Raw genomic sequence first — 57,671 nt, 5'->3', positions numbered from 1 at the left:
CAAACAGCTTTTACAATACGATGATGTATTGCGCGAACAGCGCGAGATTATTTATCGCCAACGCTTTGAAGTGCTCGATACGGAAAATCTTCGTGACATTGTAGAAAAAATGATTCAATCCGTCATTGAGCGTGTCGTTAACGCGCATACGCCGCGTGAAGAATTGCCGGAAGAGTGGGATTTAAAAGGTATTATTGACTATGCGAATGCGAACCTTTTGCCTGAAGGTGATGTGACGATCAACGATTTGCGCGGCAAAGAGCCTGAGGAAATGATTGAGCTCATCTGGGAAAAAGTAAAAGCGCGCTACGACGAAAAAGAACAGCAAATTCCGTCAGAGCAAATGCGCGAATTTGAGCGCGTCATCGTTCTTCGTGCGGTCGACATGAAGTGGATGGATCATATCGACGCGATGGAACAACTGCGTCAAGGCATTCATTTGCGTGCCTATGGGCAAATCGACCCGCTTCGTGAATATCAAATGGAAGGGTATGCGATGTTTGAAAATATGATCGCGTCCATTGAAGAAGAAGTGGCGAAATATATTATGAAAGCGGAAATTCACAGCAATCTTGAACGCCAAGAAGTGGCTAAAGGGGAAGCTGTTCATCCTAAGGAAGAAGAAGGAGAAGTCAAACGTAAGCCGGTGAGAAAAGCTATCGATATTGGCCGCAATGATCCATGCATTTGCGGCAGCGGCAAAAAATATAAAAACTGTTGCGGAAGAAATGCATAACATTATATCATTCAATAGAAAGTGCCACTTGTTTTGTCATCTGGCAAAGGGATTGACGGCATGATAAAGCTAAGTAAGAGCAGTCATAAAGTGAGGGGGTGAACCTCTCACTTTGTTTTTGAGCAATAAAAAGTATGAATGTTAACTAACTTTTTTGTGCCAAACTAGCCTCGCTCCGAAGGGACAAGCACTTTTTACGCGTAAAGAACATTTGGCTTCGAGAGCGATTTGCGCCTCCTCCTCTTTCTTACGAAAAGCACCCATTGATTCTTGCTTGTTTTATCAAGTAAAATGAGTAAAGAGGTGAAGATATGATGATTGATTTAGTGGAAATTAAGCAAGACCTTGAGAAAATGGCTAAGAGATTAGCGGATATTAGGGGGTCTCTTTGACCTCGATGTGAAAGAAGCGCGCATTCGCGAATTAGAAGAGCAAATGGCAGCGCCTGACTTTTGGGATGACCAAAAAGCAGCGCAGACGGTCATTGCTGAAGCGAATGCACTCAAAGACTTAGTCGGGGAATTTAAGTCGCTAGAAGAGCGATATGAAAATTTAGAAGTCACATACGAATTGGTGAAAGAAGAACCAGATGAAGACTTGCACAGCGAGTTAGTGGCAGAAGCAAAAAAACTTGCCAAAGATTTTAGCGAGTTTGAGCTTCAGCTTCTTCTCAATGAGCCATATGATAAAAACAATGCGATTTTAGAGCTTCACCCTGGTGCAGGGGGAACGGAGTCGCAAGACTGGGGCTCAATGCTTCTTCGTATGTATACGAGATGGGCAGAGAAAAAAGGGTTCAAAGTCGAAACGCTCGACTATTTGCCGGGGGAAGAAGCGGGGATTAAAAGCGTTACCCTTTTAATTAAAGGTCACAATGCATATGGCTACCTAAAGGCGGAAAAGGGCGTTCATCGTTTAGTGCGTATTTCGCCGTTCGATGCTTCCGGCCGTCGCCATACGTCGTTCGTTTCTTGCGAAGTGATGCCGGAGTTTAACGATGACATTGAAATTGAGATTCGCCCGGACGAAATTAAAGTCGACACATACCGTTCAAGCGGTGCTGGCGGACAGCACGTCAACACGACGGACTCAGCGGTTCGTATTACCCATATCCCGACCGGTATTGTGGTGACATGTCAATCAGAGCGTTCACAAATTAAAAACCGTGAAAAAGCAATGAACATGTTAAAAGCGAAACTTTATCAAAAGAAATTGGAAGAACAACAAGCCGAGCTTGCGGAAATTCGTGGAGAGCAAAAAGAAATTGGTTGGGGAAACCAAATTCGTTCGTACGTGTTCCATCCGTATTCACTTGTGAAAGATCATCGTACAAACGTTGAAGTTGGGAACGTGCAAGCGGTAATGGACGGCGAAATTGACGTCTTTATCGATGCTTACTTACGTTCAAAATTGAAATAAACTAAGTAAAGTAATCGAGCATCTAATATCGTTTTTGGATATTAGATGCTTTTTTATGTATAAACTATCTTTAACACTTTACTACGTTATTTGGCTGTCATTTACTTGCTCAAACGCGCGTGCTATACTCTCATGGGGGGGTCGAGAATGAGAAAAAGAAACCAAGGATTACATCCAAAAATAGAAATGATCATGGAATATGTATACATACTGATCGGTTCAGCGATCGTTGCCGTAGCATTTAATGTCTTTTTATTGCCGAACCGTGTCGCTTCCGGTGGAGTGAGTGGCATTAGCACCATTTTGCACGCGACGCTTGAATGGCAGCCAGCATATGTGCAATGGGCGTTAAACATTCCGCTTTTTATCGCCGGTGTCGTATTGCTCGGTAAACAATTTGGCTTAAAAACGTTAGTGGGTACGCTGTTTTTGCCATTCATTGTTTACTTGACAAAAGATTTTGACCCAGCCACCCATGATCCACTTCTTGGTTCCCTTTTTGGGGGGATTGGGGTTGGCATTGGTTTAGGAATCGTGTTTCGCGGCAAGGCCTCGACCGGTGGAACAGATTTAGCTGCGCAAATTATTCATAAGTACACGGGATTGTCACTAGGGAAGTGCGTCATTCTCATTGACGGCTTAATCGTGTTAACGGCAGCGCTTGTATTCGATATTGAACAAGCGTTATATGCGCTCATCGGTCTTTTTGTTACAAGCAAAACGATTGACTTAGTACAAGTTGGCTTCGGCTATTCAAAAATGGCCATGATTATTACAAATAAGGAAAAGGAAGTACGGGAAGCAATTTTACACAAAATTGACCGCGGGGTAACAAAGCTATCTGGCTACGGCGGTTATACGGAGCATGAGCGTCCAGTACTGATGTGCGTCGTTGAACAAACAGAGTTCACGAAATTGAAACAATTAGTGAAAAGCATTGATCCATCAGCGTTTGTCGTGGTAATGGATGCCGCAGAAGTGCTCGGTGAAGGATTTAAGCGCGCGTAAATCGTCGAAACATCGGTTATAATAACGATATATGCAATTTTTTACTGGGGGGAGTTCGTTCATGAAAAAGAAACTGTTTGGTCTATTCATCGGTACAGCACTTCTATTAGCTGCCTGTGGCGGGGGAGACGAGGCTGCTGATAACAATAATAAAGATAGCGGTGGTTCGACGGCTTCAACAGCAGAACAGATCTTCCAGCAAAATTGTGCAAGCTGTCACGGTCAAGATTTAGAGGGAAAAATAGGACCAAGTTTGCAAAAAGTCGGAAGCAAATATTCGAAAGACGAAATTAAACAAATTATTGAAAAAGGTCGCGGTGGCATGCCTGGTGGCCTCATTCAAGGAGAAAACGTAGATAAAGTGGCCGAGTGGTTAGCGTCGAAAAAATAAAAGCGCAACAAAGTATCTGGTATCCGCTGCGGATACCAGATACTTTGTTTATAAGAAAGTTATAAATATGAAAAGCGAACAGTATAGTGCGGCAGCTAGCTGTCTTGCGACGAATCAGCTCGATCCAAAGCGACAAGCACGTTTGCAAGTAAATTCGCGCCGTTGTGTATTTCGGCTCGCAGCCAGTTTAAGCATCCATGCAATACTTGCTTAAAGCATGATTTGAAAAGGATGCTCGACACTATTCCTCTTGAGGATCACAATCACTTCTGCGGGTGAAGATCGTTCTTAACGGCCCTCTTTCGCGTGTTCAATAGGAATATTTACCTATGTTGGCTATCTGCTTTTCGGTTCGTGTAATGATTTTGAAATATAAATGTAAAAATAAATGGGCGCAAATAATGTTATAATGACTGTTGTGGAATTTTGTATAAATTGCACGACATAGCTCGAATGATGGCAGCAAAGATGAAAAAGCAAAATTAGGTGATATATATGATTGAAATGCAAGATGTATATAAGACATATTCCAATGGCGTTGTTGCGCTGAATGGCGTGAGTGTTCGCATTAAGCAAGGGGAATTTGTATATGTCGTTGGTCCTAGTGGCGCGGGAAAATCAACATTTGTTAAAATGATGTACCGCGAAGAAAAGCCGACGAGCGGATCAATTATGATTAACGGTGTAAACCTTGCGAAATTAAAAGATAGCAAAGTACCATTATTGCGCCGACATATCGGTGTTGTTTTCCAAGATTTTAAATTACTTCCTAAGCTAACGGTATATGAAAATGTAGCGTTCGCTTTGGAAGTAATTGAAGAATCTCCAAAGACGATTAAAAAGAAAGTAATGGAAGTATTAGACTTAGTTGGTTTGAAGCATAAGGTGCGTTCGTATCCGAATGAGCTATCGGGTGGAGAACAGCAGCGCGTTTCCATCGCTCGCTCAATTGTCAATTCGCCGAAAATTGTGATTGCAGACGAACCGACTGGGAACTTAGACCCAGAAACATCGTGGGGAATTATGGAGCTGTTTGAACAAATTAATGATCGTGGTACAACAATTGTCATGGCAACACATAACCGCGAGATCGTCAATACGATTAAGCGCCGTGTGATTGCGATTGAAAATGGGAAAATTGTCCGCGATGAGGCGAGGGGGGAATACGGCTATGACGATTAACACCCTCAAACGTCATATGCGGGAAAGTGTAAAAAGCCTTGGTAGAAATGGCTGGATGACATTTGCTTCGATTAGTGCAGTGACTGTAACGCTGTTACTCGTCGGCGTGTTCCTTGTGATCATGTTCAATATGAACCATTTTGCCAAAAACATTGAGGACGATGTCGAAATTCGAGTCTATATTGATTTAACAGCGACAGAAAAAGATAAACAAGCATTGCGGGCAAAAATTGACGCGATTCCTGAAGTAAAAGAAATTCAATATTCATCCAAAGAAAACGAATTGAAAAATTTAATTAAAAGTTTTGGTGAAGAAGGTTCATCGTTCCGATTGTTTGAGCAAGATAATCCACTCAGCGATGTCTATGTCGTCAAAACGGTAAAGCCGACGGATACGATGAAAGTAGCTAAACAGATCGAAACATTTAAGTTTGCGCATAAGGTCAAATATGGACAAGGTGAAGTCGAAAAACTCTTTAAAACGTTAAAAATTGCAAGAAATATTGGGTTAGGTTTAATTATTGGTTTGTTGTTTACTGCGATGTTTCTCATTTCTAATACTATTAAAATCACCATTTTTGCGCGTCGTCGCGAAATCGAGATTATGAGATTAGTAGGAGCGACAAACGGATTTATTCGTTGGCCGTTTTTTCTGGAAGGATTATGGCTTGGTGTCATTGGTGCGGTCGTTCCGGTTGTCTCTCTCTCGTTTGTATACTATAACATTTATGAATTTGTAAAGCCGAGATTAGCCGTTCCATTTATGCAATTGCTGCCGTTCAATCCGTTTATGTGGCAAATTAGCGCAGTCTTATTATTGCTCGGTGCATGCATCGGTGTATGGGGAAGTATGATGTCCGTTCGTAAATTTTTGAAAGTGTAATAGATGAAAAATAAGAAAGGGGAAACGAGGCCGTGAAGAGGAGAATGATGACATTAGCGGTCGCAACTGTGGTTGGTGCGACAAGTTTTTCGCCTCACTGGGCAGGTGCTGTAAGCAATCAAGACATTCAAGAAAAGCGGAATGAAATTAATCACATTCAATCAAAACAGTCTTCCGTGCAAAATCAAATGAACAAAGCAGATCAAGAGATTGAACGTCTGCAAACGCAACAAGCAAAACTGGCAGAAGAAATTAAAAAGTTAGATATGGCAGTGGAAGAAACGAGCGGAAAAATTCGCAGTTTATCGCAAGACGTCAATCAAACGAAACAGGATATTGAAGCGTTAAAACGGGAAATTGCGGAAGTACAGGAGCGAATCGAAAAACGAAATGAATTGTTGAAAGAGCGTGTTCGTTCATTACAACAAAGCGGTGGAGTTATTAGCTACCTTGAAGTGTTATTAGGATCACAAAGTTTCAGTGACTTTATTGATCGTGTAAGTGCCGTAACAACAATTTTTGAAGCGGACAAGCAAATTATTGAAGAACAAAAAGCCGATAAAGCACTTAAAGAAAAGAAAGAGAACGAGCTAGCGACGAAGCTTGACAATCTTCAAAAGGATTTAAAAGAGCTTGAACAGTTAAAGCAAACACTCAATAGTCAAATCGCGCAAAAAGATAAGCTTATGGCCAGCTTGAAACAAGAAGAACAAGAAAACCATGAAAAGAAAATGGCGCTTGCTGAAGAAAAAGAATTGTTAGCGAAACAAGAAGCGGCCATGAAAGCACAGCTTCAGCAAATGCTTGCGAAAAAGCAGGCAGAAGAGGCAGAAGCAAAACGTCGCGCAGCGGCTTTATCTAGTAGCTCTGGAGGCCATTCATCTTCGTATAGCAGCTCTAACAGCCATTCAACTTCATCAGCTGGCACAAACTTTTCAGCGAATACTCCGCCAGTGACAAGCGGCGTATTTATGAGACCGGCAAACGGCCCAATTACATCAGGATTTGGTCCACGCGGCGGTGAGTTCCATTACGGAGTCGATATTGGTAAGCGTGCACCAGAAGTTCCAGTCGTTGCAGCAGCAGATGGTTACGTGTTCCGTTCTTACTACTCTACAAGTTACGGAAACGTTGTGTTTATTACTCACCTCATTAATGGACAAGTCTACACGACGGTCTATGCACACTTAGAGGCGCGTCTCGTGAGCGAAGGACAGACTGTTAAAAAAGGACAAATCATTGGATACATGGGCAATACGGGGCAGTCTGAAGGTGCACACCTTCATTTCGAGCTGCACCGCGGTCCATGGAACCCAGCAAAATCAAATGCAGTAAATCCGCTTAATTATGTTAACTTTTAATAATTGATTAGCGGAAAAAAGAGTTTAAAAAATAGAAGTCAGTTTCAGCACGAAGGAAAGGTCATTACCATTTCTTTCGTAGTCAAAATCTCATAAAAACAAAAATCCTCCGACAATGGAGGATTTTTTGTTTTTAAAGGGCATATTTTATAAGTTTGGCAGATATAAAAGTAAAGACAACTTAGTACAAGGGGGGATGATGGATGAACTCACTTTGGCTTTTAGGTTTTTCTGCTTCTGCTATTGGAATGTTATCTGGTGGAGTGATTGCTTGGCTGTTTAAAGGTTTGCAAAAAGGAATGCCGACCATTTTTTCCATATGTAGTGGAATGATATTTGGACTGGTCACAATGGAAATTTTGCCTGAAAGCATAGAAATTGGAGGCTGGTTTGTCCCTATTGCCGGATTGATTTTTGGGTATTTTATTTACAAGCAGCTAGAAAAGGTTTCTCATAATGTGATCATTATTACAAATGACGCTAAAAAAGACTTATTCGTACATTCTGGTCTATTTTTAACATTCAGTATTGCCCTGCATAATTTTCCAACAGGCATCGCACTTGGAGCAAATACTCACGCTTCATTGACTAAACCAATGATGACTACGATCATGCTTCATAATATTCCAGAAGGTATTGCTGTTTTTACTCCCTTGCTGATGGCTGGGTTTGGAATTCTCAGCATCGTACTTGGGGCTACCGTAGCCTCTATCCCCGTAGGAGTTGGAGCCTTCATAGGAAGCAATTATGGAATGGGTCTTCCTTGGCTAGTAGCGATGATTATCTCATTGGCGATGGGAGTAATGCTTTCAGTGACGGGGAAAGAAATTTTTGGAACAGCTTTACGCACATCTACAAAAATATACTGTGTTATCATGGCTGGAATCGGTTTTGTATTCATTTCATTTTACTTATTTCTTTTGTAAAAAACTTTACAAAAAAAGGTACACGTTAAGTTGTTCCCTTTTTTGTATGTCTTCTCTAAGAATCATTTAACAGATGTTTAAAAAAGTGATCCATATATTGTTCTTTCGGAAAATTTTTATGAAAAACGATGCTATTTCATTTCATTGGTAAATAACCTATTTTCATTAAAAAAATATTTCCTAAACTTGACAAAAAACTGAATTTAAAATATTATACATACATATGAACATATGCTCATATATAATAAGGTGAGGGGAATCATTAATGAAGACCGAAGACCATTCTTTCTTAAAATCTGAAACAGTTGAACATATATCGCAAATATTTAAGGTATTAGCCGATCCAACAAGAATTAAAATTCTTTATTTGTTATCGCAAGAAGAGTGCAATGTAAATCACATTGCAGAAGTGTTGGAAATGTCTCAATCAGCCGTTTCCCATCAACTTAGTATGTTACGAAGTCTGAGACTAGTTAAGTATCGCCGTGAAGGAAAAACACTGTTCTACTCCTGCGATGACGAACACGTTATTTCATTATTAAGGCAAGCTATTGACCATTCTGAACATCATTAAGGAGGCGTTTGACAGTGCATAGTCATCACCACCATCACTCTCACGACCACCATGGTCATCACCATCACCACGGACACCACCACGATCATGGCAGAGAAGGGAATAAAAACGGACTTACGATCGCACTTCTTATTACCGCTGGAATTATGTTGTTAGAGTTTTTTGGAGGTTTAATCACCAACAGCTTAGCCCTTCTTTCTGACTCTGGTCATATGCTTAGTGATGTCAGTTCACTCGCTCTTAGTCTAGTTGCAATTTGGTTTGCAACCAAACCAGCCTCCCCTAATAAAACGTACGGCTTTTATCGTTTTGAAATCTTAGCGGCTTTATTTAATGGGGTTACCTTGTTTGTTATCGCTGGATTTATCGTATGGGAAGCCATTGAGCGTTTTTACAACCCGCCAACCGTAGCTAGCGGCTCTATGATGCTGATTGCGTCCATTGGTCTTTTTGCCAATCTTTTAAGTGCATGGGCGTTAATGAGAAAAGGGGATGTGAAAAATAATGTCAATCTTCGTAGTGCCTATCTTCACGTTATCGGTGACGCTTTGGGTTCCGTAGGCGCTATCATCGCTGGGTTTGTTATGTGGCTCTTTGGTTGGTATGTAGCTGATCCCATCATTTCTGTTCTGGTTGCCTTATTAATCTTGAAAGGCGCTTGGGGAGTGATTCAACATACGGTTCACATTTTGATGGAAGGAACGCCCATTACCATTGATCTAAATGAAGTAAAAGAAGCCTTAGAAAATATCGAAGGAGTGGTTGATGTTCACGACCTTCATATTTGGACGATTACATCAGGATTGGATTCATTAAGTTGCCATATTTTGATTGAAGATCATCAAGACAGTCAAAAGGTTTTACAGGAAGCGATCCATTTTATTGAGGAACACTTTAAAATTCAGCATACAACCATTCAAATTGAAACCTCTCAAATCCATCACAGGGAAATGAAGGTTTAACGAAAAATATGACCAATATAGAGCAAGGATGGTACCTTGTTCAATATTTTTGGAGAGCTCAAACTAATAAACGATAAAAGTTTCCCTTGACTAAAATATTTTCTGATGTACAATTCATTTAGGTAACATTTTCATTGCTCTTACATATATCTAGTTTCTAAGTGTAGGAGCAAATTTTTTTATTCTAAAAGTTTCCTTGACACAAAATATTTAGTGTAAACCAATGATGAGGTGATCATCGTGAGTGAAAATATAAAAAAACCGCCGTTAGCTGTTGAGAAAGGTTGGAGAAAGAAACGGACACAACCCACTTTACCCGAAGTGTATAGAAGTTTGCGTATACCAAAGACGGGGTCTTGGATGAAAAAGTTTCTAGCGTTTGCTGGACCAGGATACTTAGTTGCCGTGGGGTATATGGATCCGGGAAACTGGGCGACTGATATTGCAGGAGGTTCCCAGTTCGGGTATACGTTACTTTTCGTGATTTTGCTTTCAAATTTAATGGCAATATTGCTTCAAGCCTTAGCTAGCAAGTTGGGAATTGTAACGGGAAGAGATTTGGCACAAGCTTGTCGCGATCATTACAGCAAGCCTGTAGCAATAGCTTTATGGGTTTTATGCGAGTTAGCCATCGCGGCTTGTGATCTGGCGGAAGTGATCGGTTCGGCAATCGCGTTGAATTTGTTGTTTGGAATTCCATTAATATACGGAGTTATTATTACAGCTGTGGATGTACTGGTTGTATTGTTATTGCAGAATAAAGGGTTTCGTTATATTGAAGCGTTGGTAATTATTTTAATTCTAACTATTAGTGCTTGCTTTGCGACTGAAATCTTTCTTTCTAAACCAGATGTCGGCGGCATATTGGAGGGATTTGTTCCAAGCAAAGAGATTCTTGACAATCCAGCAATGCTCTATATCGCCATCGGTATTTTAGGTGCAACCGTAATGCCTCATAATCTTTATCTGCATTCTTCCATTGTGCAGACACGGCAATACGAACAAACCAGTGTGGGGAAACGACAAGCGATCAAATATGCCGCTTGGGATTCAACTATTGCACTCTTCTTTGCTTTATTAATTAATGCATCTATCCTTATTGTTTCTGCTGCTACATTCCATAAAGCAGGAATGAAGGATGTCGCGGAGATTGGAGATGCTTATCACTTGCTTGCTCCACTGCTTGGGACCACACTTGGAAGTATTTTATTTGGAGTTGCTTTGTTGGCCTCTGGTCAAAACTCAACATTAACAGGGACCTTGGCCGGCCAGATTGTGATGGAAGGGTTTCTAAACATTCGCCTTCCTGCTTGGTTAAGAAGGCTTATCACTCGATTGATTGCCATTGTTCCGGCTGTCATCGTAACTGCTCTTTATGGCGAAAGCGGAACGGCTCAATTGCTTATTTTGAGCCAAGTAATTCTTTCTTTACAGCTCTCTTTTGCGGTTGTTCCTCTTGTCCAATTTACAAGCGATAAAAAGAAGATGGGAGAGTTCGTAAATCCATTATGGTTGAGCGTTCTTGCGTGGATGGTAGCTATTGTGATTATCAGCTTAAACGCATATTTATTGATTCAGACTTTCTTTGGCTAATGAACTGATGGTTTCAATTACCTATTATAAATATCGTCATTAAGTCCAGCTGAATTAGGCGGTGGAGTTCGCCATAACCGTTTTTATGCCCAATGACTCCTGCTAGAGATTTCTCTGGCAGGAGTCGGTTTATTATGTTGAAAAGATTGTGATAAATGTATAGTGACTGACGTTATTTAACTATCGTCCTCGTTAGTCAATTAAGTTAAGCAAGTGTAATTTATCTTTTATACGGCGGCAGTTAGTATACGTAACGTTTGACTGTTTATCGTCAATTCAAATGCTGACAGGACGAATGACTGAGTTTTACTACAATGAAAACGGTCAATCGATTCGCATGAACGTGAAAAATAGTGTCAATTCTTCTTTCTTCAGCGTGTATCAATCGTATGATGACGCAGGAAGATGAACGGGTCAGCATATTGTCTGTGCCGCTCGCTGTGCTTGATTTCAACTATACGTACGATGCGGCGGAGAACTCACAAAATTCTTAAGGCAAGACGCCCATTTTTAACACTGCGAATGAAGACGAAGGTTTCATCTGCGGCGAGGACACCTGCTCTAAGATGACAAATGCCAATACGAACGGGATGGAGAGGCAACCGACTGAATCAGGTTGTTTCTCACTTTTGTACATAGAAGTCAAGCCACTTAAGAAAAGAAAAAAATGTAAATCTAAAATAGCGATTTGAATAAAATAGCGTTCACCGCTTTACTTTAATGTTGTCTTATTTTAAATATAATATTACGAAATTATCGAATAAATAATGTTTATACCGTAAATGTGTAGATTGAACGGATTGCTGATGTTAGAACAGAATTACAATATTAAAATATTTATGCATTTTTTGATTTCAAGCAAATAATCTGTTTTTAAATGAGAAAGCTTGAAAAATCAATATGTTTAACAATGTCTTTTTTAAAACTATTTTTGTCTCTATACAAAATGGATTGCATGAAACCGCCTCCTAATGACTAAGAGGCGGTTTTTCTTTAGGCAAAAAACGATCAAAAAGTCAGTTGATAAAAGAGTGACTATCACATGTTCCAAATGATTCAAAACATTACCTGAACTCGGAAAGGATACAGCCATAAAGGTGCTGCAAAGGGTTAATCGCTGAAGATGAAAAAACTGTTCAAAAATGAGCAGTTTTTTATTATTTTCTATTTACAAATTATTCCTTAAAAATAAATTAATTTTTTAAGTAACTAAAAGATAATAGTTGATAAAGAACGATAATGGGCAAGAGACGTAAGAGGGTAAAATAGAAGATATATATGTAATATGTAAATGAGTTATTGCTTTTTAGATAAAAAAGACATATGTGTTCGAAATGATTAGTAATTTTAAATTAAGTACAAATGACATTTATTTTACTTATACACCTAGACGAAAAAGTATAATTTTTGTAAAATTATATTAATTAAGAACAATTTTATTATTCATAAAAATGCATAGGGGGGATTTCGATAAGTGTAAAAGATAGCTGTAGCCAATAAAGGATTTTACCAAATTTTTTATTATGGGGGTAAATTATGAGGAAGAAAAAATTAGTTAGTGTTTTTTTGTCACTTATGATAACTAGCAGTCTGATGGTAGGGTGTAATGGTGGATCCCAAAATAATGGAACTAGTTCGTCAGGCAATAATGGCGGAGGAGACGATATCATTAAAATCGGTGCTGATCTCGAATTGTCTGGTGGAGTAGCTTCATTTGGACAGTCTATTGCTGAAGGTTTGGAACTTGCGCTCGAGGAAATTAATAAAGAAGGCATTAATGGAAAAGAGTTGAAACTAGTCAAAGTAGACAATAAATCTGATGCAGCAGAAGCTACTAATGGTGCAATTAAACTGATTAGTCAGGATCAAGTTAAAGCAATTATTGGGTCAGCAACAAGCACAAATACGCTTGCTCAAGTCCAAGTGGCGCAGGATAACAAAATTCCGTTAATTACACCTACAGGAACGAATCCTACTATTACAAATAAAGGCGGCAAAGTAAATGACTTCGTATTCCGAACTTGCTTCATCGATCCTTTCCAAGGTACGGTAGCCGCTAAATTTGCGATCAATGATTTGAAGGTAAAAAATGCAGCTATACTCATTGATAGTTCTAGTGATTATTCAAAAGGGCTTGCTGCTTCTTTTAAAAAATCATTTGAGAAAGACGGCGGAAAGATTGTAGCGGAAGAAGCCTATGTGGCAAAAGACACCGATTTCCGTGCTACTCTTACACGTATTAAATCTGCTAATCCGGAATTTGTATTCTTGCCTGGTTATTATGAAGAAGTAGGTCTTATTGTGAAACAAGCACGTGAACTTGGTCTTAAAGTTCCTTTTATGGGCGGTGACGGCTGGGATTCTCCAAAGCTTGTTGAAATTGCTGGAAAAGAAGCTCTAAATAATACATTTATTACAAATCACTATTCTTCTAATGATCCAGATCCTAAAATTCAGGAGTTCGTAAAAGCGTTCAAGGCAAAATACAACAAATCTCCAGATGCGTTTAACGCACTTGGATATGATACGGCGTATTTCCTTGCTGATGCAATCAAACGCGCAGGAAGTGCAGATCCGGTAAAAATCAAGGAGGCTCTTGCTAAAACGAAGGACCTCTCCCTCGTATCAGGAACATTGACTCTTGATAAGAATCATGATCCAGTTAAATCTGCAACAATTCTTGAATATAAAGATGGTGAGCAACAGTTTAAAACAAAAGTGAATCCATAATACCATCTAATGGTATGAGTCGAATAGGGGGCATGTCCCCCTATTCAGGGTTTTAATAGCTTAATAGCTTTAATCCTTCGAAATGAAAACAGTACTTCCTAAGGAGAGTGCAAATATGGAACTCATTCAACAGCTAGTTAACGGGATATCTCTTGGCAGCATATATGCGTTGATCGCTCTCGGATATACGATGGTGTACGGAATTGTTAGGCTGATTAATTTTGCTCATGGCGATGTGTTTATGGTTGGTGCGTTTGTCGGATTTTATGCGATTACAAGTTTAAATCTAGGGTTCTTCCCAGCGCTTCTATTGGCTATGGTTGTATGTGCCTTATTGGGCGTAATTATTGAAAGAATTGCTTATAAGCCTTTAAGAAACGCCACAAGAATTGCAGCTTTAATCACTGCAATCGGGGTTTCGCTTTTTATTGAATACGGGACGATATATGTACGAGGTGCTCAGCCAGAAGCATATCCAAGTACACTGCTCCCTGATAAAAGCATTGAAGTATTTGGCGTGACCATTAGCAGTCAGTCATTATTGATTCTTTGTACTTCCATTGTATTGATGATTTTACTTCAGTTAATCGTTCATAAAACGAAAATAGGAAAAGCCATGCGTGCTGTTTCTTATGATTCAGAAGCAGCGCGACTAATGGGGATTAACGTAGATAATACAATATCCGCAACCTTTGCAATAGGATCCGCGCTGGCAGGCGCTGCGGGTGTCATCTTCGGTATTTACTATATTAAAATTGAGCCACTTATGGGCATTATTCCAGGTTTAAAAGCCTTCGTAGCGGCAGTATTAGGAGGTATCGGTATTATTCCGGGTGCTATGGTCGGCGGTCTTGCCCTTGGTGTGATTGAAGCACTAGTAAGCGGACTTGGTTATTCTCTCTGGCGTGACGGAGTGGCTTTTATCGTTCTTATACTTATTCTTATTTTCCGACCATCAGGCCTATTTGGCAAAAATGTAAGAGAAAAAGTATAAGGAGGATAGAAGTTGATGACTACTTTAAAACGGATCAATGGATTTTGGATTTCTTTTGTGTTAGCACTTGTGTTTTTTATCGTGGTTCAGTTATTAATATCAGGAGGAATGTTAAATACTTTTTATATTAATACACTGTTTTTTATGGCTATTAATATCATATTGGCAGTCAGTCTTCATCTCATCATTGGTATTACAGGCCAGTTTTCAATTGGGCATGCAGGGTTTCTTGCAGTGGGCGCCTATGCCTCTGCTATTATGACAATGAAACTGCAAATGCCGTTTGCACTTTCTTTACTGGTCGGCGGTATTGTAGCAGCGGCAGCGGGGCTTCTAATTGGCATTCCTAGCCTTCGGCTAAAGGGGGATTATCTGGCGATCGCTACGCTTGGTTTCGGAGAAATCGTACGAATCATCTTACTAAACGTTGATTATGTTGGCGGCGCCAGCGGTATGACAGTAACCCATCTAACAAGTTGGCCGTGGGTATTTGCCTGCCTGCTTATTACCATTATTGTCATTGCAAACTTTACAAACTCCACTCATGGCCGTGCTTGCATTTCTATTCGAGAGGATGAAATTGCTGCGGATTCAATGGGGATTAATACAACGTACTATAAAGTCGCCGCGTTTGTGATAGGTTCTTTTTTTGCTGGTATTGCCGGAGGTCTTTACGCCCATAACTTTTATATTATTCAGCCGACGAATTTTGGTTTTTTGAAGTCATTTGATATTTTGATTTTCGTCGTGCTTGGGGGATTAGGAAGCATGTCTGGCGCGGTCATAGCTGCTATTTTGTTGACAATTGTTTCTACGTTCCTTCAGGATTATCCAGAGACTCGGATGATCATATATAGTTTAGTACTTATATTGGTCATGATCTATCGTCCAAAAGGGTTGTTAGGTACCCGAGAATTGACTTCATTCTTCAGGTTAGGCAAAGCGGTTGAAGGGGGAAAACAGGGTGAAAACAAACAAACCGTTGCTTAAAGCCAATAATGTTGGAATTCATTTTGGCGGCTTGAAAGCATTGTCTGGTATAAATGTTGAATTAAATGCGGGAGAATTGGTTGGGCTGATTGGACCGAACGGTGCAGGTAAAACGACATTTTTCAACCTGCTGACAGGTGTATATGAACCGACAGAAGGAAGTATTGTACTTGATAATGAAAAGTTAAACGGTCTGGCACCTTACAAAATTACACGAAAAGGGATTAGTCGTACGTTTCAGAACATTCGACTGTTCGGTGAACTTTCCGTACTTGATAATGTAAAGGTTGCCTACCATTCTCTTGCTCGTCATTCCATTTTTAGCTCCATTTTTCGCTTGCCTTCTCATTTTTCTGGCGAGAAAGAAATAGAAGAAAAGGCTATTGAGTTTTTGAAAATTTTCAATCTTGAGAGTTTTATGTATGAAAAAGCAAAAAATTTACCATACGGACAACAACGTCGTTTAGAAATTGCAAGAGCTCTTGCGGCACATCCAAAATTGTTGTTGCTCGATGAGCCGGCAGCCGGAATGAATCCGCAGGAAACCCGAGAACTGATGAATTTGATCGCTTTTATAAGAGAAAAGTTCCAATTAACGATTTTGCTTATTGAGCATGATATGTCTCTTGTTATGGGAGTATGTGAACGAATTTACGTGCTTGATCACGGACAGCTCATCGCACATGGGACACCTGAAGAGATCAGAAATAATCCTAAAGTGATTGAAGCATATCTAGGAGAGGAGGTTTCGTAATGCTAAAGGTAGAAAGTATCGATGTATTTTACGGAAATATTCAAGCGTTAAAAGGTGTTTCACTTGAAGTACAAGAAGGAGAAATCGTCACATTAATTGGAGCAAATGGCGCTGGCAAGAGTACGCTGCTAAAGACGATTTCCGGATTGTTAAAGCCGAAACATGGAGACATTTTATATGAGGGGCAATCTATTGCAGGCAAAGCAGCACAGATGATTGTAAAACAAGGAATTTCTCATGTTCCAGAAGGTCGTCGTATCTTCGCCAATATGACCGTAGAAGAAAACTTAGAATTAGGTGCTTTTTTAAGGAAGGATAAAGATGGGATTCGACAGGATTTCGAGAAAGTGTATCAACTATTCCCACGACTCCACGAACGTAGAAAGCAACTTGCCGGAACCTTGTCGGGAGGAGAGCAACAAATGCTGGCCATGGGCCGCGCATTAATGGCACGTCCGCGTCTCCTTCTGTTAGACGAGCCATCTATGGGACTAGCTCCTTTGTTGGTCAAAACGATCTTTCGGATCATTGAAGAGATTAATTCATTTGGAACTACCATATTGCTAGTTGAACAAAACGCGAATATGGCACTTTCTGTGGCGGATCGGGCGTATGTCATTGAATCTGGCCGTGTTGTTTTGTCCGGTTCAGCAGAAGAGTTAAACGCTAGTGAACAAGTAAAGATGGCGTACCTTGGAGGACATTGATAACAAACAAAAGCAAGTTTTTTATGATTTCGTCTTACTAATTTCTTAAAATAGTGTTTCGATTTTGGAGGAAAAGCCTGCAGATCACGGATATGAAGTGATACAGGAATGAGAATTGAACAAATACTAATTTTCCAAGAATTAAAACTAATAGAACAAGACAACTAAATAGCAAGAGAAGGAGTAAAGTAACCAAATATCGCTGTTGTTTTTTGAATATTTTTTCTACTCAAAATATAGTTCTAGTTCTTATCTTTTGGTTCTAATGCCAATACGGCATTCATAAAGATTTTTAACGGAATCGAGGTTTACGAAGTAATTCCAAAATAATTGATGGATTTCACTGAATTTTGGACAGACTTGTCCAGTAAAGCAACTTTCCTTTTTTAACAAAAAATATGGGCTTTGCTGTACGAAAGGATCCCAATCCTAACATAGAACGAACAATAAATGGATGATTTTGTTTCACTATGTTATCGAGATATTTCATTTTCCTTATTTGGATGCCTGCTGGCATCCTTTTTCTTTCTTCAACTCTTCTATTGGTACAGGGTAAGCTGGGTTTTTATCGACTGTAATGACACGAGGTGTAGAGACATGAGAAGACCGCAAAGCAGTCTTTAAGAAGCGCCTTGCAGCTTTTTGGTCTCTTGTTTTGCTTAGGTAAAAATCAACGGAGTTTCCTTGGGAACCCGCTGCACACGATACAAGTGCTTTCATTTCCCTTTTACCGTGATATAGGTTTCATCTATTTTTCACAAGTCATTCGCTTGCTGGAGATGACGATGGATTCTCTTATTCAATTGGGGTCCGTATGGATGAACCCAACTCATAATGGATGTATGCTCGATTGACCAACCTCGTTCTTCCATCATTTCCACAGGAGCACGAAAGCTCCGATTGTGCCGTAAGTACTATCCCATCACCTTTAACAAAATCATATCAAGTTGATCATGCTTCCACTTGCACGAATTTGTCACCCCCTTTTTTTAGATTAGTAGTATCAGTATGTCCGAGTTTCGGAGATTTTTTGCATAACTGTACTTTCTGGCTGAATAAGATGACAGTAAGGCATCTTTTTGTCAGTTTACGGTTTGACGAGCATTGTAAAGGGGGGGAAGTATGTCAAGTTACATATATCCTAAGTTATCATCCGATCAGATGATTTCTATCATCAGAAATGGACTTCAAAAAACAAAAATTCCCAAGAAGATTATCGTTGTTGGCGCAGGGATGGCAGGACTGGTCGCAGCCTCTTTGCTTAAACAAGCTGGACACAATGTGACGATTCTTGAAGCTTCTGAAAGGGTGGGAGGACGGATCTATACGTTGCGATCCGATTTTAGAGATGATCAGTATCTTGAAGCGGGTGCGATGCGTATTCCTCATACTCATTTTTTGACTTTGGAATATATAAGAAAATTCCGTCTTCCGATTAATAAGTTTATCAACAGCACTCCTAACGACATTATCTATGTTAGAGGAATCAAAACTCGTTTAAAGATGTATGAAAGAAACCCTGACATTTTGGGCTTTCCGGTAGCCCCGCATGAAAGGGGGAGAACTGCTACGCAGTTGCTTCAATACGCAATTAAGCCCGTGACAGATTTTATTAACCAAAACCCACGAAAGAATTGGCCTTTAGTCGTAAAAGAATTGGATAAATACTCGATGGACGCTTATTTGAGATATAACCCGTTTGGAACCACGTTATCTCCGGCTGCTATCGAGATGATCAAAGTACTTCTTTCACTGGAAGGATTTCCGGAACTTTCTTTCCTAGAAGCGTTACGCGAACTGATGATCTTGTTTACCCCTAATATTGTCTTTTATGAGATCACAGGCGGTAACGACCAACTTCCTAAAGCATTTGTTCCTCAATTGAAAGATAATATCATGTTCGGACAAAAGGTGAGGAAAATTGTGCAGCACAACAATCAAGTAACCATTCATTCTGTCCATACAAGAATCTTGGAGCCATTTCAAATCACCGGTGATCTTGCAATTGTGACCATTCCTTTTTCAATCTTACAATTTGTAGAGGTTGAACCACGTGATTCTTTTTCTCACAACAAATGGAAGGCGATTCGGGAACTTCATTATGTGGGCTCTACGAAGACCGGCATTCAGTTTAAAAGCAGGTTCTGGGAAAAGGAAGGCATGTATGGCGGGAAAACTGTTTCTGATCTTCCTATTACGTATACTCAATATCCGAGTCATGGCCTTGGTACAACAGAAGCGGGGGTTATTTTGGCTAGTTATACATGGGAGGATGATACTATACCGTGGGATAGTTTGAGCGATGAAAACCGTTTGGAATATTCATTAAAAAACTTGGCCATCATCCATGGTAAAGAGGTATATCGTGAGTTTGAAACAGGAACGAGCCACAGCTGGGTCCGGTATCCGTACTCTGGTGGAGCTTTCACGATGTTTAAACCAGAACAGGCGACAGAACTATCTCCCTATATTTCCTCTCCCGAAGGAAGAGTTCATTTTGCTGGAGAACATGCCTCATCTACCCACGGTTGGATCCAAGGTGCAATCGAGTCCGGAATACATGTTGCCTATGAAGTTAATGACTTACCAAGAACTTTCTTTCAGTCCTGATTAAATATAAATAATAAAGAGGGGAATTGGTGTAGGAAACATTACTGCGTATAATTATACTTTTATGCGGTTTGCACAGAACAAAAACTTACAACGATTCACATAGCATAATTCTCGTTATCGATCGTCATCTTATTGCGAATTCCCATTTACGTTAAAAGAGTGACAAGTTTTTATTTTGCTGAATAGTGAGAAAGGGAGAATGCTATGCTAACAAACGATTTAGATTTTCGATTAGAATCACGTTTGAAAGAACTTTATGAACAACATAAAGAGCGAGCAAAGAAAATCGATTGGGGCTATCATGAGTTTTTACCATGGGATAAGGGAATGGATTTTAAAAGAGTTCCTTGGGATGAAAGTCAAGTTACTCTGCCTTCTGGTGTGATTACTGCTATTGAAACAGCTTTATTAACAGAAGTAAACTTACCATGGTTTACTACCTATCTATCCGAAACCTTTAAAGGATCCCTTTCTGTGATTACAGATTTTATCCATACATGGACTTCGGAAGAAGATCAACATTCTGATTTATTAGAAACTTACTTGTTGCTTACTCGAAATGTTGATCCTAAACGATTGCATGAATTAAGAAAATCAGTCGTTGAAAATGGATTTACGACAAATTTCCATACACCCATTGAAGCGATGACATATACGACGTTACAAGAGCTTGCAACGATGGTGTTTTACAATAATGTAGCCAAGGTGGCAGGTAAGCATGATCCAGAACTTGCTACGTTATTACGCCGGCTTGCTAAGGATGAAACTCTTCATTATGCGTTCTATCGGGATGTCATTCGGGCGCATTTGGAATTGGAACCTAATTATTGCTATCACATTGCCAATGTGATCATGAATTTTAAAATGCCTGGTGCTGTTATGCCTGACTTTGAAAATCGAATGGCTGTCATCGCAAAAGAAGCGAATTATGGTCCGCTTCAATATTTTGATCAAGTGCTTGATGTCATTGTTGATTATTGGAGATTAAAAGACTTACGACCAATTGCACCTCTAGCTGAAAAAGCAAGAATCGAAATCTTAGAGTATCATGCAAGACTGAAAAAAATACGCGATAGATTTTCAAGGGGCAACTAATTCATATTCTGAAACATGCAGATGTACAACATGGTTTCGGTACGAAGATCATTTACTAGAAATATAGGACATGATTACAGATTATGATACGATGCTAAAACGTTAATAGATTCCTTTCGATTTTGGACAGACTTCACCTCTTGTGGAAGTTGTCCTTTTTTCAGCATATGCATCATTTCCATCCCGTTCAGGATTTTGAGTAGCTGTTTGAACATAGCACAGACTCGTTGTCTTGTTCTATGATATGTTTAGATATCGAATTTTCCTTATTTGGACATCTGCTGGCAGCTTAGCTTGCCGCCTTTGTCGATAAGCTGAGAGTGTAGACAAATGGGGTTCAGACAACGAGTTTGAATCCTATTTTAATGTGCTCTAATGTTTTCTTCGAAAGGGTACTTTTCAAGGAAGAGAAAATAAATAATTCTCTTGCTTCTTAGTTGAGAAAATAAACATAAACGTGTAAACTGATATTGCATGGATGATTTATTTTATACATAATATGTACAAGCAATCCATATGATGATAATAAAAGGCATCGCACGGCACGTTGTGTGGTGCCTTTCCTGTATGGTGTAGGGTGAGGAGGAGAAGAGAGTGAACAAGAAAACGACAGCAATGTTAATGGCTTTATCCATGTTGGTTGGGGCAGGCGGGACGTATGCCGGTATGCAGCTAGTTGACCGGGATGCGGGTGATCACATGTCGCTTATCCAACCGAAACAGGATGCAAACAAAGCAACAAAAAGCGAGGAGGAAGAGTTAAAGAAAGTTGAACAAGCGTACGAGTTAATTAAAAATCGCTATGTCCAAAAAGTCGATCATCAAAAATTAATTGAAGGCGCGATTCAAGGGATGATTGAAACGCTCAATGACCCTTATTCTGTGTATATGGATGAGGAAACGGCACATCAATTCACCGAATCATTAGATTCTTCCTTTGAAGGCATTGGTGCCGAGGTGAGCATGATTGACGGAAAAGTGACGATTGTCGCTCCGTTTAAGAATTCACCAGCAGAAAAGGCTGGACTGAAACCAAACGACCAAATTATTAAAGTGAATGGAGAAAGTATTGAAGGACTCGATTTATATGAAGCGGTAATGAAGATTCGCGGTAAAAAAGGGACGACCGTTCACTTGGATGTTCTTCGTCCAGGTGTGAAGGAAGTATTAAAAGTAAATGTTGTCCGTGATGAAATCCCAATCGAAACAGTATATGACTCCATGAAAACGTACAAAGGGAAAAAGGTTGGGTATTTGGAAGTAACGTCATTCTCAGAAAATACGGCACAAGATTTTAAAAAGAAATTAAAAAAATTAGAAGATGAAAAAATTGAAGGATTAGTCATTGACGTGCGTGGTAATCCAGGAGGATATTTACAAAGCGTCGAGGAAATTTTAAAACAGTTTATTCCGAAAGATAAGCCATATGTACAAATTGAAGAGCGCGATGGTGATAAACAGCGCTTCTACTCTGATTTAGCAACGAAAAAACCGTATCCGGTTGTCGTGTTAATTGACAAAGGAAGTGCTTCCGCTTCGGAAATTCTCGCAGGGGCTATGAAGGAAGCAGGAGGCTATAAGCTTGTTGGAGAGACGACATTTGGAAAAGGAACCGTTCAACAAGCGATTCCAATGGGCGATGGCAGCAATATCAAACTGACACTTTATAAATGGTTGACTCCTGATGGGCATTGGATTCATAAAAAAGGAATCAAACCGGACGTAGTGGTGCAACAACCGGAATACTTCTACGCAAGCCCAATCCATATTGAAAAAGAACTTGTTTACGATATGAATAACGAACAAGTAAAAAGTGCTCAGCAAATGTTAAAAGGTCTTGGTTTTGATCCGGGACGTGAGGATGGTTATTTCAGCCAAAAAACAGTAGAAGCTGTTAAACAATTCCAAAAAGCAAACAACCTTCCGGTCACCGGAAAGATTGATAAGGCAACAGCGGAATTGCTGCAAACGAAAGTGCTTGAAGCAATTCGTGATGACAAAAATGATGAACAATTAAAGACAGCAATGAAAGTACTTTTCCAATAATCCAAACAAAATGGGCTGATCCGTATGCGGATGCAGCCCATTTTTATTTTACGAACACAAATCGTTTTTGACCAAGATAGTTGAGAACGGTATAGAGAGCCGTGCCAAATAAAATGGCAATATCGTTCGTATAATGCGGAGGTACAATGGAAATGGTTGTCATTGTCCAATCTGCGATTTGTTTCGCGAGGCGATAGGAAACAAAATAGCACGTCATGATGACGATAAGAAAGCGAACGGCGCTATCGGCAATCGGAGCGTTGCTTTGAAAGGTGAAGACACGATTTAAAATGTAACTAACAATAGCGCCGATCGTATTGCCGATCAATGTTGCCCACCAATAGGAAAAGTGGGCAAGATGGAGAAGCATATACATCGAAGACAGTCCAACCGCCGTATTCATCAGCCCGACAAGTAAAAAACGAAAGAAGGGGTGATTCATGATTTCACCCTTTCTTTTTCATGGAATGAAGGAAGGGATAACTCGTGTTCCATTTGTCGAGAGTATAAATTTTCTTCAATCGTAAACCGCGGTCGTCTCTTTACCTCTTGATAAATTTTTCCGATATATTCTCCAATTAAGCCAATACTCATTAATAGGAGTCCTCCTATAAACCAAATCGAAATCATTAACGATGTCCATCCGGATTCCGCATGTCCTAATAATTTGACGATCAGGGCGTAAATGCCGGCTGCACTGCTGAGGAGAAACGAAAGAAAGCCGATGAATGTAATAAACCGAATCGGTGCAACGCTAAATGATGTCATTCCGTCAAAGGCAAATGCCAGCATTTTTTTGAGCGGGTATTTCGATTCTCCAGCGAATCGCCCTTTTCGGTCGTATAGCACCTCGGTCGAGCGGAATCCAAGCAAGGGAACAATTCCGCGTAAAAATACATTTGCTTCACTGTAACGGCTTAATTCTTCCAACGCCCGTTTGCTCATTAAGCGAAAATCCGCATGGTTATAAACAAGATGAATACCCATTTTTCGCATAAAACGATAAAAGCCTTGAGCGGTCGCTCGCTTGAAAAAGGTGTCTGTTTTGCGGCTGCGGCGCACTCCGTATACAATGTCGTACCCTTCCCAATATTTCACCACAAACTCACGAATAACAGAGACATCATCTTGTAAATCCGCATCAATCGAAATGACGCAATTAGAATAGTTTTTTGCTGTTTCAAGCCCGGCCAGAAGCGCTTTTTGGTGTCCGAAATTACGCGATAGTTTTAAGCCTGTTACAAACGGATTAGTTTCGCTTTCTTTTTCAATGAGCGACCATGTTCGGTCACGACTACCATCGTCTACAAACAAAATTTTGCTTTCGGCTGCGATGAGATGTTCGTCCAATAAGTCTTCCAATACGGCGGTTAATTGTTTGGCGGTTTCTAGGAACACTTCTTCTTCGTTATAACATGGTACAACAATCGTTAATACCGGCTTTTTCACGATAGTTTCCCCCTTTACTCCACTTTATATAAGTAAATCTTCCAGACGGATTCTGAGTCTTCAAATGACTTCATCAAGCGAAGATGGTTTTCTTTCGCATTCATAATCGGAACAGAAGAAAAGATATAGCGTCCTCCCATTTTTTTAAAGACGTCCGTGTTGATGTCAAGATGGCGAATCTTTTTATGAGACGTTTTTCGAAAATCGTAATGCTTGCCTAGTTCTGCTGAGAAAATATACACCCGATTGCCCCAATGATCGAAGTAATCTTTGAGTTCTGGACTTTTATCGAGCTCTTTCGCAATAATTTTTCGGAACTCGTGCTTGTAAGAAAGCGGGTAAAAATTGTTGTACGTATCGAGCGTGTAAAAGCCATTATATTGCGCAATCGCCGGATGAAGCCCGATGCTGGCGACCCGGTAGGAGCTTTGTGGTTGTCCGATATAGTCTTTAATCTCTTGGAACAAATGCTCTGCGTAAAACTCCTTAAATGATGGAGTGCCAATGATTCGATAACGAATTTCTTCGTTAAAGCCACAGAGCAAGAGAATTTGCAGGACAAGGGAGACAACGACAAACCGTCTCCATTTTTCTCCTCTTTGCCAGAGAATCCATAACGCAATCGCAAAATCCAGATAGATGACAAGCGGGCGTAAAAAGTGAAAGCGAGCGAAATTAAAAGTGTTCAGCAACGAAAATCTTTCCTTGAGCGGCTGCCACCCTTTGTAAAACCAGAACGCATACCAGACGGATAAGACGAAATTTAAGACAAATAGAAATAAAAACTGTTTTTCTATTTTCTTGTTTTGTTTGGCGATGACAAAGGCAAATGCAATGAAAAGCACAGGTAAGATAATGAAGGTATGCAATGTCATCACATGGGTATGTCCAAGTAAATAATTTTTAAAGACAAGGCGAACCGTGTGCCAAAAACCAAGTTTGGAAGATACAAACTCGTTTCGGCTTGTCGGTTCTTCTCCGAACAGCAGTGAGTAAACGAGACGATATTCAATGGCTAGAAACAGTCCCGTCATAAAGGCGATACTCCCAAGGAACGGGAGATTCCATTGTTTTTTGACGATGACATCGCGCAACCAAAGTAATGCCATCGCCGTTAAAAAGAAGAAAAAGCCAAGGACAAAACTTGCATAAAACGGAAGAAGGGCAAGAACGAGCCACTCTTTCCATGACGCTTGTCGATTTCGAATGGTTAAAAACGCCCAAAGCGCAAGCGGCATCCCGAGTGTACTTAGCATACCTGATGGCCAAAAAGGGGTAAGGGCAAACGCGAGAGCTGCCCCGACGCGAATGAGATAGGCCTCTTGTTCTGTCAAAAAGTGTCGTTTTAGTAACAAATACATCCCAAGAAAGGCGAACACTCGTGTAATCGTCTGGCTAAGGGCATACGCAACCATTGAAGGAAACAGGGCATGGAGCCAGACGATGCCGCTAAACTCCGTGCCAAAGGCGTTGCGGGGCAGACCATTAATGACTTGTGGAATCGTGGCATTGAGCGGTCCAAACAACTCTCCGCTTTTTGTCAGCACCTTATACCACGCAATATTGGAATCTAAGTTATCATGAACGCGAATATGAGCGTTTTCTCCTAACAGATAAAGCGGAGAGAGATAAAGAGCTAAAAGGAGGACTGCGATCCATATGGCTATTTGTTCTTTGTTTTTGACTTGTTTGTTACACGGTATCATTGTTCTCCGCTCCTTCTTGTTTAAACTTAGTCAAAACGGCATTTATTATAAGACAAAATGATTAAAAAACAATAAAAAATTTATTAAGAAAAGTAAAAGGTAGCGAGATGAATTCTAGTGGAAAAAAGAACTCCCTTCCCGCTGTGCGCTAGCAAGCGGAAAGGGAGAACGAAACGATTTTATGCAAATAAACTCATAATGCGGCTAAGACCGCGTCGTTTTGGTTTTTTTCTGCTGTTTTCTTCATCGAGGGAGCGGTCGTGATTGACTTTTTCGAGAAGAGCCAGCCGTTGTTCTAATTCGTGAATGTAAGTAGTGAGCTCATCAATTTCTTGACGGTGTTGCAATAGTTGAAATGAAACGACTTCATCGGCTTTTTGATCAAGTTGGCGCTCCATGCGCTGGAGGCGTGAGGTGAATTTGTCGAGTTGCGGTTGGACGTAAGTGGTGAAAAACGCTTCGGCAGAGAAGGCATCTTTTTCTTCTATATCGATGATATCGCTGTCTTCTAGAGCGGCTCCATGTTCAAACTTAATTTGTTCTAACAATGCCAGTGTTTCAGCATCAAATACATAATGACCGGCTTCATTTTTTGAGCACGGAATGTTATATTTTTTCACCCAACGTTGAACCGTTTTCGGCGATACCCCAAGGCGTTTGGCGACGTTACTTGTTTTTAGCTCCATAGCTTCCTCCTCCTTTTTCTTCTTGCTTATATCATTTTTCCATCGAGTGCTGATTTCCTTTCGGCTTGACAAAACTAGTGCGGATTCGGCAAAGAAAGTGGTCATCTCGAACGGTTCGTCAATTGTTGGCAAGAGGCGTTGAAAAAAATTCCTAACAGTCATAGGATTTACGACAGCGATTTGATAGAATACAAGTAGATTGGCAGAATCGTGAACATAGCGAGGTGATAGGGAATGTCCGCGTGGGTGTTAGAAATAATCAAAGGAATTGGTCGGTTATGGATACAACCTCTTTTCTATTATGGAATTTTGTTGGTGCTTTTTGTTGGATGGCGCCGGGTAAAAAAAGAGCGAAGTCATTTTCATATTCGTGTGTATGATTGGTTTCATGAAAGCAAATTTTTTTGGCGTAGCGGTCTTGGAATCGGCGTTGTTATTTCGTTTGTGACCGTTGTTGTCGGTGTGGCGTTTCCGCGGGATGCGGTGATGTTGCTCGCTTGGGTAACGATATTGCTTGGGCTGACGGTACAAATGAGGTTGTTATCGCCTGCTTACACGATCGGATTGACTTTTTTTGTTGTTAGTTTTTTAGCTAGATATGAAGGAACAAAATCATTTTTTACAGCCAATTTTCCTGGACTTAATGAAACGAATTTGCCAGCGTTAGCGATATTGCTAGCGTTGCTTTTAATGGCGGAAGCGTGGTTGATTTTACGAAATGGGGCTGTAGGGACATCTCCACAATTGACGAAAAGTAAGCGTGGGTTCATCGTCGGGGAACATTGGGCACAACGGCTTTGGTTTGTGCCGATACTGCTTCCGGTGACGGGGGATGCGCTTGTTCCTCCATTTTCGTGGTGGCCGCTGTTTCCGGGAGGGAATGACACGTATTCCCTCATGCTTGTCCCGTTTTTCATTGGCTTTTCCCAGCATGTTCAAGGAATGAATCCGCATCGATCGATTCACTTTACGGGGAAACGTGTCATGCTGTTGGCACTTGTGACCAGCATTCTGGCCGTGGTAAGCTACTGGTATGTGACGTTAGCGATTGCCGCGGCAGCTGTAGCGTTTATTGCGAGAGAATGGTTTGCGTTTTCCCAGCATGTTCAAGACCGTTCCCAGCCGCCTTACTTTTCGCAGCGCGCGAACGGGCTGGTAATCGTAGGGATCCTTCCGAAATCGAAAGCGGAGAAGATGGCACTTCAAATTGGTGAAGTGATTGTGAAGGTAAATGGAATGCCAGTGAAAACGGAAGAAGAGTTTTACAGAGCATTGCAGCGGAATCGCGCGTTTTGCAAGTTAGAAGTGTTGGGAGAAAACGGAGAAGTTCGCTTTGTGCAAGGAGCATTATATGAAGATGAACACCATGAACTTGGTTTATTGTTTGTGCAACAACGAAAAAAATGGGCCTCTGAAGCCGTCTAAATAAGGAGTTTTGGCGATGTGGTTTATCATTGCGTTAATTGTGCCATGCTTGCTAGTTCTTTTATTCACACGTGTGACGTATAACCATTATGTCGGTACTCTGTTAACGGTCGCTTTATTAGTGGCTTCTTATGTGAAAGGGTATACGGATGAATTACATGAAATTTTAGCTGATATTGTGTCCACGACCGTCGGATTTTTGTATGCAGAAAAGATGGTCAAAAGGCTAAAAAAATGAAATGAGAACGTGCCTTCGAATACGGAAGGCACGTTTTTTTTGTAACGATTGGATTTTTTGGAACGAATATAAGTTCGCTTTTTTTGTGCATCTTTTCTTTCAATATGCTACAATGAGAGTTAAGATGAATGAGAATAGGAGGCTTTGCATGTGGGAGAGCGTTTTGAGTTAGTCTCAACCTATCAGCCGCAAGGCGATCAACCAAAGGCGATTGCCAAATTAGTAGAAGGAATTCGAAATGGTGTGAAGCATCAAACGTTGTTAGGGGCCACAGGAACGGGAAAGACGTTTACCATTTCCAATGTCATTAAAGAAGTCAATAAGCCGACGCTTGTGATTGCCCATAATAAAACATTAGCGGGGCAATTATATAGCGAATTTAAGGAGTTTTTTCCGAACAATGCGGTGGAGTATTTTGTTAGTTACTATGATTATTATCAGCCGGAAGCATACGTGCCGCAAACGGATACGTACATTGAAAAAGACGCAAGCATTAATGATGAAATCGATAAATTACGACATTCGGCGACATCGGCGCTGTTTGAGCGGCGCGATGTCATTATTGTCGCGAGCGTATCGTGCATTTACGGTTTAGGTTCGCCGGAAGAATATCGCGAGCTTGTCGTGTCATTGCGTGTAGGCATGGAAATAGAACGGAATGAACTGTTGCGTCGCCTTGTCGATGTGCAATATGAACGGAACGATATTGACTTTCAGCGCGGAACGTTCCGCGTGCGCGGCGACGTTGTTGAAATTTTTCCAGCTTCGCGCGATGAACATTGCATTCGCGTTGAATTTTTTGGTGATGAAATTGATCGCATTCGCGAAGTGGATGCGTTAACAGGAGAGATTATCGGTGAACGGGAACATGTTGCCATTTTCCCAGCATCCCACTTCGTTACGCGCGATGAAAAAATGCAACTGGCGATTCAAAATATTGAAAAAGAGCTAGAGGAACGGTTGAAAGAATTGCGTGAGCAAGGAAAACTGCTAGAAGCGCAGCGTTTGGAACAGCGGACGCGCTATGACCTTGAGATGATGCGGGAAATGGGCTTTTGCTCAGGTATCGAAAACTATTCCCGCCATTTAACATTGCGTCCGCCGGGGTCGACGCCATATACGTTGCTTGATTATTTCCCTGATGACTTTCTTATTGTGATCGACGAATCACATGTGACATTGCCGCAAATTCGCGGAATGTATAATGGGGACCGGGCGCGCAAGCAAGTATTGGTGGATCATGGATTTCGTTTGCCATCAGCACTTGATAACCGCCCGTTAACGTTTGAGGAATTTGAACAAAAAATTAATCAAATTATTTATGTATCGGCAACACCGGGACCATATGAATTAGAGCATAGTCCTGAGGTCGTTGAACAAATTATCCGCCCGACGGGACTGTTAGATCCGACGATTGATGTTCGTCCAATTCAAGGGCAAATTGACGATTTAATCGGGGAAATTCACGAGCGCGTCAAACGAAATGAGCGTACGCTTGTGACGACGTTAACGAAAAAAATGGCGGAAGATTTGACGGATTACTTAAAAGAGATTGGCATTAAAGTGGCGTACTTGCATTCGGAAATTAAAACGCTTGAGCGAATTGAAATCATTCGTGATTTGCGTATGGGCAAATACGATGTGTTGGTCGGCATTAACTTGCTCAGGGAGGGGTTAGATATCCCGGAAGTATCTCTTGTGGCAATTCTTGATGCCGATAAAGAAGGATTTTTGCGTTCCGAGCGCTCGCTGATTCAGACGATTGGTCGTGCTGCCCGTAACGCGAATGGGCATGTCATTATGTATGCTGATACGATTACCCAGTCCATGGAAATCGCAATTAATGAGACAAAGCGGCGTCGTGCCATCCAAGAAGCGTACAATCGCGAGCATGGCATTGTGCCGCAGACGATTAAAAAGGACATTCGCGATGTAATTCGTGCGACGTATGCTGCGGAAGAACAGGAAACGTACGACGCAAAGCCGAATTACAGCAATCTCACCAAAAAAGAGCGAGACAAGCTCATTGCCAACTTAGAAAAGGAAATGAAAGAAGCGGCCAAAGCGCTTGATTTTGAGCGAGCAGCCGAGTTGCGTGATTTAATTTTTGAGCTAAAAGCGGAAGGATGATCGCAATATATGGCTAAGGATAAGATTATTATTAAAGGAGCAAGAGCTCATAATTTAAAAAACATTGATGTAGAAATCCCACGCGATAAGCTTGTCGTGTTGACAGGTTTATCCGGATCGGGAAAGTCGTCGCTTGCCTTTGACACAATTTATGCGGAAGGACAGCGGCGCTATGTTGAATCGCTGTCCGCTTATGCGCGTCAATTTTTAGGGCAAATGGACAAGCCGGATGTTGATGCGATTGAAGGGTTGTCACCGGCGATTTCCATTGACCAAAAAACGACGAGCCGTAACCCGCGCTCAACGGTTGGAACGGTAACGGAAATTTATGACTATTTGCGCCTGTTGTTTGCCCGCATCGGGCGCCCGATTTGCCCGGAGCACGGGATTGAAATTACGTCGCAAACGATCGAGCAAATGGTGGATCGAATTTTAGCGTATCCGGAGAGGACGAAAATTCAAATTCTCGCACCGGTCATATCAGGGCGAAAAGGAACACATGTGAAAACGCTCGAAGAGATTAAAAAGCAAGGCTATGTGCGCGTTCGCGTTGATGGAGAAATGCGTGAGTTGACCGAAGACATCGAGCTTGAGAAAAACAAAAAGCATTCCATCGAAGTAGTTGTGGACCGAATTGTGGTCAAAGAAGGAATCGCTTCACGCTTGGCGGATTCGCTTGAGACTGCATTGAAGCTTGCAGATGGTAAAGTGATTATTGATGTCATTGGTGAGGAAGAATTGTTGTTCAGCGAGCACCATGCGTGCCCCTATTGCGGTTTTTCCATCGGCGAGCTAGAGCCGCGCATGTTCTCGTTTAACAGCCCGTACGGAGCTTGTCCGGATTGTGATGGGTTAGGAGCTAAGTTAGAAGTCGATCCAGATTTAGTCATTCCAAACGATGAATTAACATTGCGTGAGCATGCGATTGCCCCTTGGGAACCGCAAAGCTCGCAATATTATCCGCAATTGCTAGAAGCGGTCTGCCGTCATTACGGCATTGACATGGATGTACCAGTGAAAGATCTGCCAAAGCATCAGCTTGATAAAATTTTATACGGAAGCAATGGGGAGAAAATTTATTTCCGTTATGAAAACGATTTTGGACAAGTTCGCGAGCAGTACATTGAATTTGAAGGGGTCATTCCGAACGTTGAGCGCCGTTATCGCGAGACAAGCTCCGATTATATTCGCGAGCAAATGGAAAAGTACATGGCGGATCAGCCATGTCCGACATGTAAAGGAAACCGGTTGAAAAAGGAAAGCCTAGCCGTATTTGTTGGCGGCAAACATATTGGAGAAGTGACAGCACTTTCGGTTACCGAAGCGCTCGACTTTTTCCGAAATTTACAATTGAGCGAAAAAGAAATGAAAATCGCCAATATGATTTTGCGTGAAATTATTGAACGCCTTGGCTTTTTAAACAACGTTGGTCTCGACTACTTAACGTTAAGTCGTTCGGCGGGAACGCTTTCGGGCGGCGAGGCGCAGCGTATTCGCTTAGCGACCCAAATCGGTTCTCGTTTGACAGGCGTGCTCTATATTTTAGATGAACCGTCCATCGGTCTTCATCAGCGCGATAACGATCGCTTAATTGCGACGTTAAAAAGTATGCGTGATATCGGCAATACGCTTATTGTCGTTGAACATGACGAAGATACAATGCTTGCGGCCGACTATTTAATTGACATCGGCCCGGGGGCCGGCATTCATGGTGGGCAAGTTGTGTCCGCAGGGACGCCGGAAGAAGTGATGAACGATCCGAACTCGCTTACCGGACAATATTTGTCAGGGAAAAAATTTATTCCGCTTCCAGTTGAGCGACGCAAGCCTGACGGACGTTGGTTAGAAATTGTCGGCGCGCGGGAAAATAACTTAAAAAATGTATCGGTGAAAATTCCGCTCGGCACGTTTATTGCGGTAACAGGTGTGTCGGGCTCTGGAAAAAGTACGCTTGTCAATGAAATTTTGCATAAAGCATTGGCGCAAAAACTGCACCACGCTAAAGCGAAGCCGGGTGAACATAAAGCGATCAAAGGTATTGAGCATTTAGATAAAGTGATTGACATTGACCAGTCGCCAATCGGTCGAACGCCGCGTTCCAATCCTGCCACATACACAGGAGTATTTGATGATATTCGTGAGGTGTTCGCCGCAACGAACGAAGCGAAAGTGCGCGGGTATAAAAAAGGCCGGTTTAGCTTTAATGTCAAAGGTGGAAGATGTGAAGCGTGCCGCGGCGACGGAATTATTAAAATCGAAATGCACTTTTTGCCGGATGTATATGTACCTTGTGAAGTGTGTCACGGCAAACGTTACAATCGCGAAACGTTAGAAGTGAAATATAAAGGAAAAAATATTGCCGAAGTGTTAGAGATGACAGTTGAAGATGCGCTCCAATTTTTTGAAAATATCCCGAAAATCAAACGGAAGCTGCAAACGATTTATGACGTTGGCTTAGGATATATTCAGCTTGGTCAACCAGCAACGACTCTCTCTGGCGGGGAAGCTCAGCGTGTGAAATTAGCGTCGGAATTGCATCGCCGTTCTACAGGGCGCACGCTCTATATTTTAGATGAGCCAACAACCGGATTGCATGTCGATGACATTTCTCGTTTGTTAAAAGTGTTGCAGCGATTAGTCGATAACGGCGATACCGTTCTTGTCATCGAGCATAACCTTGATGTTATTAAAGCAGCTGATTACATTATTGACCTTGGTCCGGAAGGCGGCGATAAAGGTGGACAAATCGTCGCTACGGGAACACCGGAAGAGGTTGCTGAAGTGGAAGGTTCTTATACAGGAAAGTATTTAAAACCGATTCTTGAGCGGGATCGCAAGCGAATGAGAGCCATGTATGACACGGCGGGGGTGTAATACCCGCCGTGCTTTTTTTTAGAAACTTTTTGCCACCCATGTCGTATATAAAAAGCAAAGGGGGAAACGACGATGAATTCAAATAAAGTGCTTGCTTCGTTATGTTATTTTAGTGTCTTTTTTGCCGGGTTTATTTTTCCGATTATTGTGTATTTCGTCAGCGATCGTGTGGAAGTAAAAACGCATGCGAAAAAAGCGTTTCTTTCTCATCTTATCCCGTTTGCCACGATTGTGCTCTTTGTGATTATGGGCATCTCTATTGGAATTTTTCATCAAGGTGGCGCGGTTGACGCAATGCCAGGTCTTGTATTAATAGGGATCATTATTGCGGGGATTGTTAATATGATTGTTGTGGTTTGGAACATTATTAAAGGGATTCAAGTCTTAAAATAACGGTGATGGAGGGATACGCGCATGGAGGAAAAAAAGCGCATATTAAAAATGGTGAAGGAAGGAATGCTAACGGTAGAAGAGGCGCTTACATTGCTTGAACAATTAGAGGAAGGAAAAAAAAGTGGAGATGCTGCGTTTTTAACAACAGATGTTCAGTTTACCGATACAAAGCAAGATTCTGTCAAGTCGTCATCGTTAAAAGAAAAGCTATTCGACTTCTTGGATACAACGGTGAAAAAGATCAAAGACTTAGATCTTCATTTCGGTACTGCTTTTGAAGTAAGACATATTTTTCAGCAAAGCGATGCCTCTTTTGGAGCCATTGATGTTCATATCGCCAATGGCAATGTAAAGGTAGTGCCATGGGATCAAAGGGATGTTCGTATCGAGTGTGAGGCAAAAGTATATCGGGCTGAGTCATTGGAAGCAGCGCGGCAGTCCTTTTTGCGGGAGGTATTTTTTTCAATCGAAAACGGATATTGCCGATTTTCCGTTCCGAAGCCATTCATGAAAACAAAGGCCACTGTTTACATTCCAGAGACTTATTATGATCATGTAAAAGTGCGTTTATTTAACGGTGATATTCACGCGGATCGTTTGCAAGCAAGACAGCTTCGTGCGAAAACGGTCAATGGTTCGATTGCGCTTCATCGCCTCATTGTTGAAGAAGCGGAGTTGGAAACGGCAAACGGCTCCATCTCTCTTTTGCAAAGCACAGTGCAAGATATTGAGGCTGAAAATGTTCATGGCCTTATCGAAATAAACGGAACATACAAAAACGTGCACTTGCGCACATTTAGTGGTACGATGATATGTAAGAATGAAGGGAAAGAAGGGACGATATATACTAAAACCGTAACAGGAAATACGAAATTATTCGTTCCAGCAGACGCTCGTCTAGAAGGGGAGATAAAGACGAATCTCGGCAGTTTATCGTATGACCATACCAATCTCGTCATTGTTGAAGAAAAGCATGAAGCAGCACAAAAGGGGCTGCAGTTTGTAAGCAAGCAAACGGAACAACCACTGTTACGCGTTTATGCCGATTCCAAAACAGGTTCGATTTCATTACAATCCATTGGAGATGATAGTATATGAAGCAACGAGTGACAGTCATAAGAAGGAAACATTACTTTTCCGTGATTTTTTCATGATGAACTGGCTGATTAGCATTCTTGTGAACACAGTTTTATTGATGGCAATTGATGGGTATTTTGCCTCGATCCACTTTAGCGGAGTGGGGGCTGCGTTCATTGCGAGCCTCATTCTTTCCATTCTCAATATATTTGTACGGCCGATTTTAATCCTTTTGACATTGCCGGTTACGATTCTTACGCTTGGATTATTTTTCTTTGTGATTAATGCAATAACGTTGATGATGACTGCCGCTATTATGGGCGATGCATTTGAAATTGGTGGATTTGGAACGGCACTGCTTGCTTCCATCGTTCTTTCCTTTTTCCATTTGCTCATCCAAAAAGCAATTATCGAACCATTGCAGCGCAGATCGTAGTACAAAGGTGAGACACCTGAATCGGTGCTCACCTTTTTCATCATTATATCTTTTTTCCTTTCTTGAGAAGGGTTGTCTAATTAGAAACAAATCTGCTGGTTAAACCAACTTCTTCGCTGACATGTGACGAGTGATCGCAGGTGCAGAGTCTGGAAAATAGCCTTCCTTCGGCTGCCTCTTTTGTGTCAAATAGTCTTCGCCCTCGAAGTGCAAGCACTTTTGTGGACGAAGAACGTTTGACCATTGTGGAGCTAGGATGGTGACGTTTCTCTGTTTGCACACAGGATGTGGGCAAGTTTTAGGAGAACTTGGGACGCTTATTCTTTTCTTATTGTCTCCCATTCAATGAAGGGAGGAAAAGTGCTAAAATGGAAAAAGACGAGGAAAGGAGAGGGCCGACATGCCGAAAGTGCGTACAAAAGATATTATTGACCAATTTCAATTGGAATTGATCAGCGGCGCTGAAGGAATTCACCGCCCGATTACGACGAGTGATTTGTCGCGTCCAGGGATAGAAATCGCTGGATACTTTGCTTATTATCCTGCTGAACGCATTCAATTATTAGGAAAAACAGAGCTTTCTTTTTTTGAAACGTTAAGTCCGAAAGAGAGAAAAGTGCGTATGGAACGACTTTGTACCGATATTACTCCCGGCATTATCGTGTCGCGTGGGTTAGAGATACCACAAGAGCTTATTGAGGCTTCTGAAAGGCAATCTGTTCCTGTTATGCGTTCCACGATGAAAACGACACGCCTTTCAAGCCGTTTGACGAACTATTTGGAAAGTAAACTAGCCCCAACGACAGCAGTGCATGGTGTATTAGTGGATGTCTATGGGGTTGGTGTTTTGATCACTGGAAAAAGCGGCGTTGGAAAAAGTGAGACGGCGCTTGAACTTGTTAAAAGAGGGCACCGGTTAGTGGCGGATGACTGTGTGGAAATTCGCCAAGAAGATGAAGGTGTACTTGTGGGAAGCGCTCCTGAATTAATTGAACATCTTTTGGAAATTCGAGGTTTAGGCATTATTAATATGATGACATTATTTGGAGCTGGAGCCGTTCGGACGCATAAGCGCATTTCGTTAGTGATTGATTTGGAACTTTGGGATCCAAACAAACAATATGATCGCCTCGGACTTGAGGAAGAGAAAGTCAAAATTATTGATACAGAATTGACGAAGCTGACGATTCCTGTAAGACCAGGGCGAAATCTTGCGGTCATTATTGAAGTAGCAGCGATGAATTTCCGCTTAAAACGGATGGGCATGAATGCAGCAGAAGAGTTTTCAGCGCGTCTAACAGATGCGATTGAGGATGGAGACCATGATTATGAATAAAAGATAGGAGGTAACATCAATGGAGACAACGATTCAACCGTTAGACCGCGTGTTTTTGCATCTAGGCCCGATCACCATTTATTGGTACGGTGTCATTATCGGAACGGGAGTGCTTCTTGGATTATGGTTAGCGACGCGGGAAGCAGTGCGGCGAGGGTTACCAAAGGAGACGTTTGTCGATCTTGTCCTATTTGCTGTACCAATTGCGATTATATGTGCGCGTACATATTACGTTATTTTCGAGTGGGACTATTATTCAAAGCATCTTTCTGAAATTCCAAAAATTTGGGAAGGGGGGCTGGCGATTCACGGTGGGCTGATTGGAGCGATTGCCACAGGAATCGTTTTTGCCAAAGTGCGTGGTTTATCGTTTTGGAAGCTGGCGGATATCGCGGCACCAAGCATTATTTTAGGGCAAGCGATCGGCCGTTGGGGGAATTTTATGAATCAAGAGGCACACGGTGGTCCGGTGACGCGACAGTTTCTTGAAAGCCTGCATTTGCCGGATTTTATTATTAATCAAATGTATATTAACGGTCAGTACTATCACCCGACGTTTTTATACGAGTCGGTTTGGGATTTCATCGGTTTTTTACTTTTACTAGCGCTTCGAAACATCAATTTGCGACGTGGTGAGTTATTCCTTAGTTATCTTATTTGGTATTCGATCGGCCGCTTTTTTATTGAAGGAATGCGAACGGACAGTTTAATGCTAACTGCTCATCTTCGCATGGCACAAGTGATGTCGATTGTGCTTATTCTCATTGCCGTCAGTCTATGGATTTTTAGAAGAGTGAGAGGGCTAGCCAAGGAGCGTTATACAGATTAGAAAAGGGGAGAAGAGCTATGCTTGGAACGCTAAAGCGGGGTATCATCGTCGGGTTGAAAACGACATGGACGCTTGGAAAAGTCATTTTTCCGATTACCTTGATCGTATCAATGTTACAGCATACTCCGATTTTACAATGGGTGATTGAATTCGTCACCCCACTAATGAAATGGATTGGTTTGCCCGGCGATGCGGCGATTCCCCTTGTGTTAGGGAATTTGTTAAGTTTGTATGCGGGGATCGGAGCGATTTTAACGTTAGACTTGACGGTAAAAGAAGTGTTTATTTTAGCTGTGATGCTTTCGTTTTCTCATAATTTGCTTGTTGAATCGACCGTAGCGGCAAAAACCGGAATGAATATTGCTTTAACGGTATTGGTGCGCCTTGCATTAGCGATCGTTTCTGCTTTTTTTATCCATCTTTTTTGGCAAGGCGGAAACGAGATGGCTCAGTACGGTTTTATCTCCAATTCTCCTGAACAACTCACGAGTTGGAGCGCAATCATCATCGCTGGTGTCAAAAAAGCGTTTCTTGGCATCGTTCAATTAACAATGATTGTCATCCCGTTAATGATCGGTATTCAATTATTAAAAGATTTAAAATGGCTTGACGTGTTTTCACGTTGGATGGCTCCGGTGACAAGAGCGCTGGGAATGAAGGAAAATACATCGATGACGCTTGCTGCGGGGCTTTTATTTGGGCTTGCGTACGGAGCGGGTGTAATGATTCAAGCAGTAAAAGAAGATGGAGTGTCAAAACGAGATTTAACGCTAGTGTTTCTTTTTCTTGTTGCGTGTCATGCGGTGGTGGAAGATACATTGCTGTTTGTTCCGCTTGGAATTCCAGTATGGTCACTTTTATTGATTCGCTTAATCACCGCGATTATATTGACGATGATAGCTAGTTTTACTTGGAATCGTATCGCACAAACTCGAAGGAAGGAAGCTGCTTTATGAATATTCGTACCGTGTTATTTGATTTAGATGGAACGTTAATTGATACGAATGAACTGATTATTCAATCTTTTTTGCACACGTTAGAAATGTACTATCCGGGGAAATATAAGCGTGAGGACGTATTACCGTTTATTGGTCCACCGCTTTACGATACATTTGTAGCGTTGGATGAGGAACGGGTACAAGAAATGATTGATACATATCGGGCGTTCAATCATGCGCAACACGATGCCCTTATCAAAGAATATGAAACCGTCTATGAAACAATTCAAACGCTTCATGCAAAGGGATTTAAATTAGGAGTGGTAACAACTAAAATACACTCGACCGCTTTGATGGGACTAAAGCGAACGAAACTAGATTCGTTTTTTCATTGCGTCATCGGGCTTGACGATGTGAAAAAGGCAAAGCCAGACCCAGAACCGATTTTTAAGGCGCTTTCGGTGCTGCAATCAACACCAGAAGAAACGGTGATGGTCGGCGACAATTATCATGATATTTTAGCGGGAAAACATGCAGGAACAAAGACGGCAGGAGTGGCATGGACAATTAAAGGACGAGAATACTTGGAGCAGTATGAACCGGATTTTATGTTAGAAAAAATGAGTGATTTATTGAACATTTTAGGAGTGGAATAGGGCGTGAGGCGGACGACGAAGTATCCGGTGTCAGGAGCGAATTCGCTTTGGCAGATTTATAAGACTGTATCATTTTGGAAAGTCATCAAAAATTTCATCGTTATTCAAATCGGGCGCTATACGCCGTTTTTGCCGCTAAAAAATTGGCTGTACCGTACGTTTTTACACATGGAAATTGGCGAAAAAACAGCGTTAGCGTTAATGGTGATGCCGGATATTATGTTTCCGGAAAAAATTAAAGTCGGCCGTAACTCGGTCATTGGGTATAATACGACTCTTTTAGCACATGAATATTTAATTGATGAATATCGGCTCGGTGATGTTGTCATCGGCAATGAGGTGATGATTGGCGCCAATTCGACCATACTCCCCGGCGTTGTTATTGGTGACCGCGCTGTAGTGGCAGCGGGAACGGTCGTGCATAAGGATGTGCCGGCTGGCTCCTTTGTCGCCGGCAATCCGATGAGAATTATTTATACGAAAGAAGAGATGGAGAAAAGAAAAGGTCATTCCAATAAATAGCTTGGGTCTCCCGCCTGCATTCGTGTAGAGGCGGGAGACCAGTTTCTTATTTACTGAGCGATCTCCACAGTTCCTTCGGTTAAGTAGGGGGATTTTAATATCGAATTCCTTCTCAAAATCAATTCCTTTCCCGCTTTTGTTCGACTTTGTCAGGGAGCTTTCTAGATAAAGGACTCACCTCTTTATTTTGGAGATGGATTGTGAGCTTTAGCTTTCTCTGTTTAATGCCGGCCTTCATACGTTGTTCGAAAATCGAGCGATGTTTGACATGATATTAGGGATTAAAAATTGGTTTATTTAGAGAGAAAAACACAGATCAAAGATGAGACTTACTCGAGTTTGGCCATAATTCGAACGAGCTTGGTGATTGCATAGTCCAAGTCGATCAAGTCATCCTCACTGAGTTTCCCTATCTTGTCACAAAATAGACGATAAATTTCCTCCCAGCGTTTCTGTACGATTTGTTTCCCTTTTTCGGTCAGTGTGAGTATAACAAACCGTCTATCAGTAGAACTTTGCACTTTTACCACATAGTCCTTTTCCTCCAATTTTCGAATCAGAGGGGTTAACTGCTGCTTGGAAATTCTTAAGTTTTGGGCCAATTGGGTCATCGAGATCCCTGTCTTTGCATGGAATAAAACTTCCAAAATGTGAAACTGCAAATGAGTCAAATCCGATTGTTTTTTCGGAATTGGGGTAGCTTGGATAATCGGTTTAAAAACTTTGTTATCAAACAGAGGAAGAAGTTGAGCAAAGCTTTCGGCGATTTTTTGAACTCGTGTCATTGAATACATCCTTTCTCTTTTTTAACGCATGATATTAGGGAATAATTATTTACTATTTATTTGAGTTTTAAGTAAAAAATATGAATTTAATGTCTTTTTTTAATTAACAATACAGAGGTGTAAAAAGTAAATATTTATTAAATATTTTTTGTTTATAGAAAATATTTATTGACTAAATTTAGTTTATCGTGATGGGAATCATAATTCAATTTCATTAGTTGCCAAGGCAAGCAGCAAAGCGATACTAACTTATCGTAGTGAAAATGCGCTTATGATGTGTAACTGATTGCTTGCATAGTTTCTCAATACTATGGGGAGAGGTTCTCTCATGAGTTCATCCGGTTTGATTTTTGGTGTTTATGTTCAGCGTGGCGGGGACGCCAGCAGGTTTAGCTGTAGGACCGAAGGATAATGATGAAAAATTTATTGGGCATTAAAAGAGCTTCAAGGAACAGAAAAAACATTATTACATTTATATAGTGGATCTGAATCAGCCAATAAAACCTTATCCTACGTTGAACGTTAGTGAAATGGGAGTTCAAGCGGGATATAGCACTAGGCTTTCAAGATTCAGGGATGGAGCTAGCTGGCTGGCTCGAGCTGATTCGTACCATCATCAGACAATATAGTTTTGGTCTCGATTCCTTGCGAATTACGGTCGAAGCGCTAATCGAATGTGCAAAACGCTTTGGTCCAAGGGATTATCGCGGCTAAAGAGGAAACGGAAGCGACTGGCGTTCAGGGGAATATCGGGTTCAGTGCAGTTCCAGATCATTTCGGTCCGGTTGTTCCTGATTTCTGGGAGCGTATTTTTCAGCTTGGCGGGCGAGTTTTTGTGGAGTCATTGGATTATGTCGGATATAAGTTCTATACGGAGGTATTCGAAGAAACAATTGATCTGAAAGATATACTGGCTTCAATAGAATATGTGCTGCGTTGTTTTCGGGGAAAAAATCTTAAAGACTGCCCACATACTCGAATCGGTTCCTATACGGATTCCTGAGAACGGTTGACCTACTGGAGGGCACCCTTTTACCGGCAAAGACAGATCTTATGAACATCAGGATAAAGTCCTGAAGGCGATCATCCGGATCATTTTATGCTTTACGCCAAGAACTTCACATTGCCCATTATGAGCTTGTTGGTTTGCGAGATGCGGACGGTTCTATCGACGATCTGTTCCGTCAATTTGGTATTATTGCGAGATAATTATATACTCCAGAACTGGCATTTTATACTTTTCATCGTTTAATACTAGAGCTGGGTATTGACGATATGGATTAAGAAAGTGTTAACGAGCAGGATGGCACTTCATCCTGCTCGTTTTGTTGTTTTTCTCAATGGAACAGCACAGGGGTTAAAATTCTTTTGCCCTCCTTATTGAGCGGATCTATTTGTTTTTATTGTCCATCTCTTTTATGTAAAATGAATATTTTATAGTTGACGCATGGGTTTATGAGGAGTAAACTACAAATAACTTCACTTCTCTACCATATTAGCAAACTAAAGTATTTGGGGATAAAGGACGTGTGAACATGTCAAAATTATTTATGTTCGAAAAACCGTTGGGCATGCGTGATACATTGCCGTTTCTATATGAGATAAAAAAATCTGTTCGTCAAGCGATGACGAGTGAAATTGAAAAATGGGGATACGAATTTATCGAAACGCCGACTTTAGAATATTACGAGACGGTAGGCTCAGCGTCAGCGATTGCGGACCATCAATTGTTTAAATTGCTCGATCAGCAAGGCTATACGCTTGTGCTTCGCCCGGATATGACCGCACCGATCGCACGTTTGGCGGCCTCCCGCCTTTACCAGCAAGGCAATCCATTACGTCTTGCCTATAATGCCAGTGTATTTCGCGCTCAGCAGCGTGAAGGCGGCCGACCAGCGGAATTTGAACAAATGGGTGTTGAGTGCATTGGCGATGGTACGGTCGCCGCGGATGCGGAAGTGATTAGTTTAATGATTGCGACATTACAACAGGCCGGATTACAGTATTTTACTGTAGCTGTCGGTCATATAGGCTACGTGAATGCATTATTTTTGGAGATTCTAGGGAACGAAGAGCGTGCCAACGTTTTACGCCGATTTTTATATGAAAAAAATTACGTCGGTTATCGTGAGCATGTTAAATCGTTGCCTCTTTCATCGATCGACCAGCAACGCCTTCTTCATCTTCTTGATTTACGTGGTGACGAAACGGCGATTCACGAAGCGCGAGAGCTTGTTCATACGGAAGAAGGGGTAAACGCGATCGAAGAGCTTCATGAGCTGTGGAATGCACTCCAACTGTATGAGGTTGCTGATTTTGTCAAAATGGATATGACACTTGTGAGCCATATGAGCTACTATACAGGCATTTTATTTGAAGTGTATGCGGAAAATATCGGATTTCCGCTTGGAAATGGCGGACGTTATGACGAATTGCTTGAAAAGTTTGCGCGCAAAGCCCCGGCGACTGGCTTTGGCATTCGCCTCGACCGTTTAATCGAAGCACTCGGAGAAATGGAAACAGAAGCAAAAATCGAATGCATTATTTTTAGTCAAGAACGGTTTGGCGAAGCGATTCAATTAGCGAATGAAAAGCGCCGAGAAGGAAAGCGGGTCGTATTGCAACACATTTCTGGCATTCAGGATATTGATGCGTACAGCAAACGGTATCAACATATTACGTATTTGCTTGGCCATACGGGGAAGGGGGAGTAAGTGGTGTTGACGATTGCGATGCCGAAAGGGCGGATTTTTGAAGAAGCGCTGGAATTGTTGCGAACAGCGGGTTATACGCTTCCGCCGGAATTTGCTGAATCACGCAAATTAATTATTGAAGTTCCGGAGGAAAAGATGCGATTTATTCTCGCGAAGCCAATGGATGTCGTGACGTATGTAGAACATGGAGTAGCTGATTTAGGGATTGCTGGAAAAGACGTTATGTTAGAAGAAGAACGGGATGTCTATGAATTGCTAGATTTAAAAATTAGCAAATGTCATTTAGCGGTCGCCGGGCTTCCTCACGGCCAAGTTCATCATATCGCTCCGCGCGTCGCCACGAAATACCCGAATATCGCGTCAAGTTATTTTCGCGAGCAAGGGGAGCAAGTTGAAATCATTCGGTTAAACGGCTCGATTGAGCTTGCTCCGTTAATCGGGCTTGCGGATCGCATCGTTGACATTGTGTCTACCGGAAGGACGCTCAAAGAAAATGGTCTTATCGAATTCGAAAAAATTGCCGATGTCACATCACGTCTCATTGTTAATCCGGTCAGCTATCGGATGAAAGATGTGCAAATTAATCAAATGGTAGAACGGCTATCGGTCGTGATTCCAGATGAATGAGGGGGAACGAGATGAGAATCGAACGAGTAACGGGGCAGTTATCGTTGCGACGGACGATTGAAACAGGAACGGAAGAGCAAAGACGGGCAGTTCGGCAAATTATTGATGACGTGCGTAAGCATGGTGATGCAGCGTTAAAAACGTATACGGAAAAATTCGATCAAGTAACATTGGATTCATTGCGTGTAACGGAAGCAGAAATGAAAGCCGCTTATGAAGCAATGACAGAAGACTTACTTTGCTTTATTCGCGAAGCAGCGGCAAACATCCGCGATTACCATGCGCGGCAAAAGCGCGAATCATGGATGATGACCAAAGAAGATGGAACGATTCTTGGACAAAAATTGACACCGCTTGATGCCGTTGGTTTGTACGTTCCGGGGGGAACAGCTGCCTATCCATCGTCCGTACTCATGAATGTTATCCCTGCGCAAGTAGCGGGAGTGAAGCGCATTGTCATCGTTTCTCCGCCAAACAAGCACGGCACGTTGCCAGCAGGGGTATTAGTTGCCGCCAATGAGCTAGGAGTCAAAGAAATTTATAAAGTTGGCGGAGCCCAAGCGATTGCTGCTCTTGCCTATGGAACCGAAACGATTCAGCCGGTCGATAAAATTTTCGGCCCGGGGAACATTTACGTGGCGCTAGCAAAACGAGAAGTGTTCGGTCAAGTCGCGATCGACATGATTGCCGGACCGAGCGAAATTGTCGTGTTAGCCGATGAAACAGCGAAAGCTAATGAAGTCGCAGCTGATCTTTTATCACAGGCAGAACACGATGAGCGCGCGTCAAGCATTCTTGTCACGCCTTCCATGAAGTTCGCGTTAGAAGTAGCGAGCGAAGTGGAGAAACAATTAGAAACATTGCCACGAAAAGAGATTGCTGCTGCGTCGCTCGAACAATATGGAGCGATTTATGTGACGGAAACGTTAGAAGAGGCGGTAGAGGTCGTCAACGAATTGGCGCCGGAACATCTAGAAGTCATCACGGCGGAGCCAACGAGTCTTCTTGGACAAATTCGACATGCCGGAGCGATTTTTTTAGGCCGCTTCAGTTCTGAGCCTGTTGGTGATTATTTCGCTGGACCGAATCACGTTTTACCAACGAACGGAACGGCACGATTTTCAAGCGGGTTAAGCGTCGATGAGTTTGTGAAAAAATCAAGCATCATTTTATATAGCGAACAAGCGCTACAAGAGCATGGAACAAAAATCACGGCATTGGCGAGATTAGAGGGACTAGAAGCGCATGCGCGTGCGGTTGAAGAACGGTTAAAAAGCCGCACTTGACAAGCAAATGAACAGAAGGGAGCAACGGGAATGGTACGGAAATCGTCGATTTCAAGGACGACAAAAGAAACTGATATTCAGCTGCAATTTGCTATTGATGGAGAAGGAAAAGCGGAGTTAGATACAGGGGTACCGTTTTTAACCCATATGCTCGATTTGTTTACAAAGCATGGACAGTTCGATTTACAGGTCAAAGCCAAAGGCGATATTGACATTGATGACCACCATACAACAGAAGATATCGGCATTTGTTTAGGGCAGGCGCTTCGGGAAGCGCTCGGTGACAAAAAAGGGATTAAACGTTACGGCAATGCGTTTGTGCCGATGGATGAGGCACTTGCACAAGTCGTTATCGATTTGAGCAACCGTCCGCATTTCGAGTTTCGCGGTGAGTTTCCAAGCCAAAAAGTAGGGACGTTTGATGTGGAATTAGTTCACGAATTTTTATGGAAGCTAGCCCTTGAAGCACGCATGAATCTGCACGTTATCGTCCATTATGGACGCAATACGCACCATATGATTGAAGCGGTATTTAAAGCATTAGGGCGCGCATTGGATGAGGCAACAATGATTGACCCGCGTATTAAAGGAGTTCCATCAACGAAGGGAATGTTATAAATGATCGGCATTATTGATTACGGTATGGGCAATTTATATAGCGTCAGCAAGGCGTTAGAGCGCCTAGACTATGAATATTTTATTTCTGATGATCTCAACAAATTAAAAGAAGCCAAGGGTCTGATTTTGCCGGGTGTCGGTTCCTTCAAGGATGCAATGCGCATTTTAAATGAGACGGGGCTGTCGGAATTTATTCGTACAGCTGCCAATGAGGGAATCCCTTTACTTGGCATCTGTCTTGGCATGCAGCTTTTATTTGAAGAAAGCGAAGAAAACGGATTAACAGAAGGATTACGATTATTGAAAGGTCGCGTCGTCCGGTTTCCGGGCGTAACCGCAAGCGGTGAAACGTATAAAGTGCCGCATATGGGATGGAATCGCCTTATCTTTCGCCATCCGTCTCCGCTACTAATGAATGTCGAAGAAGGACACGTTTATTTTGTGCATTCGTACTATGTTGATACGAAGGATAAAGACGTTGTGTTAGCGAGCAGCTCCTATGATGTCGATGTTCCTGCTGTTGTTGGTAGAGGAAACGTGTTTGGCACACAGTTTCACCCGGAAAAAAGTAGCTACATCGGCATGAGCATTTTACAAAACTATGCAAACATCGTGGAAGGGAAGGGGAATGAGTGATGGCGGCGTTTACGATTTATCCGGCGATTGATATGCGCGGAGGCAAATGTGTTCGTCTTCTGCAAGGTGATTATAATAAAGAGACCGTATATGGAGATTCGCCGGTTGACATGGCCGCATTGTTTACCGAACAGGGAGCAACATGGATTCATATGGTTGATTTAGACGGTGCGAAAGAAGGGAAGCGCGTTAACGATCGTTTTGTGCTGGAAGTGGTGAAGCAGCTCAATGTCAATGTGCAAATTGGCGGCGGCATTCGTACGGAAGAAGATATCGTGTATTATTTGGAAAATGGGGTTGCCCGCGTGATTTTAGGAAGTGCTGCTATCGCCAATCCACCGTTTGTCAAAGAGATGCTAAAAAAATATGGTGAACGCATTGCGGTTGGGATAGATGCAAAAAACGGCTTTGTCGCCACAGAAGGGTGGTTAAACACTTCGAATGTTAAAGCGACAGAGCTCGGAAAAGAGTTAGCGGAAGCTGGAGCACAGACGTTTATTTTTACGGACATTGCCACAGATGGAATGTTGTCGGGGCCGAATATACAAGCAGTTGCCGAAATGGCGCGTATGACCGAAAAAAGCGTCATTGCCTCCGGTGGAGTAAGTTCGCTTGCTGATATAAAAGCATTGAAGGAATTTACGAAAGATGGCGTTGTCGGAGCTATTGTAGGAAAAGCACTATATACGAAGCAGTTTACTGTTGCTGAGGCGCTGAAGGTGGTGCAAGGCGAATGATTACAAAGCGCATTATTCCTTGCTTAGATGTCAAAGATGGACGAGTCGTTAAAGGAGTGCAATTTGTTCAGTTACGTGACGCTGGCGATCCGGTGGAACTAGCGAAGTTTTATGATGAACAAGGAGCGGATGAGCTTGTGTTTTTAGATATTTCCGCTTCCCACGAAGGACGGAAAACAATGATTGAAGTCGTTGAGAAAGTTGCTGCACAACTGGCGATTCCTTTTACGGTCGGCGGCGGGATTCATTCGTTAGAGGATATGAAAAGGATTTTGCGCGCAGGTGCGGACAAAGTTTCCTTAAATACGACAGCCGTTAAAAATCCGCAACTTATTAACGAGGGAGCCGATTTTTTCGGTTCGCAATGCATCGTTGTCGCCATTGACGCGAAATATGATGATGAGCTTGGCTCTTGGCGCGTGTATACACATGGGGGGCGTAATGCAGCAGACTGGGAAGTGGTCGAATGGGCGAAGGAAGTCGTTAAGCGCGGTGCGGGAGAAATTTTATTAACGAGCATGGATTGTGATGGCGGCAAAAACGGTTTTGATTTAGCGTTAACTAAAAAGGTGAGCGAAGCGGTTTCTGTTCCTGTCATTGCTTCAGGAGGTGCGGGCAAGGCAGAACATTTTCTTGAGGCGTTTTGCGAAGGAAAAGCAGATGCGGCATTGGCAGCGTCGATTTTTCACTATAAAGAGACATCGGTGAAAGAAGTGAAAGCATATTTGAAAGAGAGAGGAGTGAATGTGCGGTGAACGTCTCTCACATTCGATTTGACGAAAAAGGACTTGTTCCAGCGATCGTGCAAGATGCACAAAGTAAAGAAGTGTTGACGCTTGCATACATGAATGAAGAATCGCTCAAAAAGTCGCTAGAAACGGGAGAAACTTGGTTTTACAGCCGCTCGCGCGGGGAGCTTTGGCATAAAGGAGCGACTTCCGGCAACACGCAACGCATTGTCGAAATGCGTTATGACTGCGATAAAGATGCGCTCCTTGTGCTTGTCGAACCAGCTGGGCCTGCTTGTCATACGGGGAGCTATTCTTGCTTTTCTGAACGTGTTGATGGAGAAAGCTTTCGTCCATTGACTGATCGGTTCGCGATTATTGATCAGCTTGAAAAAGTTATCGCTGAGCGTGAAGCAGAACGACCAGAAGGAGCGTACACCACGTATTTGTTTGAAAAAGGGATTGATAAAATTTTAAAGAAAGTCGGCGAAGAAGCTGCAGAAGTGATTATTGCTGCAAAAAATCGCAATCCGGAAGAATTGAAATGGGAAGTGGCGGATTTGCTGTATCACTTGCTTGTGCTTTTACGGGAACAAAAACTTCCGCTTGATGCCGTTTTGAACGTATTAAGCGAGCGTCATGCAGCGAAACAATAGCGAGAGGCTGACTCATGATCGTCTAGCTTCCCCTGACGATGGCAGTATGTATTGTATCGGGGAAGGGCTTGACGACTTTTGAGTCAGCTTTTGTTATTTTTTCTGGAAACCTTACTGTTCGGCGCAAGAATATGCTATACTTCTGTTCGGTGAATTCAACGGAATATGGAGGACTAGATGGGAAAACAATTGAAACCGAATCGATCGACAGCAAAAATCATTCCGTTCGTTCAGAGCGGTGAATATTATTTTGAAAAAGGAATAAACGCTTACCGACGTCGTGATCTATATAAGGCGAAAAAGTATTTGGAACGAGCGGTGCAGCTAAATGCACGTGAAGCGATGTTTGTCTCCCAGCTCGCTGTTGTTTTAGCAGAGTTAGGCGAATATCAAGCATCGAATCAGTTGTTTTTCAAAGTAATTCACGAACTTGACCGCGAGATGAATGAATGTTTTTATTTTCTAGCTAATAATTATGCGCATCTCGGCTTATTTCGTGAAGCCATGAAATATGCAGAAACATATCTCGAGCGCGATCCTAACGGCGATTTTGCAGATGAGACGGAAGATTTAATCGAATTATTAAGCATTGAAAACGAAGATTATGATGAGATCGGCAATCAAGATGATTTAATTGTGAAGCAAGAGAAAGCGCGCACACTGCTCGAAAAAGGGGATTTTCGCGATGCGATCAACGTGCTAGAAAGCATTATTGCTGATTATCCGGAATTTTGGTCTGCTTATAATAACTTGGCGTTAGCGCATTTTTACATGGGAAATGCAAAAAGAGCACAAGAAATTATTCACGAAGTGCTCGAACGAAATCCGGGTAATTTGCACGCTCTTTGTAATCGGCTTGTGTTTTACTACTATTTACGCGATGATAAGCAAGTCGACCGCCTTGTTCAGCAATTAGCGCGTGTTCATCCTTTTTTAGTCGAACATCGTTACAAGCTTGGGGCAACGTTTGCGCTTGTCGGTCGTTTTGACCTTGCATTTAAATGGTTGCGGCACTTATATAAAATTCGTTTTGACGGTGATTATTCTTTTTATTATTGGCTTTCCTATGCTGCTTATTATACAGGACATGACCAACTGGCAAAAACCGCTTGGGAAAAAGTCATCAACTTAAGCCCGGACAAGCAAGGCCAAGAACCTTGGAACGACTCTCCCCTCTTCATACAGAAGGAAATAGAAAAAATTACACAATGGCTCAACGGTACGAAAACAGAGGAAATTTTGTACGGGTTATATTTAATGAGCAAATCCCTCTATAAGAACGAATTAGTGGCTTATAGCAATGTAAAACGCCATATGGCTAACCATCCGTTAATTAAACAATTTGCTGACTATGTTCTCTTTGAAACGAATCCGCTTATTCCTGTTTATATAGCTGATAGCCACTTAGTCATTAATCGATTATGGGAAAAAAATCATTTTGACGATGAAAAAATGTACATCACTTGGTTTTATATATTTGTAAAAGCGTTAGAAACAACCGAGCACTTTTCTAATCATTCTGCATGGGCTGCGGCAACCGAGTATGTATGGAGGCAGCAACAAGGACAGTATATTACCCAAAAATTCATCGCAGAGAAATATAATGTTTCTTTATCAACGGTGAAAAAATATGTGAAGAAAGTAAAAGAACTTTTGTCTTGAGCAAATTAATAGACGTTTGTATGCCAATTATATACGATAAGGATAAGGAAATAATAAACAGACAAGTAGGATCAAAAAGGAGTGGAATATCGTGGCGGAAGAAAAAATTTATGATGTCATTATCGCGGGAGCCGGACCAGCTGGGATGACTGCCGCTGTCTATACATCTCGCGCCAATTTATCGACGTTAATGATTGAACGCGGCGTGCCAGGCGGGCAAATGGCAAACACAGAAGATGTTGAAAACTACCCGGGCTATGAGCATATTTTAGGTCCGGAATTGGCAACAAAAATGTTTGAACATGCGAAAAAGTTCGGAGCCGAATACGCTTACGGTGATGTAAAAGAAGTTATTGATGGAGAAGAATATAAAACCGTTGTCGTCGGCGACAAACAATATAAAGCGCGTGCTGTTATTATCGCTACAGGAGCAGAGTACAAAAAGTTAGGAGTTCCAGGCGAAGCGGAATTAGGCGGTCGCGGAGTCTCCTACTGTGCCGTATGTGACGGGGCGTTTTTTAAAGGGAAAAACCTTGTCGTTGTCGGTGGCGGCGACTCTGCGGTCGAAGAAGGCGTGTATTTAACTCGTTTTGCGAATAAAGTAACAATTGTGCATCGCCGCGATAAGTTGCGGGCGCAAAAAATTTTACAAGACCGTGCGTTTGCTAATGAAAAAATTGATTTTATTTGGAATCATACAGTGAAACAAATTAATAATAAAGATGGAAAAGTAGGGAGCGTCACACTCGTTAGTACAATAACAGGGGAAGAGCGCGAATTTCCTTGCGATGGTGTATTTATTTATATTGGTATGGTTCCTCTTTCCAAACCGTTTGAGAGTCTTGGCATTACAAACGAAAATGGATATATTGAAACAAATGAGCATATGGAAACAAAAGTGCCGGGCATTTTTGCTGCCGGAGATGTTCGTGAAAAATCATTGCGTCAAATTGTGACAGCAACAGGCGATGGAAGTATTGCAGCGCAAAGCGCGCAACACTATGTAGAGGAACTAAAAGAAAGATTAAACGTAAAGTAATGAAATCGTAATACATGTTTAACTCGATTGTAACACGTATGAAATAATTTTTCTGTATTCTAAAGATAAGTAATTGACCCCCTTTTATATAGATCTTTTTGTTAAGCACGGGTACCCTTTCCCGTGCTTCTTTTTTATGATTTAGTCTCGAGGAAGCTTAGGATGACAACATTTCGTCTTGCCCACAGGACGCGGACAGTTTTTAGGCGAAATTGGGGCGCTTCTGCTTTTCTTGATGTCTAGCTTTGATGCCCCTCTTTGCGGCGATTCAGTTCTGCTTCGGCAGGAGGGACACGATGTTCGGCTGTCATCTCCGCTTTTCTTGATTGTAGCTCTTTGTCAGAAATAGTATAATAAAACAAATAGGAGTTTTGGAATTTGTATTGAATGATGTTGAGGTGAGCGTGTTGCAACGCGTGACAAATTGTGTGCTTGTCAAAGATGGAAAAGTGTTATTGCTGCAAAAACCAAGGCGCGGCTGGTGGGTCGCTCCGGGAGGGAAAATGGAGCAAGGAGAATCCATTCGCGAAGCTTGTATACGAGAATATCGTGAAGAAACAGGAATCTATTTAAAAAACCCGGAACTAAAAGGGGTTTTTACTATTCTTATCAAAGAACAAGAACAAGTGGTATCAGAATGGATGATGTTTACATTTTTTGCCCACCAGTTTGAAGGGGAACATGTACCTTATTGTGAAGAAGGAAATTTAGAATGGCATCCGATTGAGACGGTTCATGAGCTTCCCATGGCACCAGGAGATTATCATATTTTAGATTATGTATTGAAAGGCTCTGGCATTATATACGGAACGTTTACGTATACCGAAGATTTTCAACTGCTTTCTTACCGCTTAGACCCAAGTTAAGAGAGAGGAGGGGAGATAGAGATGAGCACAGGTTCCACAAGTAACATTCAAATGGTCATTATTACGGGAATGTCAGGAGCAGGAAAGACGGTAGCAATTCAAAGTTTTGAGGATTTAGGCTTTTTTTGCGTCGATAACTTACCACCAACATTGCTTCCAAAATTTTTGGAGTTAATGAAAGAGTCGGGGAATAAAATGAATAAAGTAGCACTTGTCATGGACTTGCGTAGCCGCGACTTTTTCGAAAGCTTGTTTACCGCATTAGATGATTTAGCGGAACAGTCATGGGTAACACCACAAATTTTATTCCTTGATGCAAAAGATTCGACGCTCGTTGCGCGCTATAAAGAAACGCGCCGCACGCATCCGCTTGCGCCAAACGGATTGCCGCTTGAAGGAATCCGTCTTGAGCGACAATTGCTTGAGGAGCTAAAGGGAAGAGCGCAAATCATTTACGATACATCAGATTTAAAACCAAGAGAATTACGGGAGAAAATTTTACAGCAATTTTCGTCCCATGCGCATCAAACGTTTACGGTAAACGTGGTTTCGTTCGGTTTTAAATATGGCCTTCCAATTGATGCAGATTTAGTATTTGATGTGCGTTTTTTGCCGAACCCGCATTACATTGAACATATGAGACCGAAAACGGGACTGGATGAAGAAGTTTCTACTTACGTATTAAAATGGAATGAAACACAAAAGTTTTTGGAAAAAGTGATTGATTTATTGACTTTTATGCTTCCTCATTATAAGCGGGAAGGAAAAAGCCAGCTTGTCATCGCAATCGGTTGCACTGGAGGACAGCATCGGTCTGTTGCCCTTGCTGAATATATTGCCAACCATTTTGCGAAAGACTACAAAACCCATGTTTCGCATCGTGACATGGAGAGGAGAAAGGAAAAATATAAATGAGTAAAAAAAGACATCCTAAGATTGTCATCATTGGTGGAGGAACGGGACTGCCGGTATTGTTACGTGGGTTAAAGCAATATGCCGTTGACATCACCGCAATTGTCACAGTTGCAGATGATGGAGGCAGTTCGGGAAGACTGAGGGATGAACTCGATATGCCCCCACCGGGAGATATTCGAAACGTACTAGCGGCGCTTTCAGATGTGGAACCGCTCATTGTCGAATTATTTCAGCATCGTTTTGCAAATGGTAATGGACTATCCGGACATTCGTTGGGAAATTTAATTTTAGCAGCAATGACATCGATCACAGGGGATTTCGTTCGGGCGATTCGGGAGATGAGCAAGGTGCTCAATGTGCGCGGCAAAGTGTTGCCAGCTGCCAATAAGAGCGTTATCCTTCATGCTGAAATGGAAGACGGAACGATTGTTTCTGGGGAGTCGAAAATTCCTTATTCGGGAAAAAAAATTAAAAAAGTATTTTTAACGCCGGAGAACATTGAACCGCTTTCCGAAACGATCGATGAAATTCGTGCTGCTGATTTAATTGTGATTGGCCCAGGTAGTTTATATACAAGTATTTTACCTAATTTATTAGTTCCAAAAATCGGCCGAGAAGTTTGTCGAGCAAAAGCGAAAAAAATTTATATATGCAATGTCATGACCCAAGCTGGTGAAACATTACATTATACTGCAAGCGATCATGTGAAAGCGCTATATGCTCATATGGGTTGCGCTTTTTTAGATATGATTGTTGTGAACAGCGGACATATTCCAGAGGAGATTCAACAGCGTTACGCCGAAGAGTTAGCAGAACCGGTCAAGGATGATAGTGAAAAATTAACGGAATTAGGGCTGACGGTCATTCGTGACCATATCGTTAGCTACGAAGATCAAGTCATTCGTCATGACACAAAAAAAGTTGCGTCATTGCTTGTTTCACTGTTACCAACATAATCCTTCCAGCTCTACCGAATCCTTTTAGCACCTCCTTCTTCCTCTTTGCAAACAATGAATACGGAGGTGGCAACGATGTCGTTTGCGTCGGAAACGAAAAAAGAATTAACGAGCCTTGAAGTGAAACCTTGCTGTTTGAAAGCAGAATTATCCGCGCTTTTGCGCATGAATGGTTCGCTCTCTTTTTCGAATCGAAGAGTAACCGTTGATGTGCAAACGGAAAACGCGGCGATTGCCCGAAGAATTTACACGCTAATGAAAAAAGGATATTCCGTTACAGTAGAGTTATTAGTCCGCAAAAAAATGCGGTTAAAGAAAAATAATGTGTATATCGTTCGAGTAGTAGAAGGTGCTCGTGAGCTGTTAGAGGATTTGAAAATATTGGAGGAAGATTTTTCTCTTATTCGCGTCATTTCTCCCGAGCTCGTCAAAAAGAAATGCTGTAAACGCGCGTATTTGCGTGGCGCGTTTCTAGCGGGAGGCTCGGTCAATAACCCGGAAACCTCATCGTATCATCTTGAAATTTTTTCGCTATATAAGGAACATAGCGATTCATTATGTGAATTAATGAACAGTCACTTTTTTCTCAATGCCAAAACGTTAGAACGAAAAAAAGGGTTTATTACGTATTTAAAAGAGGCGGAAAAAATTGCTGAGTTCTTAAATATTATTGGCGCTCATCAAGCGCTGCTTCGATTTGAAGATGTCCGGATTGTTCGTGATATGAGAAACTCAGTAAACCGCCTTGTTAACTGTGAAACAGCGAATTTAAATAAAACAATTGGTGCAGCTCTTCGGCAAATCGAAAACATTCGCTACATTGATGAAACGATCGGTCTAAGCGCGCTTCCAGAAAAATTGCGGGAAATTGCTGAATTAAGAATTAATTACCAAGATGTTACGTTAAAAGAACTAGGTGAAATGGTATCCGGAGGAAAGATAAGCAAATCAGGAATCAATCATCGATTAAGGAAAATTGATGAGATTGCCGAAAAACTACGGGCTGGTCAACCAATTGATTTTCATAAATCACTTTAGAGTGAAGGGGAGACAGGAATATGGTGGAAAAACAAGTGGAAGTGTTGCTAAAAACGGGATTACAGGCACGTCCAGCCGCGTTATTCGTACAAGAAGCAAACCGGTTTTCGTCGGATATTTATTTAGAGAAAGACGGAAAAAAAGTCAACGCAAAAAGTATTATGGGATTAATGAGCTTGGCAATCAGTTCAGGGTCTGTCATTACACTCATTGCTGATGGTCCGGATGAAAAAGAAGCGCTTGAAGCGTTAGCTAAGTACGTACAAAACGAAGGATAATAAATCGATAAAAACGAGGCTGTTCCCACATAAAAAGAGAACAGCCTCATTCGTTAATAAAAACGTCGATTATTTTTCATCGACTCTTGTTAAGACACGGTCAATTAATCCATATTCTTTTGCTTTTTCCGCTGTCATAAAGTTATCACGGTCGGTGTCTCGTTCGATGACTTCAATTGGTTGTCCTGTGTTCTCGGAAAGGATACGATTTAATTTATCGCGTAAGAAAAGAATGCGTTTAGCAGCAATTTCGATTTCTGTCGCTTGACCTTGCACGCCTCCAAGAGGTTGGTGAATCATGATTTCGCTATTTGGTAAAGCGAATCGTTTTCCTTTTGCTCCTGCTGCAAGCAAAAATGCACCCATGGATGCAGCCATTCCAATGCAAATCGTTGATACATCAGGCTTAATAAATTGCATTGTGTCATAAATCGCCATTCCTGCTGTAATCGAACCGCCTGGGCTGTTAATGTAAAGAGAGATATCCTTTTCTGGATCTTCTGCGGCTAAAAATAAAAGCTGCGAAACGATCGAGTTGGCCACATGGTCATCAATTTGGCTACCGAGAATAATAATGCGGTCTTTTAACAAACGGGAGTAAATGTCATATGCGCGTTCACCGCGACTTGTTTGCTCAATAACTGTAGGAATTAAATTCATGGAACTTCCTCCTTTACCAATCGGTTAAAATCGTATGTATTTTTATGATACATAATTGGTCAATGAAGGTCAAACAAAACCTCCTGCCCTTACTTCATTATTATTCGTTATGACTCATCTTCATCCCTTTTTTCATCATATCCGCTTTTCTATTTTTTAAACACATTTTCCTCTTGCAAAAAAGAATAATCTTCACTATAATTGAATGTGCAACTAAACGCCATGTCCTCGCAACACCATGCCCTCGTAGTGTAGTGGATAGCACGAGAGATTCCGGTTCTCTTAGCGTGGGTTCGAATCCTGCCGAGGGCGTATAACCTGAGAAAGACCTATCACCGTGAGTGATAGGTCTTTCTTTTTTGGAAAGTGTACGAATATATATATTGTATAGATAGTTGGGAACGTTCAAAGCAGTACTAATATAGATCGTTTTCTTACAATTCATTACCATATACGCCTGGTGCAGGTTGATGTACAATAAATGGAGAAGGAGGCGTGCGACTATGAGAGCGGAATTACTCCAAGAACAACGGCTAAGGCTTTCATTGACAAAAGAATTAACACAAGCGATTGAGCTATTGCAGTATTCCACTCTGGAATTGCGATCGTTTCTGTACGAACAGTCGCTGGATAATCCGTTTCTTGAAATTAACGATCATAAACCGGGGCAATCATATAAATCTTTGTCTCATCAAGAAAAGCGAAACGTGATTGAAAATATAAGCGTTCGTTCTGAAACGCTAACTTCTTATTTATTGTCTCAGCTTCATTCGATGTCGCTGTCCCCAAAAACTAGACACATTCTTCGTTATTTAATTAATTCACTTGATGATGCCGGCTATTTGCGTACGGATATGAAGGATGTTGCCGCTCATTTAGCCGTCTCTGAAGATGAAGTAGAAGAAGCGGTTCAGTTGTTACAATCGCTTGAGCCTGCCGGTGTGGGGGCACGCAGTTTGCAAGAGTGTTTATACCTCCAATTACAACGTTTACCGGAGCGGAATTTATTAGCGGAGCAAATTGTGTCACAGCATTTTTCACTGTTCGTGGAGAAAGCTTGGAAAGCATTATCTAAACAATTGCATGTGGACATTACCGATTTGCAGCAAGTCTGGGATTTAATTCGCACCCTTGAACCTCGCCCAGGCAGCCATTATACAAAAATTGAACCGCATTTTATTGTGCCGGATTTCGTCATCGAACGCTCTGAAGAAGGCTTGCGCCTTCTATTTAATGACGAGATTCTCCCAGAATTAATATGGAACCGTGAATATGAAAAGAAACTCGCTTGTCGGCAAGATGAACAAGTTGAATTATTCATCAAAGAAAAATATCGTCAATTTCTTTGGCTGACGAAAAGCTTAGAACAGCGTAAGCAAACGTTAGTGAGCGTTATGAAAGAAATTTTGGAAAGGCAAAAACAATGTTTCGAAAAAGGCTTAACCGCTTTAAAGCCTTTGACTATGCGTGAAATTGCGGATGCCCTTAACATTCATGAATCGACGGTAAGCCGTGCTGTGAAAAATAAATATGTACAAACACCGTTTGGCACGGTAGAGCTCCGGTACTTTTTTACGAGTTCGCTTTCTTCTGTAAGCGCTGACGAAGAGGCCTCTGCTACCAAAACAAAAGCGTTGATTAAGCAGCTCATTGAAGCCGAAAACAAGCGAGAACCTTTATCCGACCAAAAGATTGCTGATATGTTGCATGAACAGCATGGTATTGCGATTTCACGACGAACAGTCGCGAAATATCGCGAGCAGCTCTATATCCCATCATCAGCCAAACGAAAACAGTATTAGGAAGTGAAA

At 41.7% G+C, this 57,671-nt stretch carries 56 protein-coding genes, 1 tRNA gene, 1 pseudogene and 1 riboswitch (1 of these 59 running past the window's edge); of the genes and pseudogenes, 51 read left to right on the top strand and 7 right to left on the bottom strand.

The window, feature by feature from the left end:
• The 17 genes from secA to ISX45_RS13960 form a co-directional block, all read left to right on the top strand.
• Positions 1-736, top strand: the final stretch of a protein-coding gene (gene secA, locus ISX45_RS14040; protein ID WP_194519240.1) for a preprotein translocase subunit SecA. Its footprint begins 1,778 nt before the window's first position; 736 of the gene's 2,514 nt are visible here — the last part of the coding sequence; its start codon lies off the left edge, out of view; it ends in the stop codon at positions 734-736.
• Positions 737-1,053: 317 nt separating this feature from the next.
• Positions 1,054-2,155, top strand: a protein-coding gene (gene prfB, locus ISX45_RS14035) for a peptide chain release factor 2 (protein ID WP_181556576.1) whose coding sequence is annotated in 2 segments (ribosomal slippage) — positions 1,054-1,125 and positions 1,127-2,155 — 1,101 coding nt in all. Because the reading frame shifts where the segments join, the coding sequence is not laid out codon by codon here.
• A 147-nt stretch (positions 2,156-2,302) separates the two neighbouring features.
• Positions 2,303-3,163 (top strand): YitT family protein, encoded by an 861-nt coding sequence (locus tag ISX45_RS14030; RefSeq protein WP_194519239.1) that lies wholly within the window; start codon positions 2,303-2,305, stop codon positions 3,161-3,163.
• A gap of 61 nt (positions 3,164-3,224) precedes the next feature.
• Positions 3,225-3,554: a cytochrome c551 gene (gene cccB, locus ISX45_RS14025; protein WP_181556559.1), complete on the top strand. Its 330-nt coding sequence runs from the start codon at positions 3,225-3,227 to the stop codon at positions 3,552-3,554.
• A gap of 67 nt (positions 3,555-3,621) precedes the next feature.
• Positions 3,622-3,768: a hypothetical protein gene (locus tag ISX45_RS14020; protein ID WP_194519238.1), complete on the top strand. Its 147-nt coding sequence runs from the start codon at positions 3,622-3,624 to the stop codon at positions 3,766-3,768.
• Positions 3,769-4,049: 281 nt separating this feature from the next.
• Entirely contained in the window at positions 4,050-4,736 is a 687-nt protein-coding gene (gene ftsE / locus ISX45_RS14015) for a cell division ATP-binding protein FtsE (protein ID WP_181556558.1), read from the top strand.
• The gene (gene ftsX, locus ISX45_RS14010) at positions 4,726-5,619 is read left to right on the top strand and encodes a permease-like cell division protein FtsX (protein WP_181556557.1); all 894 of its coding nucleotides are present in this window, start codon (positions 4,726-4,728) and stop codon (positions 5,617-5,619) included. The genes ftsE and ftsX overlap by 11 nt, the downstream gene beginning before the upstream one ends.
• Before the next feature lie 44 nt (positions 5,620-5,663).
• Complete coding sequence (locus ISX45_RS14005) at positions 5,664-6,980, top strand: murein hydrolase activator EnvC family protein (RefSeq protein ID WP_458296329.1); 1,317 nt, start codon at positions 5,664-5,666, stop codon at positions 6,978-6,980.
• 203 nt (positions 6,981-7,183) lie between these two features.
• Positions 7,184-7,906 carry a ZIP family metal transporter gene (locus ISX45_RS14000; RefSeq protein WP_194519237.1) on the top strand — a complete coding sequence of 241 codons (723 nt, stop codon included), beginning with the start codon at positions 7,184-7,186 and terminating at the stop codon, positions 7,904-7,906.
• A gap of 265 nt (positions 7,907-8,171) precedes the next feature.
• Positions 8,172-8,480 (top strand): ArsR/SmtB family transcription factor, encoded by a 309-nt coding sequence (locus ISX45_RS13995; RefSeq protein ID WP_194519236.1) that lies wholly within the window; start codon positions 8,172-8,174, stop codon positions 8,478-8,480.
• 14 nt (positions 8,481-8,494) lie between these two features.
• On the top strand, positions 8,495-9,442 hold the full coding sequence (locus ISX45_RS13990; RefSeq protein WP_194519235.1) for a cation diffusion facilitator family transporter: 948 nt from the start codon (positions 8,495-8,497) through the stop codon (positions 9,440-9,442).
• A 240-nt stretch (positions 9,443-9,682) separates the two neighbouring features.
• Positions 9,683-11,035, top strand: coding sequence for an Nramp family divalent metal transporter (locus ISX45_RS13985; protein ID WP_181556552.1), 1,353 nt, complete (start codon positions 9,683-9,685; stop codon positions 11,033-11,035).
• Between the two features lie 48 nt (positions 11,036-11,083).
• A riboswitch (Fluoride riboswitch) is annotated at positions 11,084-11,144 on the top strand.
• Between the two features lie 1,427 nt (positions 11,145-12,571).
• Positions 12,572-13,765: an ABC transporter substrate-binding protein gene (locus ISX45_RS13980; protein ID WP_181556551.1), complete on the top strand. Its 1,194-nt coding sequence runs from the start codon at positions 12,572-12,574 to the stop codon at positions 13,763-13,765.
• Between the two features lie 115 nt (positions 13,766-13,880).
• Positions 13,881-14,759, top strand: coding sequence for a branched-chain amino acid ABC transporter permease (locus ISX45_RS13975; RefSeq protein ID WP_181556550.1), 879 nt, complete (start codon positions 13,881-13,883; stop codon positions 14,757-14,759).
• Positions 14,760-14,774: 15 nt separating this feature from the next.
• Positions 14,775-15,749, top strand: coding sequence for a branched-chain amino acid ABC transporter permease (locus tag ISX45_RS13970; RefSeq protein WP_181556549.1), 975 nt, complete (start codon positions 14,775-14,777; stop codon positions 15,747-15,749).
• Complete coding sequence (locus ISX45_RS13965) at positions 15,724-16,503, top strand: ABC transporter ATP-binding protein (RefSeq protein WP_181556548.1); 780 nt, start codon at positions 15,724-15,726, stop codon at positions 16,501-16,503. The genes ISX45_RS13970 and ISX45_RS13965 overlap by 26 nt, the downstream gene beginning before the upstream one ends.
• Positions 16,503-17,210 (top strand): ABC transporter ATP-binding protein, encoded by a 708-nt coding sequence (locus ISX45_RS13960; RefSeq protein ID WP_181556547.1) that lies wholly within the window; start codon positions 16,503-16,505, stop codon positions 17,208-17,210. Before ISX45_RS13965 ends, ISX45_RS13960 begins: the two co-directional genes overlap by 1 nt.
• 308 nt (positions 17,211-17,518) lie before the next feature.
• On the opposite strand, the pseudogene ISX45_RS13955 reads toward ISX45_RS13960, so the two are convergent.
• A pseudogene (locus tag ISX45_RS13955) lies at positions 17,519-18,151 on the bottom strand (IS6 family transposase).
• Positions 18,152-18,332: 181 nt separating this feature from the next.
• On the opposite strand from ISX45_RS13955, the gene ISX45_RS13950 reads away from it, so the two are divergent.
• The 3 genes from ISX45_RS13950 to ISX45_RS13940 all read left to right on the top strand — a co-directional run bounded on the left by ISX45_RS13950 (position 18,333) and on the right by ISX45_RS13940 (position 22,964).
• Positions 18,333-19,820, top strand: a complete 1,488-nt coding sequence (locus ISX45_RS13950) for a flavin monoamine oxidase family protein (RefSeq protein WP_194519234.1) — start codon at positions 18,333-18,335, stop codon at positions 19,818-19,820.
• 207 nt (positions 19,821-20,027) lie between these two features.
• Positions 20,028-20,918: an acyl-ACP desaturase gene (locus ISX45_RS13945; RefSeq protein WP_194519233.1), complete on the top strand. Its 891-nt coding sequence runs from the start codon at positions 20,028-20,030 to the stop codon at positions 20,916-20,918.
• Positions 20,919-21,512: 594 nt separating this feature from the next.
• Positions 21,513-22,964 (top strand): S41 family peptidase, encoded by a 1,452-nt coding sequence (locus ISX45_RS13940; protein ID WP_194519232.1) that lies wholly within the window; start codon positions 21,513-21,515, stop codon positions 22,962-22,964.
• Between the two features lie 43 nt (positions 22,965-23,007).
• On the opposite strand, the gene ISX45_RS13935 is transcribed toward ISX45_RS13940, so the two are convergent.
• The 4 genes from ISX45_RS13935 to ISX45_RS13920 form a co-directional block, all read right to left on the bottom strand.
• The gene (locus ISX45_RS13935) at positions 23,008-23,406 is read right to left on the bottom strand and encodes a GtrA family protein (protein ID WP_181556543.1); all 399 of its coding nucleotides are present in this window, start codon (positions 23,404-23,406) and stop codon (positions 23,008-23,010) included.
• A complete protein-coding gene (locus ISX45_RS13930) occupies positions 23,403-24,413 on the bottom strand; it encodes a glycosyltransferase family 2 protein (protein WP_194519231.1) in 1,011 nt (336 codons plus the stop codon). The genes ISX45_RS13935 and ISX45_RS13930 overlap by 4 nt, the downstream gene beginning before the upstream one ends.
• 14 nt (positions 24,414-24,427) lie before the next feature.
• Complete coding sequence (locus ISX45_RS13925) at positions 24,428-26,119, bottom strand: DUF6044 family protein (protein WP_181556541.1); 1,692 nt, start codon at positions 26,117-26,119, stop codon at positions 24,428-24,430.
• A gap of 179 nt (positions 26,120-26,298) precedes the next feature.
• Positions 26,299-26,805 carry a MerR family transcriptional regulator gene (locus ISX45_RS13920; protein WP_181556540.1) on the bottom strand — a complete coding sequence of 169 codons (507 nt, stop codon included), beginning with the start codon at positions 26,803-26,805 and terminating at the stop codon, positions 26,299-26,301.
• Positions 26,806-27,039: 234 nt separating this feature from the next.
• On the opposite strand from ISX45_RS13920, the gene ISX45_RS13915 reads away from it, so the two are divergent.
• The 12 genes from ISX45_RS13915 (at position 27,040) to ISX45_RS13860 (ending at position 39,659) form a co-directional block, all read left to right on the top strand.
• On the top strand, positions 27,040-28,230 hold the full coding sequence (locus ISX45_RS13915; protein ID WP_194519230.1) for a PDZ domain-containing protein: 1,191 nt from the start codon (positions 27,040-27,042) through the stop codon (positions 28,228-28,230).
• Positions 28,231-28,246: 16 nt separating this feature from the next.
• Positions 28,247-28,468, top strand: coding sequence for a CsbA family protein (locus ISX45_RS13910; protein ID WP_181556538.1), 222 nt, complete (start codon positions 28,247-28,249; stop codon positions 28,466-28,468).
• Positions 28,469-28,618: 150 nt separating this feature from the next.
• The gene (uvrB, locus tag ISX45_RS13905; protein WP_194519229.1) at positions 28,619-30,598 is read left to right on the top strand and encodes an excinuclease ABC subunit UvrB; all 1,980 of its coding nucleotides are present in this window, start codon (positions 28,619-28,621) and stop codon (positions 30,596-30,598) included.
• A 9-nt stretch (positions 30,599-30,607) separates the two neighbouring features.
• Positions 30,608-33,472, top strand: coding sequence for an excinuclease ABC subunit UvrA (gene uvrA, locus ISX45_RS13900; protein WP_194519228.1), 2,865 nt, complete (start codon positions 30,608-30,610; stop codon positions 33,470-33,472).
• Positions 33,473-33,544: 72 nt separating this feature from the next.
• Entirely contained in the window at positions 33,545-33,865 is a 321-nt protein-coding gene (locus ISX45_RS13895; protein WP_194519227.1) for a magnetosome magnetite crystal formation protein family, read from the top strand.
• Between the two features lie 21 nt (positions 33,866-33,886).
• Positions 33,887-34,963, top strand: coding sequence for a DUF4097 family beta strand repeat-containing protein (locus tag ISX45_RS13890; RefSeq protein ID WP_194519226.1), 1,077 nt, complete (start codon positions 33,887-33,889; stop codon positions 34,961-34,963).
• Positions 34,964-35,015: 52 nt separating this feature from the next.
• Positions 35,016-35,378 (top strand): phage holin family protein, encoded by a 363-nt coding sequence (locus ISX45_RS13885; RefSeq protein WP_181556533.1) that lies wholly within the window; start codon positions 35,016-35,018, stop codon positions 35,376-35,378.
• 400 nt (positions 35,379-35,778) lie between these two features.
• Entirely contained in the window at positions 35,779-36,714 is a 936-nt protein-coding gene (hprK, locus tag ISX45_RS13880) for an HPr(Ser) kinase/phosphatase (protein WP_181556532.1), read from the top strand.
• 19 nt (positions 36,715-36,733) lie between these two features.
• Positions 36,734-37,543, top strand: a complete 810-nt coding sequence (gene lgt / locus ISX45_RS13875) for a prolipoprotein diacylglyceryl transferase (RefSeq protein ID WP_181556531.1) — start codon at positions 36,734-36,736, stop codon at positions 37,541-37,543.
• 17 nt (positions 37,544-37,560) lie between these two features.
• Positions 37,561-38,499 (top strand): nucleoside recognition domain-containing protein, encoded by a 939-nt coding sequence (locus ISX45_RS13870; protein ID WP_194519225.1) that lies wholly within the window; start codon positions 37,561-37,563, stop codon positions 38,497-38,499.
• Positions 38,496-39,137, top strand: coding sequence for a pyrophosphatase PpaX (ppaX, locus tag ISX45_RS13865; protein WP_194519224.1), 642 nt, complete (start codon positions 38,496-38,498; stop codon positions 39,135-39,137). The genes ISX45_RS13870 and ppaX overlap by 4 nt, the downstream gene beginning before the upstream one ends.
• A gap of 3 nt (positions 39,138-39,140) precedes the next feature.
• Positions 39,141-39,659 (top strand): acyltransferase, encoded by a 519-nt coding sequence (locus ISX45_RS13860; RefSeq protein ID WP_181556528.1) that lies wholly within the window; start codon positions 39,141-39,143, stop codon positions 39,657-39,659.
• 329 nt (positions 39,660-39,988) lie between these two features.
• On the opposite strand, the gene ISX45_RS13855 is transcribed toward ISX45_RS13860, so the two are convergent.
• Positions 39,989-40,444, bottom strand: coding sequence for a MarR family winged helix-turn-helix transcriptional regulator (locus tag ISX45_RS13855; RefSeq protein WP_194519223.1), 456 nt, complete (start codon positions 40,442-40,444; stop codon positions 39,989-39,991).
• A 525-nt stretch (positions 40,445-40,969) separates the two neighbouring features.
• On the opposite strand from ISX45_RS13855, the gene ISX45_RS13850 reads away from it, so the two are divergent.
• From ISX45_RS13850 to ISX45_RS13770, 17 genes are all read left to right on the top strand, one after another.
• On the top strand, positions 40,970-41,158 hold the full coding sequence (locus tag ISX45_RS13850; protein ID WP_194519222.1) for a hypothetical protein: 189 nt from the start codon (positions 40,970-40,972) through the stop codon (positions 41,156-41,158).
• Complete coding sequence (locus ISX45_RS13845) at positions 41,121-41,447, top strand: hypothetical protein (protein ID WP_181556525.1); 327 nt, start codon at positions 41,121-41,123, stop codon at positions 41,445-41,447. The genes ISX45_RS13850 and ISX45_RS13845 overlap by 38 nt, the downstream gene beginning before the upstream one ends.
• Before the next feature lie 532 nt (positions 41,448-41,979).
• Entirely contained in the window at positions 41,980-43,158 is a 1,179-nt protein-coding gene (locus ISX45_RS13840) for an ATP phosphoribosyltransferase regulatory subunit (protein ID WP_194519221.1), read from the top strand.
• 3 nt (positions 43,159-43,161) lie between these two features.
• Complete coding sequence (hisG, locus tag ISX45_RS13835) at positions 43,162-43,785, top strand: ATP phosphoribosyltransferase (RefSeq protein WP_194519220.1); 624 nt, start codon at positions 43,162-43,164, stop codon at positions 43,783-43,785.
• A gap of 11 nt (positions 43,786-43,796) precedes the next feature.
• Complete coding sequence (gene hisD, locus ISX45_RS13830; protein WP_194519219.1) at positions 43,797-45,071, top strand: histidinol dehydrogenase; 1,275 nt, start codon at positions 43,797-43,799, stop codon at positions 45,069-45,071.
• Positions 45,072-45,101: 30 nt separating this feature from the next.
• Positions 45,102-45,689 (top strand): imidazoleglycerol-phosphate dehydratase HisB, encoded by a 588-nt coding sequence (gene hisB, locus ISX45_RS13825; protein ID WP_181556521.1) that lies wholly within the window; start codon positions 45,102-45,104, stop codon positions 45,687-45,689.
• Positions 45,690-46,325, top strand: a complete 636-nt coding sequence (gene hisH, locus ISX45_RS13820; RefSeq protein ID WP_194519218.1) for an imidazole glycerol phosphate synthase subunit HisH — start codon at positions 45,690-45,692, stop codon at positions 46,323-46,325.
• The gene (gene hisA / locus ISX45_RS13815; RefSeq protein WP_194519217.1) at positions 46,325-47,062 is read left to right on the top strand and encodes a 1-(5-phosphoribosyl)-5-[(5-phosphoribosylamino)methylideneamino]imidazole-4-carboxamide isomerase; all 738 of its coding nucleotides are present in this window, start codon (positions 46,325-46,327) and stop codon (positions 47,060-47,062) included. The genes hisH and hisA overlap by 1 nt, the downstream gene beginning before the upstream one ends.
• Entirely contained in the window at positions 47,059-47,817 is a 759-nt protein-coding gene (hisF, locus tag ISX45_RS13810; RefSeq protein WP_194519216.1) for an imidazole glycerol phosphate synthase subunit HisF, read from the top strand. Before hisA ends, hisF begins: the two co-directional genes overlap by 4 nt.
• Complete coding sequence (gene hisIE, locus ISX45_RS13805) at positions 47,814-48,446, top strand: bifunctional phosphoribosyl-AMP cyclohydrolase/phosphoribosyl-ATP diphosphatase HisIE (RefSeq protein WP_181556517.1); 633 nt, start codon at positions 47,814-47,816, stop codon at positions 48,444-48,446. The genes hisF and hisIE overlap by 4 nt, the downstream gene beginning before the upstream one ends.
• A gap of 177 nt (positions 48,447-48,623) precedes the next feature.
• The gene (locus ISX45_RS13800; RefSeq protein WP_181556516.1) at positions 48,624-50,108 is read left to right on the top strand and encodes a tetratricopeptide repeat protein; all 1,485 of its coding nucleotides are present in this window, start codon (positions 48,624-48,626) and stop codon (positions 50,106-50,108) included.
• A gap of 91 nt (positions 50,109-50,199) precedes the next feature.
• Positions 50,200-51,147 carry a thioredoxin-disulfide reductase gene (gene trxB / locus ISX45_RS13795; protein WP_181556515.1) on the top strand — a complete coding sequence of 316 codons (948 nt, stop codon included), beginning with the start codon at positions 50,200-50,202 and terminating at the stop codon, positions 51,145-51,147.
• Positions 51,148-51,554: 407 nt separating this feature from the next.
• Positions 51,555-52,013 (top strand): NUDIX hydrolase, encoded by a 459-nt coding sequence (locus ISX45_RS13790; RefSeq protein WP_181556574.1) that lies wholly within the window; start codon positions 51,555-51,557, stop codon positions 52,011-52,013.
• Positions 52,014-52,034: 21 nt separating this feature from the next.
• Positions 52,035-52,928 carry an RNase adapter RapZ gene (rapZ, locus tag ISX45_RS13785; RefSeq protein ID WP_181556514.1) on the top strand — a complete coding sequence of 298 codons (894 nt, stop codon included), beginning with the start codon at positions 52,035-52,037 and terminating at the stop codon, positions 52,926-52,928.
• Complete coding sequence (locus ISX45_RS13780; RefSeq protein ID WP_181556513.1) at positions 52,925-53,884, top strand: gluconeogenesis factor YvcK family protein; 960 nt, start codon at positions 52,925-52,927, stop codon at positions 53,882-53,884. Before rapZ ends, ISX45_RS13780 begins: the two co-directional genes overlap by 4 nt.
• Before the next feature lie 75 nt (positions 53,885-53,959).
• A complete protein-coding gene (gene whiA / locus ISX45_RS13775) occupies positions 53,960-54,922 on the top strand; it encodes a DNA-binding protein WhiA (RefSeq protein WP_181556512.1) in 963 nt (320 codons plus the stop codon).
• A gap of 20 nt (positions 54,923-54,942) precedes the next feature.
• Complete coding sequence (locus ISX45_RS13770) at positions 54,943-55,200, top strand: HPr family phosphocarrier protein (protein ID WP_194519215.1); 258 nt, start codon at positions 54,943-54,945, stop codon at positions 55,198-55,200.
• 69 nt (positions 55,201-55,269) lie between these two features.
• Here the strand turns inward: ISX45_RS13770 and clpP are convergent, their stop codons facing one another.
• Positions 55,270-55,860 carry an ATP-dependent Clp endopeptidase proteolytic subunit ClpP gene (gene clpP, locus ISX45_RS13765; protein ID WP_181556510.1) on the bottom strand — a complete coding sequence of 197 codons (591 nt, stop codon included), beginning with the start codon at positions 55,858-55,860 and terminating at the stop codon, positions 55,270-55,272.
• A gap of 240 nt (positions 55,861-56,100) precedes the next feature.
• On the opposite strand from clpP, the gene ISX45_RS13760 reads away from it, so the two are divergent.
• Positions 56,101-56,172: transfer RNA gene (locus ISX45_RS13760), tRNA-Arg, on the top strand.
• Between the two features lie 191 nt (positions 56,173-56,363).
• Positions 56,364-57,662, top strand: coding sequence for an RNA polymerase factor sigma-54 (rpoN, locus tag ISX45_RS13755; protein ID WP_194519214.1), 1,299 nt, complete (start codon positions 56,364-56,366; stop codon positions 57,660-57,662).
• The last annotated feature ends 9 nt before the right edge of the window (positions 57,663-57,671 follow it).

The sequence above is a fragment of the Thermaerobacillus caldiproteolyticus genome, from assembly GCF_015326725.1.
Classification (GTDB): domain Bacteria; phylum Bacillota; class Bacilli; order Bacillales; family Anoxybacillaceae; genus Thermaerobacillus; species Thermaerobacillus caldiproteolyticus.
Note: the sequence above shows the minus strand (reverse complement) of the source record. Positions and strands in the feature narration are given on the sequence as shown.

Bases quoted from the DNA above. Each gene is read 5' to 3' on its own strand.
- ISX45_RS13995 (WP_194519236.1), top strand. From the start codon at position 8,172: ATGAAGACCGAAGACCATTCTTTCTTAAAATCTGAAACAGTTGAACAT.
- rapZ (WP_181556514.1), top strand. From the start codon at position 52,035: ATGAGCACAGGTTCCACAAGTAACATTCAAATGGTCATTATTACGGGA.
- ISX45_RS13770 (WP_194519215.1), top strand. From the start codon at position 54,943: ATGGTGGAAAAACAAGTGGAAGTGTTGCTAAAAACGGGATTACAGGCA.
- lgt (WP_181556531.1), top strand. From the start codon at position 36,734: ATGGAGACAACGATTCAACCGTTAGACCGCGTGTTTTTGCATCTAGGC.
- ftsX (WP_181556557.1), top strand. From the start codon at position 4,726: ATGACGATTAACACCCTCAAACGTCATATGCGGGAAAGTGTAAAAAGC.
- hprK (WP_181556532.1), top strand. From the start codon at position 35,779: ATGCCGAAAGTGCGTACAAAAGATATTATTGACCAATTTCAATTGGAA.
- clpP (WP_181556510.1), bottom strand. From the start codon at position 55,860: ATGAATTTAATTCCTACAGTTATTGAGCAAACAAGTCGCGGTGAACGC.
- ftsE (WP_181556558.1), top strand. From the start codon at position 4,050: ATGATTGAAATGCAAGATGTATATAAGACATATTCCAATGGCGTTGTT.
- ISX45_RS13840 (WP_194519221.1), top strand. From the start codon at position 41,980: ATGTCAAAATTATTTATGTTCGAAAAACCGTTGGGCATGCGTGATACA.
- ISX45_RS13780 (WP_181556513.1), top strand. From the start codon at position 52,925: ATGAGTAAAAAAAGACATCCTAAGATTGTCATCATTGGTGGAGGAACG.
- ppaX (WP_194519224.1), top strand. From the start codon at position 38,496: ATGAATATTCGTACCGTGTTATTTGATTTAGATGGAACGTTAATTGAT.
- ISX45_RS13855 (WP_194519223.1), bottom strand. From the start codon at position 40,444: ATGACACGAGTTCAAAAAATCGCCGAAAGCTTTGCTCAACTTCTTCCT.
- ISX45_RS13960 (WP_181556547.1), top strand. From the start codon at position 16,503: ATGCTAAAGGTAGAAAGTATCGATGTATTTTACGGAAATATTCAAGCG.
- ISX45_RS14030 (WP_194519239.1), top strand. From the start codon at position 2,303: ATGAGAAAAAGAAACCAAGGATTACATCCAAAAATAGAAATGATCATG.
- ISX45_RS14005 (WP_458296329.1), top strand. From the start codon at position 5,664: ATGATGACATTAGCGGTCGCAACTGTGGTTGGTGCGACAAGTTTTTCG.
- ISX45_RS13925 (WP_181556541.1), bottom strand. From the start codon at position 26,119: ATGATACCGTGTAACAAACAAGTCAAAAACAAAGAACAAATAGCCATA.
- hisA (WP_194519217.1), top strand. From the start codon at position 46,325: ATGGCGGCGTTTACGATTTATCCGGCGATTGATATGCGCGGAGGCAAA.
- hisD (WP_194519219.1), top strand. From the start codon at position 43,797: ATGAGAATCGAACGAGTAACGGGGCAGTTATCGTTGCGACGGACGATT.
- ISX45_RS13890 (WP_194519226.1), top strand. From the start codon at position 33,887: ATGGAGGAAAAAAAGCGCATATTAAAAATGGTGAAGGAAGGAATGCTA.
- hisH (WP_194519218.1), top strand. From the start codon at position 45,690: ATGATCGGCATTATTGATTACGGTATGGGCAATTTATATAGCGTCAGC.
- hisB (WP_181556521.1), top strand. From the start codon at position 45,102: ATGGTACGGAAATCGTCGATTTCAAGGACGACAAAAGAAACTGATATT.
- ISX45_RS13935 (WP_181556543.1), bottom strand. From the start codon at position 23,406: ATGAATCACCCCTTCTTTCGTTTTTTACTTGTCGGGCTGATGAATACG.
- ISX45_RS13970 (WP_181556549.1), top strand. From the start codon at position 14,775: ATGACTACTTTAAAACGGATCAATGGATTTTGGATTTCTTTTGTGTTA.
- ISX45_RS13915 (WP_194519230.1), top strand. From the start codon at position 27,040: ATGTCCGCGTGGGTGTTAGAAATAATCAAAGGAATTGGTCGGTTATGG.
- uvrA (WP_194519228.1), top strand. From the start codon at position 30,608: ATGGCTAAGGATAAGATTATTATTAAAGGAGCAAGAGCTCATAATTTA.
- ISX45_RS13885 (WP_181556533.1), top strand. From the start codon at position 35,016: ATGATGAACTGGCTGATTAGCATTCTTGTGAACACAGTTTTATTGATG.
- ISX45_RS13895 (WP_194519227.1), top strand. From the start codon at position 33,545: ATGAATTCAAATAAAGTGCTTGCTTCGTTATGTTATTTTAGTGTCTTT.
- ISX45_RS13980 (WP_181556551.1), top strand. From the start codon at position 12,572: ATGAGGAAGAAAAAATTAGTTAGTGTTTTTTTGTCACTTATGATAACT.
- hisF (WP_194519216.1), top strand. From the start codon at position 47,059: ATGATTACAAAGCGCATTATTCCTTGCTTAGATGTCAAAGATGGACGA.
- ISX45_RS14020 (WP_194519238.1), top strand. From the start codon at position 3,622: ATGAAAAGCGAACAGTATAGTGCGGCAGCTAGCTGTCTTGCGACGAAT.
- ISX45_RS13800 (WP_181556516.1), top strand. From the start codon at position 48,624: ATGGGAAAACAATTGAAACCGAATCGATCGACAGCAAAAATCATTCCG.
- ISX45_RS13870 (WP_194519225.1), top strand. From the start codon at position 37,561: ATGCTTGGAACGCTAAAGCGGGGTATCATCGTCGGGTTGAAAACGACA.
- whiA (WP_181556512.1), top strand. From the start codon at position 53,960: ATGTCGTTTGCGTCGGAAACGAAAAAAGAATTAACGAGCCTTGAAGTG.
- ISX45_RS13910 (WP_181556538.1), top strand. From the start codon at position 28,247: ATGTGGTTTATCATTGCGTTAATTGTGCCATGCTTGCTAGTTCTTTTA.
- cccB (WP_181556559.1), top strand. From the start codon at position 3,225: ATGAAAAAGAAACTGTTTGGTCTATTCATCGGTACAGCACTTCTATTA.
- ISX45_RS13920 (WP_181556540.1), bottom strand. From the start codon at position 26,805: ATGGAGCTAAAAACAAGTAACGTCGCCAAACGCCTTGGGGTATCGCCG.
- rpoN (WP_194519214.1), top strand. From the start codon at position 56,364: ATGAGAGCGGAATTACTCCAAGAACAACGGCTAAGGCTTTCATTGACA.
- ISX45_RS14000 (WP_194519237.1), top strand. From the start codon at position 7,184: ATGAACTCACTTTGGCTTTTAGGTTTTTCTGCTTCTGCTATTGGAATG.
- ISX45_RS13975 (WP_181556550.1), top strand. From the start codon at position 13,881: ATGGAACTCATTCAACAGCTAGTTAACGGGATATCTCTTGGCAGCATA.
- ISX45_RS13945 (WP_194519233.1), top strand. From the start codon at position 20,028: ATGCTAACAAACGATTTAGATTTTCGATTAGAATCACGTTTGAAAGAA.
- ISX45_RS13950 (WP_194519234.1), top strand. From the start codon at position 18,333: ATGTCAAGTTACATATATCCTAAGTTATCATCCGATCAGATGATTTCT.